Source organism: Vibrio sp. Y176, from assembly GCF_033438945.1.
Genome location: NZ_JAWOQS010000011.1, coordinates 1 through 57,671, shown reverse-complemented (window position 1 = coordinate 57,671; position 57,671 = coordinate 1). Strand labels below are relative to the sequence as shown.

Sequence of the window (57,671 nt, the reverse complement as noted above, 5' to 3'; positions counted from 1 at the left end):
ATGGCGAGTTAGGTGATTTTCCTTACAAAGAACATAATGGCATGTTCCAAGCTTGGGTTGGATTAAAAGACGCGAAATTTAGCTTTGATACGGCATGGCCAACCATCACGGATTTGCAGCTAGACTTGCTGTTTGAAAATGATGCCATGTATTTGGATTCAAAATCAGCCACACTAAATGGCGTTCATGCCAAGCGTATCACTGGGCGAATCCCTGAGTTGGCAGAAGGTGGACACATCGAGATTGAAGCGAAAGCAAGCGCGCCGGGTAATGAAGTCCGTGACTACATGATGGCGACGCCATTAGTGGATTCAGTCGGTGCCGCATTGACAGCGCTGCAAGTGAGTGGGCCCGTTTACTCTGAGTTTCAACTCAACATACCGTTTGATTTTGAAAAAGAGTCTCGCGCTTGGGGTTATGCCGATTTAACAGAAAATCGTGTTGATATTGAAGCGCCGCCAATGACGCTTGAAAACGCCACAGGACGTATCACCTTCGACAATGATGTGGTTACCACATCGGGTTTGTCGGCCGAATTATTACAACAGCCTATCTCTCTTGATTTCCATGGAGAGAGTGCGGAGCAAGGCTACAACGTGACAATTAATACACTAGGAGATTGGGATGTCGAGCCGCTCAAACCCTATGTCGGTGAGCGTTGGTTAAACCTTGTTTCTGGCCATGCGCCGTGGCAAATGGATATTGACTTGCAACTCAATGATGTTGGTTTCACTTATCAGCTTGAAGTGCTGGCGCAGCTAAATCGTCTGGCTAGTCAATATCCTTATCCTTTAGCGAAAAAAATTGGTGAGTCTGGGCAAGCGAAACTGCAAGCATCCGGCAACCAAGAGAGTATTTCAGCACGACTACAGATCCCAAATGTGAAGTATCAAACTGAGATAGATATCGCTGGCGATGTCCCGGTTCTGACTGCGACTCATTTAATGGTTGGCAAAGGTGGCTTCCGGATTAGTCCTATTGTCGGGCACGATGCTTCGGTGCGTGTCGAAGAACTGAATTTAGACCAATGGGCGGAGCTTGCGCAGGTCTCTGAGAGCAAGCCTTCATCGTCTGTTTTGGCAAGCATGAAAACGCCGACCATTCCATTGCCGACACGCATTGAAGTTGAAACGCCAAACTTACAGCTCGGTGGGATTGAGTTTCATGATGTGGATTTTTCAGCAAGCAAGAAAAATTTGAGTTGGCAACTCGATGTGGACAGTCAAGAGGTTAAAGGGAAAGCTAACTATCTGAAACCCTATGATCTATCGGTCTCTCTAGAGCACTTGCATCTGTACATCCCAGGGTTTGAAGAGATGACCAAAGAGCGCAGTTCAATCTTTGCGAGTGAAGATCAAAACGCACCTTTGATTACCAATTTTGACCGCAAGTTTCACGCAGAGATGCCAAACTTAACTTTGAACATCGATGATTTTTGGCTGCAAGGTTACAAAGTGGGCAAAGTTAATGTTGATTTGCAGCGTCGCGAGAACCGCTTGGAGTGGAAAAATATCACCTTTAGTAGCGGCAAAAACCGCATTGATATGAGTGGTTGGTGGGACCTGACGAAAGAGAGTAGTCATTCCAACTTAACCATGAAAATGAAAGGTGATAACAACACCGATCTTATGGAGCGCTTTGGTATTACATCAGGCATTCAACAAGCACCATTTGAGATCAATGCCAATATGGAATGGGACGGCGCACCTTGGTCAATGAAGACACAAACCTTGCAAGGAAACGTCTCAACGGAATTTGGTAAAGGCGTGATCAGTGAAGTTAGTGGTGCGGCACGCTTGTTAGGCTTGTTTAGCTTGGATTCTATCATCCGTAAGATGCAGCTCGACTTTACCGACGTATTCGATAAAGGCATGGCATTCAACTCGATCACGGGAACGGGCAAAATCCAAGACGGTGTGTTTATCACCAATGATATTGTAATGGATGCGTTAGCAGGGGAAATGCAAATCCGCGGCATCGCTAATATGAACAGCAGAATGGTTGATGCGGAAGTGAAATTCACACCAGACATCACATCAGGCCTACCAATGCTGACCGCGTTTGCCGTTGCGCCTCAAACTGCTTTGTATGTCTTGGCCATCTCTACGGTGATATCTCCGGTGGTTGAGGTCTTCACTCAAGTCAATTATGAAGTGAAAGGCCCACTAGATTCACCAACGGTGAAAGAAATTTCGCGAAGTAAAGGTGAATACAAGCTGCCAGAAAAACTGCGTGAACAGGCCAAATAACTCACCGAATATAATGGAATAGGGAGGAAACACATGGAGCGTGTTGGCATTATTCAAATGACTTCGGGTCCGGATATTAACGCGAATTTGGACTTCATTGAAAAACAGTGTGCTTTAGCGAGCAAGCAAGGTGCCAAACTTGTTCTTACTCCTGAAAATACAGTGCTATTTTCCAGTCGCGAAGCTTATCATCAACATGCAGAGCCACTTGGCAGTGGCATGATTCAACAGCGGCTCTGTGAAATCGCCAGAAAGAACCAGTTAACGCTGATTGTCGGAAGCATGCCCATTCAAACCGCAAAAGGTGTCACCACCACAACACTTGTATTGCCGCCGCACGGTAAATGCATTGCTCACTATGACAAACTGCATATGTTTGATGTCGACGTAGCCGATGGTTATGGTAGTTATCGTGAGTCGGATACGTTTATGGCGGGTAATCAAATAGTCGTTGCGGAAACTGATATCGGCAGTGTTGGATTGAGTATTTGTTATGATTTACGTTTCCCAGAACTTTATAAAGTATTGCGTCAAGAAGGGGCGGATATCATTGTGGTGCCCGCTGCGTTTACCGCTGTGACGGGGCAAGCTCACTGGGAAGTATTATTGCGAGCTAGAGCGATTGAGACACAATGTTGGATTTTGGCAAGCGGACAAACTGGAACGCATCCATGTGGACGAAAAACATGGGGACACTCAATGGTCGTTGACCCTTGGGGACGTATCCATAAACAGCTTCAGGATGAAGTAGGCTTATTGGTGACTGAGATAGATTTGTCACAAAGCCAACAAGTAAGGCAGAATATGCCGCTGACTCAACACAGTCGCTTTCAAAATGAATTGAGACGGAAATAAAAGAGCTAACTATGAGCACAAACCAAATAGAACAGGCACTCCTTGCCCCAAATGGTCTGACAGAACAAGACATTGCTGACACGCTTGCCAGCATTGCGACGCGCCAGATCGATTATGCGGACATTTACTTTCAGTCCAGCTGGCATGAGTCTCTGGTTCTAGAAGACAGCATCATCAAAGATGGCTCTTTTAACATTGATTGTGGTGTTGGTGTCCGTGCAGTAACTGGCGAGAAAACCGGCTTTGCCTACTCTGATCAAATCCAGCCTGAAGGCCTGAAGCAGAGTGCAATGGCGGCGCGCGGTATTGCTCAGCAAGGGCAGAATGGTAAAGTCCAAGCGTTTAAACGCACCGAAAACCAAGCGTACTACGCCGCTGTGAATCCACTAGCTGAATGGGAAAAGCAGCAAAAAACAGAATTGCTCAAATCTCTAGATGCTTACATCCGCACTAAAGAACCATTGATTAAAGAAGTCTCGATCAGCATCAGCGGTGTGCATGAGCAGATGCTTGTTGCGGCAACAGACGGTACTTATGCAGGCGATATTCGTCCTTTGGTGCGTTTGTCTATTAGCGTGCTCGCACAAAAAGGTGAACGACGTGAACGCGGTAGCGCGGGGGGCGGCGGCCGTTTCGGTTACGATTTCTTTTTAACGGAAAGCAGTGGTGTGAAACAAGCTTTTCATTACGCAGACGAAGCGATTCGCATGGCGTTAATCAACCTTGAAGCAGAAGCAGCACCAGCTGGCATGATGCCAGTGGTATTGGGTTCTGGCTGGCCTGGCGTGTTGCTACACGAAGCGGTAGGTCATGGCCTAGAAGGTGATTTTAACCGGAAGGAATCTTCGGTTTTCTCTGGCAAAATGGGTCAACAAGTGACGTCTTCGCTGTGTACCATCGTCGATGATGGCACGTTAAAAGACCTTCGTGGTTCACTGAATGTGGATGATGAAGGGGTAAACGGCCAGTACAACACGCTTATCGAAAATGGTGTGCTGAAAGGTTACATGCAAGACAAGCTAAACGCGCGGTTAATGGGTGTGAACCCAACAGGTAACGGTCGTCGTGAGTCTTATGCACATTTACCAATGCCGCGTATGACCAACACCTACATGCTACCAGGTGAACATACGCCAGAAGAAATTATCTCGACGGTCGAGAAAGGGTTGTATGCGCCAAACTTTGGTGGCGGCCAGGTGGACATTACTTCGGGTAAGTTTGTGTTCTCTGCATCGGAAGCGTACTTGATTGAAAACGGTAAAATTACGCGCCCTGTTAAAGGTGCGACGTTGATTGGCTCAGGTATCGAAGCAATGCAGCAAGTGTCTATGGTCGGTAACGACCTAAGTATCGACAAGGGCGTTGGCGTATGTGGTAAAGCAGGTCAAAGTGTGCCAGTTGGTGTTGGTCAGCCGACCTTGAAGCTGGACTCACTGACAGTGGGTGGCACGGAGTAACTCAGTCGAATCGTTATAAAAAGAGCGCTCTAATGAGCGCTCTTTTGCTTTGTGAGTCGGTGTCAATTACAGGTTTTCTTCAGCAAATTCCGCCAAGCGGCTACGAACCACGCCGTTGAGGTGAATATTTGCGCTGCCTTCAAAGTTCTTGAAGCGCTCAACCATGTACGTCAATCCTGATGTCACTGGGGTGAGGTAATGAGAGTCAATCTGCGCCAAGTTACCGGAGCAGACGATTTTGGTTCCTTCGCCACAGCGGGTAATGATGGTTTTGATTTGTGATGCAGTGAGGTTTTGACACTCATCAAGCAGTACAAACGCATTTTGAATCGAACGGCCACGCATAAAGTTGATCGATTTAAATTGAATGTTGGCTTTATCGCAGATGTACTTCAATGAGCCTTCAGTGCAGTGATCGTGTTTATGTAGTGCTTCCAAGGTATCGGTCACCGCCGCTAACCACGGCATCATTTTCTCCTCTTCGGAGCCGGGTAAGAAGCCGATGGATTCACCGATATCTGGCGTGTTACGTGTTACGATAATTTTATCGAACATGCTTTTTTCAATGGTTTGCTCCAATGCTGCTGCCATTGCCAGTAATGTCTTACCACTACCCGCCGCACCCGTTAGAATCACCAAGTCAATTTCTGGATCGAGTAAGGCATCTAACGCCATTCCCTGGTAGATATTTTTAGGTGTGATGTCCCAAGCCTTACGATGCATTAGACGTTCGCGGCTCAGGTCGAGAAGCGTTAGCTTGTCTTCATTGATGGTTTCTACGCGACCAGCAAAGTCACTGTCTTCATCAATAACGTATTGGTTGATAAAGGTTGGGTCGAAGGGTTCGCGACTGAGTTTGTGGTAAGTTTTTCCGCCCAGAGCATAGCTTTCTACTTCCTCAATACCGCTCCAGAAATCACCTTCACGCAATTGAAAGCCTTTGGTTAGGTATTGGATGTCGTCAATCAGTTGGTCGGTTCTATAGTCCTCAACAAAGCGTACACCAGCCCCTTTGGCTCGCAGACGCATGTTGATGTCTTTCGTGATCAGTACCACTTCACGTGGTGCACGTTTATTTTGCAGATAAAGCACCGCGTTGAGAATACGGTTGTCACCGGCTTTGTCGGCGAAGGCTTTGACAGTTTCCTGCAGTTCAAAATCCGCCAAAATGGAAATAGTACCTTGGTCGGGGTTGTCTTTAGAAACAGGAATGCCTTCAGAGATTTCATCTGGCGTTGCTTCTTTAAACAAATCTTCCAAGGTGCGAATAGCCACGCGCGCATCTCTTGCAACGTCGCGCTTACTGTCTTTGATTCGGTCGAGTTCTTCCAACACGGTCATGGGGATAACGACATCGTGTTCTTGGAAAGAGAAGATGGCAAAGGGTTCATGAAGAAGAATGTTGGTATCGAGTACAAACAGTTTCCGATCGGTATCGCCCATAGCGTCTCCTTGCCGTAGTACGGCTCTGCATGCGAGTTGTTAGGTCGTTTCCAAATAGGTGTGAAGTGACCTAACTCTGATTGCTTGCAATAGAGGTTGTCGGGCTGATGTCGGCTAGTGTGCAACCGAGTAGCAAGACAACTTACTGCAAACCCGTGTTGATCCTAATCGTGTACTAACGCGCTTAAATCATATGCAATGGTTTTAAACGCCCCTCATTAGAAGTATACGTAATATTTACGTTCTACAACTTAATAATTGGCATGAGTATTTTACAATTTGATTGCATTTAGAGTTTGGGAAAAAAAGTTTCTGCTTGGTGCGGTTTCGGCGTGACCTAAATCACAGCTTCAAGTAAGATTAGCGACCTTTTTCTGCGTATAGGCTACGTCCGATTTATCATGTTGAGCTGGCTTAAAAAATACTCAGTTCATACTGGAATGACGAATGCTATCGGCATAGCAGAAGCCAGAATCAGATCTAAACTATTATCCATGCCTACGGGCATGAGTAGACCAACAAGAAATACGAATCAAGAACTAATAACGAGGTAGTCAATTCATGACATTTGCTTTGGGGCAGCGCTGGATTAGCGATACGGAAAGCGATTTAGGTTTAGGTACCGTTGTAGCAATGAATGCTCGTACTGTGACATTGATGTTTGCAGCGTCAGAGGAAAACCGAGTTTACGCACGTAACGATGCACCTGTTACCCGAGTCACCTTTAATGTTGGGGATGTCATCGATTGCCAAGAAGGTTGGTCTCTAAAAGTAGAAGAAGTACTGGAAGATGAAGGTCTTTACACCTATTTCGGTACTCGTGAAGACACGCAAGAAACCGCTGTTGTTCTGCGTGAGATTTTTCTTAGCAACCAAATTCGTTTTAACAAACCTCAAGATAAGTTGTACGCCGGTCAAATCGACCGTATGGACAACTTTGTTCTGCGTTACCGTGCGCTAACCAACCAGTTTGAGCAGCATAAGAGCCCAATGCGTGGCCTATGTGGTATGCGTGCAGGTTTGATCCCTCATCAGCTTTACATCGCGCACGAAGTTGGCCGTCGTCACGCGCCACGCGTCTTGTTGGCGGATGAGGTAGGTTTGGGTAAAACCATCGAAGCGGGCATGATCATCCACCAACAAGTTCTGTCTGGTCGTGCCGAACGCATTTTGATTGTGGTGCCTGAAACACTGCAGCATCAATGGCTGGTTGAGATGATGCGTCGTTTCAATCTGCATTTCTCTATCTTTGACGAAGAGCGCTGTATCGAAGCTTTTGCGGATGCAGAAAACCCATTTGATACTCAGCAATATGTGCTGTGTTCTTTGGATTTCCTACGCAAGAGCCGCAAGCGTTTTGAACAAGCACTGGAAGGTGAATGGGACCTACTGGTCGTCGATGAAGCGCATCACCTTGAATGGAGCCAAGATAAACCGAGCCGTGAATACCAAGTGGTAGAAGGCTTGGCTGAACGTACTCCAGGTGTGTTGCTACTGACTGCAACGCCAGAGCAGCTTGGTCGTGAGAGTCACTTTGCTCGTCTGCGTTTGTTGGATCCAGACCGCTTCTATGATTACGAAGCGTTCGTTGAGGAAGAAGAGCAATACGCGCCCGTAGCAGATGCGATTACTTCACTCTTTTCCGGTGAAAAGCTACCTAATGAAGCAAAAAACCAGATCACTGAGTTGTTGTCTGAACAAGACGTAGAACCACTTTTCCGTATTATCGAAAGTGAAGCGGACGAAGAAGCTAAAGCGTCGGCACGCCAAGAGCTGATCGATAACTTGATGGATCGTCATGGTACAGGGCGTGTTCTGTTCCGTAATACGCGCGCGGCCATCAAAGGCTTCCCTAAGCGTAACGTGCATCTGATGCCAATGGATATTCCACCGCAATACACTACATCAATGCGTGTTGCTGGGATGATTGGCGGTAAGATGAGTTCTGAAGCACGTGCGATGAAGAACCTTTACCCAGAAGAAATTTTCCAAGAATTTGAAGGCGATGACGCGAGCTGGTGGCAGTTTGACTCGCGTGTGAATTGGTTGCTTGAAAAAGTAAAAGAGAAGCGCAGCGAGAAAATCCTCGTGATTGCTTCTCGTGCGAGTACCGCACTGCAATTGGAGCAAGCACTGCGTGAGCGTGAAGGTATCCGCGCCACCGTTTTCCACGAAGGTATGTCGATTCTTGAACGTGACAAAGCGGCGGCTTACTTTGCGCAAGAAGAAGGTGGAGCACAAGTTCTTATCTGTAGCGAAATCGGCTCTGAAGGTCGTAACTTCCAGTTTGCCAACCAACTTGTCATGTTCGATTTGCCATTCAACCCAGACTTGCTTGAGCAACGTATTGGTCGTTTGGACCGTATCGGTCAAAATCGCGATATCGACATTCATGTTCCTTACCTGAAAGGCACATCGCAAGCGATCCTAGCACGTTGGTTCGATGAAGGCCTGAACGCTTTTGCGGAAACCTGCCCAACAGGCCGTGCTGTTTACGATAAGTACTCCGATGATCTGATTGAAATTCTTGCCTCTGGTGATACCAGTACGCTAGATGAGATCATTGAAGCGTCAGCAAAAATGAATAAAGAGCTGAAATCCCAATTGGAGCAAGGCCGTGATCGCCTATTAGAAATGCATTCAAATGGCGGGGAAAAAGCACAACAAATCGTTGAGAAAATTGAATCAACCGACGGCGATACCAATCTGGTCACCTTCGCACTTTCTCTTTTTGACACGATTGGCTTGAATCAAGACGATAAAGGTGAAAACGCCCTGATTGTGACCCCATCTGAGCACATGATGGTGCCAAGCTACCCAGGTCTGCCATACGAAGGAGCGACGATCACGTTTGATCGTGATACAGCGTTATCTCGTGAAGATATGCACTTTATCAGTTGGGAACACCCAATGATCCAGGGTGGTATCGATCTTCTTATGAGTGAAGGGGTGGGGACGTCTGCGGTATCTCTATTGAAAAACAAAGCGTTACCAGTCGGGACTATTCTTCTTGAGTTGATTTACGCGGTAGATGCGCAAGCGCCAAAACGCAGTGGTATCGCGCGCTTCTTACCGAAAACGCCAATCCGTTTAATGATGGACTCGCGTGGTAATGATTTGTCTGCTCAAGTGGAGTTTGAAAGCTTTAACCGCCAGCTCAGCCCTGTAAACCGTCACTTAGGTAGCAAGTTGGTTACGTCGGTACAGAAAGATGTACACCGCTTAATTGAAGCCGGTGATGTTCTTATTGAAGAGAAGGTTGAAGAAGTACGCAAACAAGCTCATCAAGATATGCAGCACAGTTTGAATGCAGAACTTGAGCGTTTGCAAGCACTGAAAGCGGTGAACCCAAATATTCGTGACGAAGAAATTGAAGCTATCGACGCACAAATTAAAGAGCTCACTGGTTACATCAACCAAGCTCAGGTTCAGCTCGACTCGCTGCGTTTGATTGTGGTGAGCCACAACTAAGTAAGTATTTATTGCTCATTAAAAAAGGTCTTCAGTTGAAGACCTTTTTCTTTATTTACGGTTTAGTTTCTTTAAGCGGAATGCATTAATCACTGATAGCTATCTCATTTACATCAACCACTTCCACCAGATAAATACAGCCAAGAAGCCAAACAAGTAAATCAGGCCTGCAATCGACAACCACTTTAGTTTAGGTCCAACAGCCAAAGGCTCAGGTAACTCAGTTTTGCTCACTAATGTGTAATTTAGCAGAGCAAAGAATGGCGTGGTCATAAAGGCGAGGATCATCGCAAAGTTCAGCATAGGCAATAACGCAGAAGCCCAGAAAACCACAATACCCAATGCAAGTAAGGAGACTACCAACATGATCGCTGAAGTGGTTTTAGGGTTAGTGTCTGGTTGCGAGCGCAGTAAGCGTTGAGAATCCGAAATAACGCGCGAATAGCCATCAATAACGGTAATCGTGCTGCCAAAGATACAGAAAAACGCAATTACCGCGATCAAGTAACGAGACCATTCGCCAATCGTTGCCGCATATAAGCCAACCAATTGGTGGGAGAAGCCAACGCCAGAGCTTTCAAGCGCAACGCCAGAACCATAAAGCATCAAAGAGCCTAGCGATACAAAGATAATGGCAAGAAACGCCGTGCCAATATAACCGACATTAAAGTCAAATAGAGCAGAGCGGTATGTTACTTCTTGCTGGCTTGATTGGCGTTTTAGCCACGCTGAGGTTAAACAGGAGATCTCAATCGGTGCAGGCATCCACCCCATTGTCACAACGATAAAACCAATAGCCGCAATAGACCAAGGTGACGGCGGTTCGAAGTTGGCCACTTGTTCAACAGGGTTACCAAAGGCGATAGAAACAGCGAGTAAAGTCGCGATGGTTAACACCGACATGATCACCTTAGATAGCGTATCGAGCGCTTTGTAATGGCCAGCAAATAATATGATCAGGCAGGTGACAATCACAATGATGCTGAGTGATGCCATTGATAGTGAAAACGGAATGAAGTAGCCCAGCAAGCTAGCGCTAAACATCAACAAAGCGGCGGTATTGATGACGGCCGATACCACGCTCAGAAATAGAAATAGCCATAGATAAGGCCGACCTAATTTCGCGTAGCCCTCAACCAAGGTCAGCCCTGTCCCCATGGTGTACTGTACGCCCGCTCGGAAAAAAGGGTATTTAAACAGGTTTACGAGCAGAATCAGTGCAGCCAATTGCCAACCATAAATCGCACCAGCCTTGGTTGATGCCACGAGGTGAGAGCCACCGACCGCAGCAGATGCCATTAATATGCCGGGGCCTAGCGAACGAAAAAATAAGGAAAGTTTGGATTGGGGTTTATCTATAACGGCGGAGTCCATTGCTTATTGTCCTTTTTATCTTATGTATCTTTCTAAAGAGATACATACCGCAGTACATGACAAGCTGAGCGAACGCCCTATACTGCGCAACGGTAATGTCTTTTAAATGCTGTGTTTTGGTGTATTTATTTTAAGTATTCTTTGCGAATATCATGCTGTGTGCATCTAGCACTCTATTCAGTTATGCGTCTTGTTGTCAAACTAAATTTACAACGTGCTATTTTTAGTTTTTATGCTAAAGGATTGACTTTGTTTTATTGGGTTGAACTTTTCTTCAGAATCCTGCATCTGGGTGCTATTTGGGTATATAATCGTGGCGTTTTTATTTTGTAGAGATCTCCCATGGCAATGCTTGAATATACCCCTCCCACCGACCCTTGGGTTGATATCGTTTTTGAGGATGACGACATTCTGGCAGTGAATAAGCCATCAGGGCTGCTGTCTGTCCCTGGTCGCCTTGCAGAGCATTACGACAGCATGTGGAGCCGCCTCAAAGAGTTGCATCCAGAAATTCAAGTTGTGCATCGCTTGGATATGTCGACATCAGGGTTGATGTTGCTGGCGAAAAACAAACCCGCGGAGCGAGCATTAAAAAAGCAGTTCCAATATCGCCTCACTCACAAGGTGTATTACGCACGTGTTTGGGGGCATGTTGAGCCGCAAGAAGGGAATATTGATCTTCCATTAATTTGTGATTGGCCAAATCGTCCACGACAAAAAGTATGTTTTGACGACGGCAAACCATCTCAAACTTTATTCCAAGTAGTGAAGCGTGAAGTGCACCCTGATGGCACCCATACAACCGTTGTGCGGTTACTCCCCATTACTGGTCGATCGCATCAGTTACGCGTGCATTTGATGGCGATTGGTCATGCGATTGTGGGTGATGAGTTTTATGCAAGCGAAGAGGCGTATCAGTTTTCAGAACGTTTAGAGTTGCACGCTGCGGAGCTAAGTTTTTATCATCCAGCTACGGATCAGCTGAGCAGTATTTTTGTACCCTGTGACTTTTATTCTGAAGCCGAGGCGATGATCTTTAACTATTTTTCGCCAGAGCGTACATTGCCTGATTATAAAACGTTGCCACACCCTTAATGCCAATTGCACTCAACAGCGGTTCTTTCTAGTTCGCTATTTTTGGCTATTTCGTTACTGTGGTTGATGTATCCTGTCTTTCAGCCGTGAACAAGGAGTTGTTATGTCTTTGCCAAGCATCGTATTTTTAGACCGAGCGACCATCCCAGAACATATTGAGGTCCCACGACCTGGCTTTCCGCACCACTGGCGTGAGTACGACCTAACTGCGCCTGAGCAGGTAATAGAAAGGTTAGCAGATGCCGATATCGTGATTAGCAATAAAGTCCTGCTTGACCAACATGTATTAGAGCAACTACCAAAATTACGGATGATCGCGGTTGCCGCAACTGGTTTTAACAACGTCGATGTGAACTACTGTGCTAATCATGATATTGCGGTTGCTAATGTACGTGGTTACGCGACGCGTTCGGTGCCCGAGCACGTGATGGCAATGTTATTCGCTTTAAGACGGAATTTATTTGGGTACCACCAAGATATTGCCGCAGGTGAGTGGCAGCGTAACCAGCAGTTTTGTTTTTTTACTCACCCAATCGGGGATATTGGTGGTAGCACGTTAGGTGTTGTTGGTAGTGGGGCACTAGGGCAAGCGACGGCGAATCTGGCTCAAGCGTTAGGAATGACCGTGTTGTTTTCTGAGCGTAAAGGGGCGGCAGAATGTAGACCAGGTTATGTGCCGTTTGAGGAAGTATTAAAACGCTCCGATGCGCTGACTTTGCATTGCCCGCTCAACGATCGTACTCAGAATTTAATTGGTCAAGCTGAGTTGCAACAAATGAAGTCCAACGCCATTTTGATTAATACAGGGCGTGGAGGTTTGGTGGATGAGAGCGCGCTGGTGGATGCCTTAAAACAGCAAGAAATTGCAGCGGCTGGTTTTGATGTTTTTACACAAGAACCGGCTGATGAGAGCAATCCGCTGATTGCCAATATGAGTTTACCTAATTTGTTACTTACACCGCATGTTGCATGGGGCAGCGACTCATCTATCCAACGTTTAGCGGAAATCTTGATTGAGAACATTAACGCTTTCGAGCGCGGAGACCGCGTGAATCGCTTAGTGTAACGCTGACAGTAAAACCAAAGATAAAAAAAGCAGACATTGACGTCTGCTTTTTGCGTTTAAATCGAATGCTCATTGCTTGAGCCGTCGAATTAAAACTCTTCTTCGTTTAGACCTTTAAGGATCTGAAAGATTTCGCGGTACGCTTTTGCTGGTTTCCCAGCTTTTTTCTCTTTCGCTGCTTGGCGAGCAAGTTGGCGTAGACGCTGACGATCCGCTTCTGGGTACATTTCCATTACGTCATCAATGGCTTTGTCACCTTCTTCCACTACGCGATCACGCAACGCTTCAAGTTTGTGGAATACCGCCGTTAATTGAGAGTGCTTATTACGAATTTTATCCAGTGCGGCTTGGATTGGCTCTGGATCTTCGTAACGCATCAATTTACCGATACGTTGTAATTGGCGACGACGCGCTTCATTTTTAAAGCGTTGCGCGTCAGCAATTGCTTCTCGCAAATCTTCACTCAATGGAAACTTTTCTAGAACTGAAGGTTTGAGGCCGACAAGCTCCTCACCTAGCTTTTGCAGTTCTTCCATGTCTCGCTTCATCTCGGATTTACTTACCCAGATGATCTCTTCTTCTGGTTCCCATGGCGCTTTTTGATTCTTACGTGCCATTTCAGTTGCCTGTGTTTTGATTAATATTATGACTATTTTAACAAGAATCATGGGGAGAAAGCGAAATTCTTGTTATCCTATTGTTCATCAAAGACAAGATGTGAAAGACAATGGATATTAAACAGCAGGTTGCTGAGCAACGTACCGAGCTAGAGCAAGCCGTCGCAAGAGCCTTAAAGCTTGCATCGGCAAAATCTGACGCCGCCGAAGTCGCAATTACTAAAAGCACTGGTTTAAGTGTTTCAACTCGTATGGGTGAAGTAGAAAATGTCGAGTTCAACAGCGATGGTGCGCTGGGCATTACCGTTTACCGAGGTCAACGCAAAGGCAGTGCTTCCACGTCTGATTTAAGTGAAGCGGCAATCGAGCAAACCGTTATAGCGGCGCTAGATATTGCACATTACACATCTGAAGACCCATTTGCAGGCCCTGCAGCAAAAGAATACATGGTGCAAGAGATCCCGGAGCTTGATCTTTTCCACCCTGACGCACCCGATCCAGACTATGCTGCCGATGTGGCGATTGCCGCTGAGAAAGAAGCGCTAAGTTATGACAGAGCAATCAAGCAAAGTGATGGCGCGAGTTATGATAGTCATTATGGCGTGAAAGTGTATGGCAATAGCCATGGCTTATTAGCTAGTTATGCGTCTAGCCGCCATAGTACTAGCTGTTGTGTAATTGGCGTTGGTCAAAACGGCGAGATGGAACGTGATTACAGCTACACCGTGGCACGTCATCGTGATGACTTATGGACCCCAGAAACGGTGGGTCGTAAGGCGGCAGAGAATACGGTTAACCGCTTAGATGCGCAGCGTCTAAAAACAGGTCAATACCCAATCATGTTTGCGGCTGATGTTGCGACAGGCTTGATTGGCCATCTCGTTATGGCGATCAGCGGTGGTAACCTGTACCGAAAATCTTCTTTCTTACTTGACCATCTAGGCAAACAAGTGCTTCCTGATTGGTTCAATATCTCAGAACGTCCGCATGTATTGCGTGGTTTGGCATCAAGTCCATTCGATAGTGAAGGTGTGTACACTCAAGACCGTGAGATCATTACCGACGGTGTGCTAGCAACTTATCTGTTAACCAGTTATGCCGCACGTAAAATGAAGATGACGCCGACAGGTCACGCTGGTGGGATTCATAACTGGTACGTGAAGTCGACAGGCCAAAACTTCGAGCAAATGCTTAAAGAGCTCGGTACTGGTCTTCTAGTGACAGAAGTCATGGGACAAGGTGTGAACGTGGTAACGGGTGATTACTCTCGCGGTGCCGCAGGCTTCTGGGTTGAGAATGGCGAAATCCAATACCCAGTATCAGAAATTACCATCGCAGGTAATCTAAAAGACATGTTCACCAAGATTGTGGCGGTTGGTAGTGATATTGAAACGCGCTCACAAATCCAAACGGGCTCTATCCTACTGGATAGCATGAAAGTGGCGGGTGAATAAGCTTTTCTAGCAATTCAGAATCAAAAAAGCCTGATGTGTTCATCAGGCTTTTTCGTTTTTTCTGTTAGGTAATCAGTATTGTGGCAAGCCCTAAGAAGACAGATAAACCAATCACATCCGTCACCGTTGTTAATGCCATACCACCAGCTAAAGCGGGATCGATGTTCATTTTTTTCAATAGGATTGGAATCGTTACTCCGGCAATACCTGCGACCAATAAGTTGGTCAGCATGGCGGCGGAAATGATTCCTCCGAGCATCCAGTTACCTTTCCAAGCAACAACAATACCACCAATAATCAGCGCCCACATGATACCGTTGAGTAAGCCGATCGAGGCTTCTTTCATTAACAGTTCGCGTTTGTTTGAGTCACCGATATGACCAAGAGCAAGACCACGAATCACTAGTGCGACGGTTTGGTTACCAGCGACACCACCCATGGACGGAACAATCGTCATCAATACCGCAATGGCCGCCATTTGATCTAATGTGGCCTCAAACATGTTAGAAACGGAAGCAGCAGCAAGGGCGGCTAATACGTTAGCGCCAAGCCAGATACTGCGTTTGCGAGCTGATTTTACAACAGGCGCGAAAGTATCTTCGTCATCGTCCATACCCGCCATACTCATCATCGAGTGTTCCGCGTCTTCACGAATAACGTCAACCACGTCATCGATGGTGATACGGCCGACCAAATGCAAGTTTTCATCAACAACAGGTGCAGATACCCAATTACGGCGTTCGAACAGACTCGCAACATCTGAGTCGCTAGTATCGACGGTGATGGCCTCGTCCGCGTCTTCCATTACATCAATGATTTTTACGTCTGGCTGAGTGGTAATAAGCGTCGTGATCGGCAGTTCACCGATGAGCTTACTCTCTTCATCGATCACATACAGGGCATCCGTAGCTTCTGGAAGCTCGCCTTTCATACGTAGATAACGCAAAACTACGTCCACATCGACGTCACCACGAATTGTGATGACGTCGGTGTTCATCAGTCCACCCGCGGTGTCTTCTGGGTAGGATAGGGCGGTTTCGACCCGTAGACGGTCAGAGGAGTCCATTTGCGACAGGACTTCGCGTGACAGGTTGTCAGGCAAGCTACGCAGTACGTAAGCCACGTCATCGGTATCCATGCCTTCTGTCGCTTCTGCAAGCGCTTCTGGTGCCATTTTGGATACGAGGCTGTCTTTGACGTCTTCGTTCAGCTCGTCAAGGATTTCACCATAATCTTCAGGGTCGGTGAGTTGCCAAAGAACTTCACGGCTCTTCCGTGGGGAGGCTTCTAAAAGGTGAGCGATATCCTCAGGTTCCATGTCCTGTAATTGACGACGAACATGGACGAAGCGGCCATTTTCTAGCGCTTCTGTGACTTCTTGGAGGGCTTGGTGAGCTTGGTCGAATTCAATTTGCTCTGCCATTCATTCCTCCCAATTCCTGATATTTACAATGCGTTGAATAATAACTTAATTCTAGGCGCCTTTTAATAACAACTTATGATACTAAGCAAATTTATTTATTAGGTCAGGGAAGAGAAAGATAATGGGAGGTAAGAAAAAAGCGAGTAAACTACTCGCCTTCATCAAATTTATCTTCGATCAAGTGGCAAACGGCATCCAGTGCTTCTTCCGCTTGCCCACCCGTTGCGTGGATCGTGACGTATTGTCCTTGAGCGGACTCTAGCATTAACAGGCCCATTACGCTGTCTGCTGTGGCGGTTTTGTCTTCTTCATTGTCGATGGTGATGACCGCTTCAAAGCTCTGTGCCAGTTCGACCAGTTTGACTGCTGCACGAGCATGTAAGCCAAGGCGGTTTTGAATCAATACTTTACGACTTAACTCCACGGCTATTCCTTAGCGTTTTTCTCTAGTGAGGTATGGCGAATTTGTACTTGGTGTCCTTTGTTGGCGAAGTATTCACCGATTTGCTGAGTTAAGTACACCGAGCGGTGCTTACCACCAGTACAACCGATTGCAACGGTCAGGTAGCTGCGGTTGTTTTTCTCAAGCAGAGGTAACCAATTCTCTATAAAGCTTTCAATTTGATATTTCAAACTTAACACCGATTGGTGTTGCTCTAAAAATGCGGCGATAGGAGCATCCAGACCTGTAAGCGGGCGTAGTGCTGGTTCCCAATGTGGGTTAGGTAAGAAGCGAACGTCGAATACGTAATCGGCATCGGAAGGCAGGCCGTATTTAAAACCAAAAGACTCAAATACCATAACGAGCCCTTTGCGATCTCTGCCTTCAACGCGCATACGCACGGTTTCACTCAATTCATGCAAAGACTGCCCACTACTATTTAGGACCAGATCTGCATGCGCTTTGAGTGGCGTCAAAATTTGTTTCTCACGCTCGATGGCTTGATCGAGCGAGAGGGAGGTGCCACCTAAAGATAACGGGTGAATTCGGCGTGTTTCGCTGTAGCGTTTGAGTAGCGTTTCTTTATTGGCGTCCAAGAAAAGCACGGTCACATCAAGCTCAGTTTTTAACTGTTCTAGTGTACTCGTCAGTTCTTTTAGCTTTTTAGGAATATTGCGAATATCAATGCTGACTGCAACATTCTGTTTGCTGTCAGCAACAGAATGAACAAATGCGTCCAGCAAGTTAACTGGTAGGTTATCAACACAGTAGTAACCTAAGTCTTCCAGTACACGAAGCGCAATACTTTTACCGGCACCTGAGTGCCCGCTAACAACGATTAGTCGCATGGAGTTAGTCCTGCTTATTGGTGAATCATGATGTCGTAAAGTTCTTCATCACTCTGAGCATTACGCAGTAGTTTTAATACTTGCTTATCGCTCAGACGTTCTGCCATAGAGGATAGAGTCTTGAGGTGCTCTTTGCACTGTTCTTCTGGTACAAGGAGCGCAAAAAGAAGATCGACAGGTCGATTGTCAATCGCATCAAATTCGATTGCTTCATCACATTGCAGTAAGACAGCAATGGCCTTGTCGCTTGATTGCATTCTCGCGTGAGGGATCGCAATACCGTTTCCGATACCGGTACTGCCCATTTTTTCTCTATTGAGCATGCATTCGAACAGCTCGGTAGAATCTTGGCCCGTTTGATCAGCCACGATACGGCTGATCATTTCAAGGGCGCGTTTTTTACTCGTGCAGTGGACCGCACTTTTGGTGCAGTCCAATGACAGTATTTCGCTCAGTTGCATGATTAATGACTGTTTAGTTTTTCTTTGTGCTTATTAAGTTGGCGAACCAATTTATCTACCAGCGAATCGATCGCGGCATACATATTTTCGTCATCGGCTGATGCGTGGATTTCGCCTTGATTTATGTGAAGCGTAGCTTCCGCGATTTGAGTAATTTTTTCAACTTTTAGTACAACATGCACTTGATTGATGTGGTCGAAGAACCTTTCGAGCTTCTGAAACTTAGAATTTACATAGTCTTGCATTGAATCGGTAAGATCAACGTGATGGCCTTGAATATTGATTTGCATAGACTTTCCTTTTCAGTTAGTGCCTTATAATAGGCGTTTACGCTGACTTGAAGGGGCAATTCCCAAGGATTCGCGATATTTGGCTATCGTACGTCTTGCGACCTGAATCCCTTGGTCAGCCAGAAGAGCAGCAATCTTGCTATCACTCAGTGGTTTGGCAGTATTCTCTGCTGCGACCAGTTTTTTAATGAGTGCACGAATTGCTGTTGACGAACATTCTCCGCCGTTGTCAGTACTAACATGGCTAGAGAAGAAGTACTTCAATTCAAAAATACCACGTGGTGTATGCATAAATTTTTGCGTTGTTACACGAGAAATCGTGGATTCATGCATGTCCACAGCCAAAGCGACATCATTGAGCACCATTGGCTTCATGGCTTCCTCACCATACTCGAAGAAATCTTGTTGATGTTCAACAATACATCTTGCAACTTTGAGTAGCGTCTCGTTTCTACTCTCTAAGCTCTTAATTAACCATTTTGCCTCTTGCAAATTGCTGCGGATGTACTGGCTATCCGCGCTATTACCTTTGCCTAATTGAGCATATTGTTGATTTACTTTTAATTTTGGCACGCTATCCGGGTTTATAGAAACGGTCCATTTGCCATTGTCTTTAAAAACGGATACGTCTGGAATTACGTACTCGGTATCATCAGGAGTGATGCGACTACCTGGACGAGGATCTAACTGTTGGATAAGCTTTAAGACTTCACGAAGATCGGCTTCTTTCAGCTTAGTCTCTTTGATGACGAGCTTGTAGTCACGGTTGCCTAGGTGATCAATGTGATCCGCAAGTATCATTTTAGCTTCAGCAAGCCACGGCGTGTCTTCTGGGAAGGTCGTCAGTTGCAGTAACAAACATTCTTGTAAGTTACGCGATGCAACGCCAAGAGGATCGAATTGTTGAATGCGTTTACGAACAGCTTCTACTTCGTCTAACTCTATCTCTTCATTATCGAAGCTCTCATGAATCTCTTCAGGCGACAAAGTTAAATAGCCGTAGTCGTCAACAGCGTCAATAATCGCTAATGCAATCGTGCGGTCGGTTTCACTGAATGGTGTTAGGTCAAGCTGCCACATGAGGTAATCATGTAATGATTCAGTGGTTTCGCCCTGGTAGACGGGCATATCATCATCAAGAGCTAAGCCAGTGCTACCAGTATTCGCGCTGTAGACGTCATCCCAAGTCGTGTCGATTTCAAGTTCAGAGCTAATTTCTGATTTCTCTATCACATCGGAGCTATCTGGAACGTCAATTTCTGTTGGTTCGCTAGCACTGTTGCTATCAGCAGCCTCGACCGCTGACTTATCTTCACCGTTTGCTAGAGGCTCGTCTTGGCCTTCTTCAACTTCCAATAATGGGTTGGAGTCCAACGCTTCTTGGATTTCTTGTTGAAGATCGAGTGTCGACAATTGCAATAAGCGAATCGCTTGCTGCAACTGTGGCGTCATGGCTAACTGCTGACCTAGCTTGAGTTGTAATGAAGGTTTCATTCAGTGTTACTTACCTTGTAATGCTCAGAATCTTACCGTTCCTAATATAATCATAGACGGAATTGTTCGCCGAGATAAACTTGTTTCACCTGTTCATTATTGAGAACTTCTGCCGGAGTTCCCGATGCAATTAGGTGCCCTTGGCTCACGATATAGGCTTTTTCACATACGTCCAGTGTTTCACGTACATTATGGTCAGTGATTAACACTCCGAGACCACGATCGCGCAGATGCTCAATGATTTTCTTGATGTCATTAACCGAAATTGGGTCAACACCAGCGAAAGGTTCATCCAATAAAATGAACTGAGGGTTGGCCGCTAGAGCTCGAGCGATTTCCACCCTGCGTCGCTCACCCCCTGATAGTGCCATACCAGCACTGGTTCTGATGTGCAGGATGTGGAATTCTTCCAACAAATCTTCCAGTTTATCTTGGCGCTCTTCCCTCGTCATTTCTTGACGAGTTTCAAGTACGGCCATGATGTTATCTTCTACTGAAAGCTTACGGAAAATCGACGCTTCTTGCGGAAGATAGCCAATGCCAAGTCGTGAACGGCTATGCATCGGCAAAATACTGATGTCATTGTCGTCAATGGTAATGGTGCCTTCATCGCGAGGTACTAAGCCGACAATCATGTAAAACGAGGTGGTTTTACCCGCACCGTTTGGACCGAGCAGCCCAACAATCTGACCAGATTCAACTTCTAAGCTAACATCAGTGACGACTTTGCGTTTTTTGTAGCTTTTCGCCAAGTTTTTCGCACTCAGTACTGCCATATTAGTTCTCTATCTGATTGGGTTGCAAAATGGTCGTAACGCGCTCTTCCTTAGAGCTATCAGCGACTAGCTTTTGTTTACCAATTTGGTAACGAATCGAAGAACCTTTGATGGTGTTGTTGTCTTGCGCCAGCTGCGCTTGACCTTTCATGGTCAGTTCGTCTGTAGAAATACGGTAATCCAACTCCGTAGCTTGACCACTAAGTGTTTTACCATCGTCCATCAGCTGAGAAAACTTCGCAGGTTTACCAAATGCTTGAATCTGTTTAATTGCTTCGGTTTTAGGATCGCGAGTTACCACGATTCTATCAGCATCGATATTGATGCTCCCTTGCTTAAGAGATACATCGCCTTCAAAAACAACCTGGTTACTCTTCATATCCACCTGTTGGGTGTCAGAGTTTATGTAAACCGGCTGTTGAGTATCCGACTTGAGTGCCAGCGCTTGAGGCGCCGCCAATACCAGTGCCAGTAGGCTAAGGTGTAACGGTTTCATATCGACCTTGAACTTCATCTGTCAGAGTCGCAGTATGCTGTTTTAAGTTGCCTTGCATTGCGCCTCCAGTAGTTTCAAATAGTGGTCCAACCAACATCACTTGTTGGTCAGCTTTAAAATCACGATTGGTTAGATTAATGACCAATTTGTCTGTTGCCATGGTATCAAAACTCGCACCAGGCAGAAGATTTTGCATTAAGACTTTGTCATATAAAGTCAAAACTTGGTCTTCATCTAACACTGCTCTTGTGGCAGTCACCTTCCATTCAATGACGCTACCTTCACGGTAAACCATCAAAGTCGGGTTATTAAAAATAGTATCTCCACTCTTAGCATAATGGTCTAAGTTAGTGGAGCGAATGATGTAACTGCGGACACCATCTTCACCGTAGGTGATGTTTTCTAATCCAGAACCACTGAACATGGGCAGTTCAGAATCTGGTGCTACTTGAATTGCGTCGTTGCCTTTAGGGGTTAGTAGGTAATAACCGCACCACGCTACAACGAAGATCAAGAGCAAATAAATAAGGCGAGTAAAACTCATATAATGAAGGCCTATCGTTTAGCTCAGTACTTCCCTGACCATTGCCTTTATTCGTCTAATAAATGATTTAAATGTTTGTGCTGATATTACATCACGCCAGCTTTTAGTAAATCGTGCATGTTCAGTGCACCCACAATTTTTTCGTCTTTACATAAAATCAGAGCGTTAATGTTTTTATTCTGCATCAAGTTCAAACCTTCAACCGCCAGCATATCAGGGTGTGCTGTGGTTGGGTTTGTCGTCATGACCTCGCCAATTGCCGTCGTATGAATATCGATACGCTTGTCTAAGGTACGACGTAAATCACCATCGGTGAATATACCAAGCATAGCATCGTGCTCATCGACGATGGCTGTCATGCCTAACCCCTTTTCTGAAATTTCAAGCAGGGCATCGCGAATTAATGCGTCAGGAGAAACTTTAGGTAACGCTTCTCCAAAGTGCATAATATCAGACAACTTAAGTAGCAGTTTTCTCCCCAGTGCACCACCTGGGTGAGATAGGGCAAAATCTTCGGCAGAAAAACCACGAGCTTGAAGCAGAGCTACGGCTAATGCATCTCCCATCACTAATGTGGCAGTCGTACTGCTAGTTGGCGCCAGGCCTAACGGACAAGCTTCTTGAGGTACCGTAATTTGCAGGTGTAAGTCAGACAGCTTGGCCATATTTGATTCTGGCTTACCTGTCATGCTGATGATCTTAATATTCAGGCGCTTTAATACTGGAAATAGAGACAGAATTTCGTTTGATTCACCAGAGTTAGAAATTGCCAGCACAATGTCACCAGGGCTAATCATACCCAAGTCACCATGTGCGGCTTCGCCTGGATGAACGAAAAACGCCGAAGTCCCAGTGCTTGCCAGAGTGGCGGCAATCTTGTTACCAATATGGCCTGACTTGCCAATACCCATAACGACAACTTTGCCGTTGTTGGAAAGGATAAGTTCACACGCTTTTTCAAATTGATCATCAAAGTAGGTATCTAGCTCTTGCAGAGCAGCAACTTCGATATCAAGAACTTGTTTAGCAGCAGCGCGAAAATCAAATTGATTGGACATATCAGATCTCTACTTATTGATCGTGGTAATTAAGCGGTCATGTTTGCGAATAAGTACACTTGGTAACCTAAGAAGCACACAAACAAGATGGCACCTTCAATACGGTTAATACTGCGTGATTTACCCAAACACATCGCGACAAGTAACAATGAAACGCCTAACATGACCCAGAAGTCACGTCCCATCGCGTACTCACTGAGCACCGATGGATTAATGATGCCAGGAATCCCCATTACCGCCAGAATGTTAAACACATTCGAACCGATAATGTTACCGACAGCCATGTCGTCTTCACCCTTTAAAACTCCCGCAAGTGATGCGGCTAGTTCTGGCAGGCTAGTGCCAATGGCGATAATAGTTAGACCGATAACAAGGTCGCTCATACCAAAGTGTTTAGCAATAATTACCGCGTTATCAACCAGCATGCTGGCTGCCAAAGGAAGCAGTATCAAGCCAATAACCACCCACATGATTGCTTTAGGGTTACTGACGCCTTCTGGGATCTCTGACTCTTGGTCATCAAGAAAAACATCACCTGATTTTTGCTCTTTGCGGCTGATTTGCAACATAGCAAATAAAAATGCCCCAAAGAGTACAAACAATAAGACACCCTCATAAAAACCGAGATGGCTATTCCAAAGCAGAATACCAGCGAGTACGGTTACGGCTATCATGAGTGGAAGTTCTCGGCGGATGACGGCGGAGCTAATCGACAAAGGCTTGATCAGCGCTGTAATACCTAGGATTAACGCAATGTTCGCTATGTTTGAGCCTAATACGTTACCCACCGCTGTATCTGTTTTGCCATCCCAAGCAGCGGTTGCAGATACCATCATCTCAGGGGCGGATGAGCCCATCGCAAGGATTGTCATGCCGATGACAAGCGGGGAAATACCGACGTTGCGGGCTATCGCTGCAGAGCCAAAAACAAGTTTATCTGCACTCCAAACAAGCAAAACAAGACCGACTATAAGCAACGCAACGGCTTCGAGCATGAGAATTCCTAAGTATTAAATAAGTAAAATGAATAACCGCTAATTTTGACCTTTTGCGGCCTAAAATGGAAGATAAACGAAGAATAAATTAAAGGTTAGTAACGAAAATGTATGTAAATCTCACTCATTTAAATGAGCAATTCTGGTCTAGGATTTAAACACTTCGTGCTAATTAGGTCATAAACCATGAGAAATTGCAGGGATATAGTCGACTTTATTTAATTGAACAGTGCTTTAAATTCAACGCCAATGTGCTTATGATTGCAGCCTAATAAATGTACCGACGTTACTTTATTAAACGTAGAATTCAACTCCGATGAGTATCTGCTTGATGATTCCGTGAGTTGCAACGCTCCTACAGTAGAAGAGATGATATGTCGAACAACGATTTAGTCACCGTGAACAACCTCACTTTTTCACGGGGAGAACGCATGATCTTTGATGATATTGATCTGCATGTTCCTGAGGGCAAAGTGACGGCCATTATGGGACCATCGGGAATTGGTAAAACAACACTGCTGCGTTTGATTGGTGGTCAGTTGTATCCCGAGCAAGGAGAGATCTGGTTTGATGGAGACAATATTCCCTCTCTCTCGCGTAAAAAACTCTACCATGCTCGAAAGAAAATGAGCATGTTGTTCCAGTCAGGGGCTTTATTCACTGATTTGAATGTTTTTGATAATGTCGCCTTTCCATTGAGAGAGCATACCGATTTATCGGAAGATTTGATTCGCACCATGGTGTTACTCAAGCTCGAAGCTGTCGGTCTACGCGGCGCGGCGCAATTAATGCCGAGTGAGCTTTCAGGTGGTATGGCAAGACGCGCTGCTTTGGCTCGTGCAATCGCACTTGACCCTGACCTGATCATGTACGATGAGCCGTTTGTGGGGCAAGACCCAATCACTATGGGCGTTTTGGTTGAGCTAATTAGCAATCTAAACCAAGCGTTAGGTTTGACCTCTATTGTGGTTTCTCACGACGTACCTGAAGTCATGAGTATTGCTGACTGGGTATACCTGATGGCCGATGGAAAAATCATCGCCTATGGTACGCCAGAAGAGCTGACTCAAAACTCTGATCCTCGTGTCCAGCAGTTCTTACAAGGTGATGCCGACGGTCCTGTACCGTTTCGTTTCCCTTCTCAAAGTATCGAAAAGGACTTATTTGATGGTCGATAACTTCATTCACTTTGTCGCCTCGCTGGGTCGACGCACGCTTTCTATTTGCGGAGCATTTGGTCGTGCGACTTTCATGTTGATTGGGGCGCTATTTTCTAAGCCACAACCGATCAGAAGCTTTCCTCTGCTTGTTAAGCAACTTTATTCTGTTGGTGTTCAGTCGCTGGCGATCATCGTCGTATCTGGTCTGTTCATTGGAATGGTTTTGAGTCTACAAGGCTATGTTGTGTTGGTGGATTACGGCGCAGAAGGCAGTTTGGGGCAAATGGTAGCGCTTTCGTTACTCCGTGAATTAGGACCCGTTGTTACTGCACTTTTGTTTGCTGGTCGTGCCGGTTCTGCGTTAACCGCAGAGATAGGTCTAATGAAAGCAACGGAACAACTGTCTAGCCTTGAAATGATGGCGGTAGACCCATTGAAACGAGTGATTGCACCACGGTTTTGGGCTGGGGTTATCTCAATGCCTTTACTGGCTATGATTTTCATGGCTGTGGGAATTTGGGGCGCTCAGCTTGTTGGTGTTGACTGGAAAGGCGTTGATCACGGCAGTTTTTGGTCAGCGATGCAGTCCTCTGTTGAGCTAGGGCAAGACATTGGTAACAGTATGATCAAATGTTTTGCGTTTGCAATTACGGTTACTTGGGTCGCTCTATTTAACGGTTATGATGCTATTCCAACATCGGAAGGGATCAGCCGAGCAACTACGCGCACTGTTGTGCATTCTTCTTTAGCAGTACTAGGATTAGACTTTGTACTGACCGCATTGATGTTTGGGAATTAATCATGCAACAAACACGTAAAACTGAATTATGGGTTGGCAGCTTTGTATTAGCGGGAATTTGCGCGATTCTTGTGATGATTTTTCAAGTTGCTGACGTAAAAAGCATTGGCTCTGGTGATACTTATACCCTCAAAGCCGAGTTCGATAATATTGGCAGTTTAAAAGTTCGTTCTCCCGTAAAAGTGGGGGGCGTTGTGATTGGTCGAGTAAGTAGTATTTCGCTTAACCCAGACAACTTATTGCCAGTTGTAACACTATCTATCAATAGCAAATACAATCAGTTCCCAGAAACGTCGAGCGTACAAATTTTGACATCTGGCCTGATTGGTGAGCAATACATTGGTTTAGTACCTGGCTTCGTTTTTGATGATGAAGTCATGCTAGTGGATGGTGATACCATCGAAGACACCAAATCGGCGCTTGTGCTTGAAGACTTAATTGGTCAAGTACTATACAGCGTAGGTGGTTCAGACGACTCAAGTAAGGAATAACTATGTTAGCGAGATTACTACTTTCAGTTTGTGCTGTGTTTAGCGTCTTTGGAGCAACAGCAGCAGAGGTGGATAAAACTGAACCTTATAAGATGATGAAGCAGGTAGCTGAAGTCACGTTCGAAAGATTGAAAGCCGAACAGCCGAAAATCAAACAAGATCCAAATTTACTTAAAGTGATCGTTGAAGAAGAGCTAATGCCTTACGTCAACTACCGCTATGCAGGGTTAAAACTTCTTGGTCCAAACTTAAAAGGTGCTAAGCGTGAAGATGTACTTGAGTTTATCGATGCATTTCGTGCGTACCTGATTGCGTCTTATGCACAAGTGTTGACGCAATACTCTGACCAAAAAATTGAGTTTGGTCCTGAGCCTAGCATTGATGACTCTAAGCGTATTACAAGCATTAAAGTTGATATCATCGATACTCCGCGTCCAAACATCAAACTTGAGTTTAAACTGCGTAAAGACAACCACTCTGGTGAGTGGGAAGCATTCGATATGATTGCAGAGGGCATTAGTTTGCTTTCTAGTAAACAATCCGAATGGAACAGTAAAATTCGTCAAGAAGGTATTCTATCTGTTGCTAAAGACCTAGAAAAATTGGCCGCAGAACCGATCCGCTTCGAGGCTAAGAAATAATGGCCCAGACTCCCGCTCAGTGGCAATTGGATCAAAACATTCTTAAGCTAACAGGGGCACTTGATAGAGATACAGTGCCTTCATTGTGGGCGTATGCACAGCAATGGCAACCTGCTCAATCGGAGCTGGAATGCTCGCTAAAAGAGATAGAGCGCGTCGACTCTGCAGGAATGGTGATGTTAATCCACTTATTAGAGCATGCAAAAAAGCAAAACTGTCATATAATGCTCAGTTTCGTGCCGGCGCAACTGCGCACTTTGTTTCAACTGAGCAATGTTGAATCTTTAGTGGCCAAACACATACAGAATTATCAGGGGTAAATTGTGGATAGCGCAAAAGTACAACAGTTATTAGAAGAAGCACTAAACCTTCAAGAAGTGCATGTGAAAGGTGAAGGTAGCCACTATGAAGTGGTTGCTGTTGATGCTTGTTTCGATGGAATGAGCCGCGTTAAGAAGCAGCAGCTAATTTATGCTCCTCTGATGGAATACATCCAGCGTAACGACATTCACGCATTATCAATCAAAGCGTTCACACCAGAAGAGTGGGCTCGTGATAAGAAATTGATGTCGCTTTAAGGTTTATTGATGGAAAAGTTTCGAGTTATTGGGTCAGATAAACCACTAGTTGGTGAAGTGACCATTTCAGGTGCAAAAAACGCAGCACTGCCGATTTTATTTGCGTCTATCTTGGCGGAAGAGCCAGTAGAAGTGGCAAACGTACCACACCTTCGTGATATCGATACAACCATGGAATTGCTTAAGCGTTTAGGCGCGAAAGTAAGCCGCAATGGCTCTGTTCATGTTGATCCAAGCAGTATTACAGAATACTGTGCGCCTTATGACTTGGTGAAAACCATGCGTGCTTCTATTTGGGCTTTGGGTCCTTTGGTGGCGCGCTTTGGTCAAGGTCAGGTTTCTTTACCAGGCGGTTGTGCTATTGGCGCTCGTCCTGTGGATCTACATATTTCTGGTTTAGAGCAGCTTGGCGCAACCATTACATTAGAAGATGGTTATGTGAAAGCAGAAGTGGATGGTCGTCTAAAAGGCGCGCACATCGTGATGGATAAAGTCAGCGTAGGCGCGACGATCACCATCATGTGTGCCGCAGCGCTGGCGGAAGGCACAACAACACTAGATAACGCTGCGCGTGAGCCTGAAATCGTCGATACCGCTGATTTCCTAAATAAGCTTGGCGCAAAAATCTCTGGCGCTGGCACAGATACCATTACGATTGAAGGTGTTGAGCGCCTAGGCGGTTGTAAACACAACGTGGTTGCTGACCGTATTGAGACGGGAACATTCCTTGTCGCAGCAGCAGTATCTGGCGGTAAAGTGGTATGTCGCAACACTAATGCTCATTTGCTTGAAGCGGTTCTCGCCAAGCTGGAAGAAGCTGGCGCGCTTGTCGAAACGGGTGAAGATTGGATCTCCGTTGATATGACCGACCGCGAGCTAAAAGCGGTAAGTGTACGTACTGCGCCACATCCTGGTTTTCCGACGGATATGCAAGCTCAATTTACGCTTCTGAATATGATGGCGAAAGGTGGCGGCGTGATCACAGAGACTATCTTTGAAAACCGCTTTATGCACGTACCAGAACTCATGCGTATGGGCGCTAAAGCTGAGATCGAAGGCAATACGGTTATCTGTGGTGATGTTGAGTCACTCAGCGGTGCGCAAGTGATGGCAACCGATCTACGAGCTTCGGCTAGTTTGGTTATTGCAGGTTGCATTGCTAAAGGCGAAACCGTCGTTGATCGTATTTACCATATCGACCGTGGTTACGACAAAATCGAAAATAAACTGGCTGCACTTGGCGCAAATATTGAGCGAGTGAGCTAGGCAAGTTAAACTGCACCGCAGGTAACTTGGATATCAAGAGAGCCGAAACCTGAGTTTCGGCTTTTTTATATCACTCTCATGACCATATTTTCCCTTTATGGAAAGAGAGATATTAATAGCTGTATCTGGCAAAAGCCGGTTCCTGGAGAACAAGAATGATTGCACTGTTACGTGTATTTGCTGTCGCTATCTTTGCGATTGTTATGTTTATTGGTGGTTGTGGTTACTGCCTATTAAGCCCTAGAAACCCTAAGCACGTTTTCACTTTTGGCCGTTTGTTTGCCAAGATGTCTCGTGTGTTTGGGATTAAGTTAGAGTTGCGTATCCCTGAAGATGCGTATTCACGCGGCCAACATGTTTACATTGCTAACCACCAGAACAACTGGGACATGTTTACTGTTTCTGCGGCTGTGACTCCGAAAGTTGTGACAGTAGGTAAAAAGAGCTTGGCTTGGATGCCACTGTTTGGTCAGCTTTACTGGCTTACGGGTAACATTCTGATTGACCGAGCGAATCGCTCTAAAGCAAAAGGTACTATCGATCAGGTCGTGAGCAGCATGAAAGAAAGTGATGTTTCGGTGTGGATGTTCCCAGAAGGCACGCGTTCTCGTGGGCGTGGTTTGCTGCCATTCAAAACAGGTGCTTTTCATGCGGCAATTGGTGCAGGTGTGCCAATCATTCCTATCGTATGTAGCTCGACGAATAAAATTAAGCTGAACCGTTGGAACAATGGTCATGTGATTGTTGAAATGCTACCTCCAATCAGCACTGAAGGCTATGGTAAAGAGGGCATTCGCGAGTTAGCGAATATCTGTCGTGAACAGATGAAAGAGAAGCTTGAATCGTTAGATGAAGAAGTCAAACAGCGCAACGCTGCTTAAGTTTTACTGCGATATCATCACGAGAAAACAATAAAAAACGGGTAGCCTGAGCTACCCGTTTTTTTATGTTTGTCAGCAAGTGCAATTATTTGCGAACAGCGATTGCTTCAATCTCGATGCCAACATCTTTTGGTAGGCGAGCCACTTCTACACAAGAGCGTGCAGGGTAGTTTGCTACGCCGTGCTCATCAAAGAACTTGCCGTAAACTTCGTTCACTGTGCCAAAGTCATTTAGGTCTTTAACAAAAACCGTTAGCTTTACAATATCAGATACTTTAAGACCTGAAGATTCAACTACAGCCTTTACGTTTTCTAGAGACTGACGAGCTTGTTCTGCGATATCAGCAGACACTTCACCTGTCGCTGGGTTTACTGGGATTTGGCCTGAAGTAAGAACCATGTTACCTAGATCTACGCCTTGAACGTAAGGACCGATTGCTGCTGGTGCAGACTCAGTGTGAAGTACTTTCGTCATTTGATTTTTTCCATCAGTTGTAGGGAATAAAGATTCTCAGTTTGCCTCTAAACCCTCGGTAGGTAAAGAGCAAAATACCCCGACATTGCAGGGTATTTTAAACGTATCAAAGCCTAGTCGTGCGGCGTGTTTATCGCTCGGTTACGATCTCGCGTGAGAACACTTTCTCGCAGTATTTACACTTTAGGCGGATTTCTTGTTTCTTCTCGAACACGCTAAAGCTGCTTTCTACTGGTTCATTATGAGAAATACAGTTTGAATTCGGGCATTCAAATACATCATTGATGCGCTCAGGAAGCTCTAACGCTAGCTTTTTCACCACTTCATAATTCTCGATTTGATTCACGGTCGCGTGAGGAGCATACAACGCTAGCTTGCTCGCTTGCTCTTCATTGATAAACACATTTTCGATTTTGAGTAGATCTTTATGACCGAGTGCTGATGATGGCAAGTTCAGTCCAATCGTTACGCGTTGTGATGAATTGTGCATATCGAACAGTCTTAATACTTTGATACCGATTTGCGCAGGGATGTGGTCGATGACCGTACCATTTTTGATTGCTTCTACCTGCAATTGAGTTTCTTTAGCCATGATTTTTCCCCTCGATTACAGTGTTTCGTTTAGAACAAGCGCCAGCAGTGCTTGGCGAGCATACACGCCATTTTGAGCTTGCTGGAAGAAGTAAGCATGAGGCGTTTTATCAACATCAGTTGTGATTTCATCCACACGTGGTAGTGGGTGCAGTACTTTCAAGTTCTCACGCGCGCCTTCTAGTAGTGCCGCCGTTAGGATGTAAGCCGACTTAATATGTGCGTATTCCGATTCGTCAAAGCGTTCTTTCTGTACGCGTGTCATGTACAGAATATCCAGTTCAGGAATCACACTTTCCATGTCTGTGTGTAGGCTATATTGAATGCCAGCTTCGTCTAGTTCTTCGCAGATGTAATCTGGCATTGCCAGCGCATCTGGTGCAACAAAGAAGAAGCGGATGTTGTTAAACTTTGCTAAGGCTTGAGTCAGTGAGTGCACTGTGCGGCCATATTTTAGGTCACCTACGAATGCGACGTTCAGGTTGTCTAGACGCCCTTGTGTTTCCGCGATGGTGTATAGGTCGAGTAGCGTTTGAGTTGGGTGTTGGTTTGCACCGTCGCCCGCGTTGATCACTGGCACGCCATTTGAAAATTCAGATGCCAAGCGAGCGGCGCCTTCTTGTGGATGACGCATCACAAAGGCATCGACGTAAGAAGAGATGACTTGTACTGAATCTGCGAGTGTTTCGCCTTTCTTCGCCAGAGAGGTATTACCATCATTATCAAAGCCAATCACGTCACCACCAATGCGCTGAATCGCTGTTTCAAACGATAAACGTGTACGTGTTGATGGTTCAAAGAAACAACTTGCAACGACTTTGTTTTTAATCAGTTCTGGTCGAGGTGCTTTTTTAAGGCTACCTGCTGTTTCTACGATAAGTTCCAGTTCTTCGCGTGAAAGCTCTGGAATAGAGATGATGTGCTTCTGGTAAAGCGAGTTCGCCATGATCTTCTTCCCTATAACATTGATGACTACATCCAAATAACCGAAAGGAATTTTGGACATAAAAAAACCTCCCCAATGGGGAGGTTTTAAAATTCAATAGAATTAACGAAAATAACACCACGTAAGCGTAGTCGCTTAGCGAGAGCAAATCGCGTTTTTACGTCAGCAATCAGCGTGGTCATTTCTTAATCCTCAGACAAATTGTCGAGCATTATACGCTTAACTTTCGTGAGCGCAAGCGATTACATCATGGTTTTTATCGGCTGTTTTTGCGCGCTGGTTTAGCTTCCTAGCGTCGCAACCATCACGGCTTTGATGGTATGCATACGGTTTTCAGCTTCGTCGAATACGATGGAGTATTCCGATTCAAATACCTCTTCTGTTACTTCAAGGCCTTTCATACCGTATTTTTCAGCGACTTCTTTGCCGACGGTGGTTTCATCATTGTGGAAAGCTGGAAGGCAGTGCATGAATTTCACATGTGGATTACCCGTTTGCTCAATCACGTTCATATTGATTTGATAAGGTGTCATTAACGCTACACGCTCATCCCATGCCTCGGCAGACTCACCCATAGACACCCAAACGTCGGTGTATAGGAAGTCACAACCTTTCACACCTTCCTCAACGCTTTCAGTTAACGTGATTTTTGCACCGGTTTGTTGCGCGATAGTTTGACAAGTTGCCACGAGCTCTTCTTCAGGCCAGAACGCTTTTGGCGCGACAAGGCGAATATCCATGCCCATTTTCGCTGCGCCCACCATAAGTGAGTTACCCATGTTGTTGCGCGCATCACCTAGGTAAGCGAAGGTTATTTCATGCAGCTGTTTACCACGGCCGTGCTCTTGCATGGTCAGGAAGTCAGCAAGGATCTGGGTTGGGTGGAACTCATCCGTTAAACCATTCCACACAGGAACACCAGCATAAGTACCAAGCTCTTCAACAATGGATTGGCCAAAGCCTCGGTATTCAATCCCGTCGTACATACGACCAAGAACGCGAGCGGTGTCTTTCATCGATTCCTTATGACCGATCTGCGAGCCAGAAGGGCCGATGTAAGAGACTTGAGCACCTTGGTCAAAGGCAGCGACTTCAAACGCACATCGGGTACGAGTCGAAGATTTCTCAAAGATTAGTGCGATGTTTTTACCTTGAAGTTTCTTCTGCTCTGTTCCTGCATATTTAGCTTTTTTCAGCTCTGCAGACAGTTCGAGCAAAAACTGGATTTCTTTGGTTGAGAAGTCCAATAGCTTCAAAAAGTTGCGGTTACGTAAATTGAAAGCCATAGCTCGTCCCTTAGTACATGTGATTAGATTAATAGAATTCATTAAAACATATAAATGCTTTTATTGTGAATAATTATTTTCAATTAAAGCTAAAAAAGGTTGATGTATTCACATCAACCTTAGTTTTGATTCACCTAATGTAAAGGGACGAGTAAGTTATATATCGTCTCGTTCTATTGGACAGCTCATACAGCGAGCGCCACCGCGACCACGACCAAGCTCGTTACCAGGTACTGTCAGTACTTTGATGCCAGCTTTATCGTATTTTTCGTTGGTGTATACGTTGCGTTCGTAACCAATTACTACGCCCGGTTTTACAGTTAGAACGTTATTGGCATCATTCCATTGTTCGCGCTCAGCTTCATAGCTGTCGCCACCAGTAGTGATGATTTTCAGCTGATCTAAGCCAAGAGCGGACTCAATCGCGTGCAGATAGTTATGTGAGGCTTCAACATGCATTTCACCGTTGCCTTTTGGTGTTAAGCGCCATGTGTCGAGATCTTTGCGCATGATCTCTGGGTAGACAGAGAAAGTATCTACATCCATATGGGTCATCACAGTGTCTAAATGCATACATGAGCGGTGTTTAGGCAGATCAATTGCAATAACCTCGGTAGCTTGGCCTGCTTTAAATAGGCTCGCTGCAAGGTTCTCTACGCCTTGCGCGGTCGTACGCTCAGACATACCGATCAGAACTGCACCTTTACCAATAACCAACACATCACCGCCTTCGACATTCGCATTATCATAATGCAGATCATCGTCACCGAAGTATTTGATAAAATCTTGGCCAGAAAAAATTGGGTGCCAACGATAAATCGCACGTAGGTGGTTTGTTTCACGTTGACGTGCAGGCATCATCATCGGGTTAAGAGAAACGCCGCCATAAACCCAACATGAGGTATCACGAGTAAAGAGGTGATTAGGCAGTGGCTCAATAACAAAGTCGAGAGGACGCTTCATTTTTGGCAGCATAGAAGATGAGGAGATCGGTAGCTCTGAGTAAGCTAAGCCACCTAAAAAGATGCAGGCAAGATGTTCATCATCCATTTCTGAAAAGTATTGGCGTAGGTCTCGCGCAAATGTTGGCCCGTAGCGAAAGTCAGAAATCTGAGTGTTCAGCAGCCATTGTTTTGCTTCTGGAACGGCGAGGGTTTCGACCAGTAAATCGTGGAGGAGAAGCACTTCAACGTCTTGCTCGCGCAGCGTACGTGCGAATGCATCGTGCTCTTCACCTGCCGCTTCTACAGCAAGAACGTCATCAAATAGCAACTCATGACAGTTTGACGGAGTTAAGTGGGTTAGGGCGCGTTCAGGGCGATTTAATAGAACTCGTCGAAGTTGACCAACTTCTGATCCAACGTACAGCTTGCTCATTTTGTATCCTTACAAATTTTCCAGCCATTAGTTATGACAAGCTTCCTAGAAAGATGCAAGTTATCAAGCTTTGTTTATATTCTGATATTTTTGACTTTGTGAGTTTTTTATTTTTATTTTTGTTCTTATTAAATTTGTTATTAGATATAAATGCTATTTTGCTTAAATTGGAGTGCGTGCGTTTTTATTCTAATTTTCCCGTTGAGAAAGAATACATGCACAGTGCATAAAACGTGCATTTTTATTCTAAATTATGCATTATTAAAGTGAATTTATTCGTTATGCTTCTTCGTTTTACACGTGAGTGTATTCAAGAAAGCATCATAAACACGCATAGAAAGAGAAAATAACCACATTAAGTGTCAATTAGGATGTTCTGAATATTAAAAAATGCCATTCTTTGTTAATTTTTTGTTTCTTTGTGTGGTCGGTTTAATATTTAGATTCAAATAACCGATAAGAATCGCAGTGGTATGATGTTTGTTTGTGGCTTTTCATCGCAATCCATGCCATATTTCACCGGATCAGCATACTCAGTATCGGGTATTGTGTTTCCATCAAGTAACTAATCTGGAGCCAAAACATGTCTCACGAAGATGAATATCTATCAGTAGAAGAATTAATTGAGATTCAAAAGGAAGAGACTCGCGATATCATTGCAGCATTGCTAGAAGATGGCAGCGATCCAGATTCGCTATACGAAATTGAGCATCACCTGTTTGCCGAAGATTTTGACACGCTAGAAAAAGCGGTAGTTGAAGCATTCAAGATGGGCTTTGAAGTTCTTGAAGCAGAAGAAACTGAAGATGAAGATGGCAACAAGTTGCTTTGCTGTGATGCGACTATGGAGTCCGCACTAGACGCAGAAGCGATTGATGCGCAAGTTGAAAAATTGATTCACTTGGCAGAAAAATACGACATCATCTATGACGGTTGGGGTACGTACTACGAAGGCGAAGATGCGCTTTACCCTGAAGAAGATGAAGACGAAGAGTAATCAAAGCTCACTACTTTTGGAAAAACCAGCGTTTAACGCTGGTTTTTTTATACCTTGAAAAACTGACGAATGTGGAGGCGATAAATAATTCACATTGAGTTTATAGGGGATTTCTCCCTATAATGCGTGAAAATTGATCTAGCTCAAGGTGTATATGCAACTCTCACTCGCCGGTTTATGGCAAGTCTCTCCACTGACGGACCTTTCTATCTCACAGGATGACATTACTTTCCCTGCTCCTTTGAGTCAGGTATTGCCAGCTGAACTGACAGAAGAAGCAATTCGTCAGCAAGAGTGGCACCTGATGCATGACATTGAAGTGGACGAATCCATGATGGCATTCCCAGCGGTAGAAATGGTGTTGGGTGGTGTGGATTACCATGCAGAAGTGCGTTTGAACGGAGTAGCATTGTTTGACTGTGACGGTTCTCAAAATGTCTACAAGAAAGACATTCGCCCGTTCATGCAGATGGGGCGCAACCGTTTTGAGATCCTATTCCTTGAGGAAGAAGAAGATCTTCTGTTGGATGAGGATAAACCGGAGTTGTGTTCACTTGCAGATCATGAATACCAAAAGAGTGACGAGCGCTTAGGGGTATGGCAAGAGCCGTATCTGCAGTTTATTCGCAATGTGCGTTTAGACCGCGTGGCTACCGAACAGATTTGGCACCACGGTGGTGGTTGTGAGTTTAAGGTGGATTTGTACTACCAAACTTTTGCGCCGGGTTTAGTATCGGCATCGGTTAAGTTCAATGGCATGACTTACCATATTCCTATTGATGTCCGAGCGGAGCATGCGAGCGCTTTATTCCAGATAGAAGCGCCAAAGTATGCCGATCTTACTGATCCTGATCCAAGTGATCTCTACCAGTTGTCTGTTGAGTTGGATGGGCAGCACCAAAACTTCACTGTTGCCTTGAGCCAGGAGCTTTGTGTTACCCATGTTGTGCTTTAACGTCTAATAATATTATCTATTACAGCATCTTAAGCATTACGACTTCACATGCATCATGCCCTGTTTGTCCAAGCGGGGCATCGAGATGCTCAAAGCCTAGCTTTTCATACAAGCTTACCGCTTCTCTCAGACATTCAGTTGTCTCTAAATAGCACTGCTGATACCCAAATTGTTTCGCCAATTGTAAGCTCAATGCGACGATGCGTTTGGCTAAACCGTGTCCTCGTGTTTGAGGTAAGAAGTACATCTTTTGTAGTTCACACACATTTGGCTCGCCAGCTAAAGGGGCAAAGCCACCGCCACCAACGATCTCTCCGCGATGTTCAATGACCCAATAGGCGGCCCCGCATTGATTGTAAACCGAATACATATCATCAAGCGTTGGATCGGCCACACCATAACCTTTGTCTGCGGTTAAGCCGTATTCTGCAGAGACTTTACGAATCACATCTGCGACTTGCGGGTTGTCTGCTTTAGTAAGAGGTCGAAGAACGTATTCCTCAGACTGACACACTTTTGTTAGCCCTTTTAGGTAAGTCTCTAGACCAAGTTTGAGTTGCTCTTGCTCGCTGTCATCGAGTTGGGTAAGCAGTTGTTCAAAGAAGTGGTTTTGCTGTTGGTCCAGTTGTGATAACGCCTGTTGGCCTTGCTCTGTAATCGCTACGAGTTGACTACGTTTGTCTTTTGGGTTTTCGATGCTCTCGACCAAACCTAATTTAATCAAACCAGTAACGGTTCGGCTCGCGTTGGACTTGTCGACATTAAGCTGCTGTGCCAGCTGATTGATGGTCAATGGCTGCAATTGGATTTCACCCAATGCGTGCGCTTGCACTGGAGTGAGAGCGACATCGCCGCATTGTTTATCAAGCATACCAAGCAATCGGACGGCTTGACGGGAGTAGTGTCGAAGTTGACGAGCGTTCATTATCACTTACCTCTAAAAATAAAGTTGCGCACCGCAATTAAATTAATTGCGGTGCGCAACCTTGTCAATGGTAAATGTCATTTTTCTCGTTAGGAGACGTAGTGAGCCTCCATGTTTAAGCGTGGTGATGTAAACAAAACTGCGGTGCTGGAGCTTTTTCTGATGATTTACGCATCCATACTTTCTCGTGGAAGTAGTAAGCCACCGTGTTCAAACTCGGCTCTAGCATCGCCATTACGCCGCCGACGAATGCATCACCTGTTAGTAAGTAAACCACTGTAAAAGCGACGCTGAAGTGCACGGTCGCAAAGCTTGCGGTTTTTAATTTGGTCATCCACTGACGAGCTTTAAGTGCTGGGACTTTTGCCCATGCCTTTTCATGAAAGTAGAAGGCTACGGTGTTCACTGAAGGCTCAATCATGGCAATTAAACTACCAATTAGAATGTCGCCTGTGAGTACGTAAGCGACACTAAATGCGATAGTAAAATGCAGTGCTGCGAAAGTTAGTGTCTTTTTCATGATAATTACTCAATCGTGTTTGTTTCGATGAGTTTATTATCGATAATAATTCTCATTAATGCTAATGGGTAATGAGTATTGTTGTGATAGGGGGAAGCTATTGATGATGGTTTTGGTGAAATGTATACAAAAAAGGTTGGCCATGATGACCAACCTTTTGAACCAAAAGTGAGAAGTGTTAGTTCTTCTCTTTCACTGAGGCTTAAAGTGCAGCGATCGTTGTCTTCTGCTCTTCTAGCTTAGCTAGTGTCTCTTTGTAGCCTTCAAGCTTCTCACGCTCTTTAGCAACAACAGCTTCAGGTGCTTTCGCTACAAAGCCTTCGTTGCCAAGTTTGCCTTCGATACGCTTGATTTCGCCGTGCGTCTTCTTGATTTCGCCATCTAGACGAGCAAGCTCTGCATCTTTGTCTATCAAACCCGCCATTGGGATCATCAGCTCAGACTTGCCAACCAGTGCCGTTGCACACGCTGGAGTTTGTTCGCCAGCTTCAAGCACGCGTACTGCTTCTAGCTTCGCTAGTGACATCAGTACTTGCTTGCTTGCTTCTAGACGAGAGGCATCTTCTGCATTTGCTGCTTTCAGCATAACGTCAAGCGGCTTACCAGGGTTGATGTCGTATTCAGCACGTAGGTTACGGATGCTGGTAATGAACGCCTTCACCCATTCGATATCATCTAGCGCTTCTTGGTTGAAGTTTGCTTCGTCGAATTGAGGCAGTGCTTGAAGCATGATTGTCTCACCTTCTACACCTTCAACTAGTGGCTTGATGCTTTGCCAGATAGTTTCAGTGATGTAAGGAATCACAGGATGAGCCAGACGTAGAGTCTTCTCAAGTACCGTGATTAGTGTACGGCGAGTACCACGCTGTTGCGCTTCAGTACCTTTCCATAGAACGGGTTTAGTTAGCTCTAGGTACCAGTCACAGAATTGGTTCCAGATGAATTCGTAAAGCGTGTTCGCAGCCATATCTAGACGGAAGTTGTCGATATGGTTGTTGAACGCTTTCGCTGCTAGTTCAAACTGAGACTCGATCCACTTGTCTGCTAGTGAGTATTCAATCTCACCACCGTTGAAGCCACAATCTTGCTCTTCTGTGTTCATCATTACGTAACGGCTTGCGTTCCATAGTTTGTTACAGAAGTTACGGTAACCCTCAAGACGTTTCATATCCCAGTTGATATCACGACCTGTTGATGCCATTGCTGCAAGAGTGAAACGCAGTGCGTCTGTACCGTATGCTTCGATACCGTTTTCAAACGTCTTACGAGTGTTCTTCTCGATCTTCTTCGCTAGTTGAGGCTGCATCATGTTGCCACAACGCTTCTCTACGAGAGACTCTAGGTCGATACCATCAATCATGTCGATTGGGTCAAGTACGTTACCTTTCGACTTGGACATCTTGTCGCCGTTTTCGTCACGGATTAGACCAGTAACGTAAACCGTCTTAAATGGTACTTGTGGTTTGCCGTTTTCGTCTTTCACGAAGTGCATGGTCATCATGATCATGCGCGCAACCCAGAAGAAGATGATGTCGAAACCAGTTACTAGTACGTCTGAAGGGTGGAATACTTTCAGATCGTCAGTTTGCTCTGGCCAACCTTGAGTACCGAACGTCCATAGTGCAGAAGAGAACCACGTATCCAGTACGTCTTCGTCTTGGTGAAGTTCAATGACAGACTCTAGGTTGTTGTTCTTACGAACTTCTTCTTCAGTGCGACCTACGTAAACATTACCTTGGTTGTCGTACCAAGCTGGGATGCGGTGACCCCACCATAGCTGACGAGAGATACACCAGTCTTGAACGTCACGCATCCAAGAGAAGTACATGTTTTCGTATTGCTTAGGAACGAATTGGATGTCGCCGTTTTCTACTGCTTCAACTGCGGTTTTCGCTAGAGGCGCAGTACGTACGTACCATTGGTCAGTTAGCATTGGTTCGATAACCACGCCACCACGGTCGCCGTAAGGAACTTGTAGATCGTGATCTTTCACTTCTTCAAGTAGACCTAGCTCGTCGAATTCAGCAACGATAGCTTTACGAGCGGCAAAACGCTCCATACCGTGGTATTTAGCTGGTAGCTCAGTGCTGTAAGCGTCGCTTGCTTCGCCGTTAGTGTTGAATACTTCTGCTGAGTCGCGGATGTTCGCGTCGAAAGTCAGAATGTTGATCATTGGTAGCTGGTGGCGCTTACCTACTTCGTAGTCGTTGAAGTCGTGCGCAGGTGTGATTTTCACACAGCCAGTACCTTTTTCCATATCTGCGTGCTCATCGCCCACGATTGGGATGCGACGATCAACGATAGGAAGGATGATTTCTTTACCGATAAGATCTTTGTAACGTGGATCTTCTGGGTTAACTGCAACACCCGTATCGCCTAGCACGGTCTCTGGACGAGTCGTTGCAACAACGATGTAGTCTTTGCCATCCGCTGTTTTAGCGCCATCTGCTAGTGGGTAGCGGAAGTGCCACATGTGGCCTTTAGTGTCTTTGTTCTCTACTTCTAGATCTGAAATCGCTGTGTGTAGCTTTGGATCCCAGTTAACTAGACGCTTACCGCGGTAGATTAGATCGTCTTCGTATAGACGTACGAAGACTTCTTGAACGGCGTTAGATAGACCATCGTCCATCGTAAAGCGTTCACGATCCCAGTCTACAGATGCGCCAAGACGACGAAGCTGCTTAGTGATAGTGCCGCCAGATTCGCCTTTCCATTCCCAGATTTTGTCGATGAAAGCTTCACGACCGTAATCGTGTTTTGTTTTGCCTTCTTCTGCAGCGATCTTACGCTCAACAACCATCTGAGTTGCGATACCAGCGTGGTCAGTACCTACTTGCCAAAGGGTGTTTTTACCCTTCATACGTTCACAACGGATAAGCGTATCCATGATCGTATCTTGGAACGCGTGGCCCATGTGTAGGCTACCAGTGACGTTCGGTGGCGGGATCATGATGCTGTATGATTCTTTAGTAGTGTCACCGTGTGGCTTAAAGTAGCCTTTCTCTTCCCAAGTCTGATACAGAGCTTGTTCGATTGAAGTTGGGTTGTATGTCTTTTCCATAGCGCTCTTTTAATGGATACGTTGATGGTTGAATCTTAGTCAATCTTTATAAGTGAGGGATCTTAACAAGATCGCCTTAACTATAAGGATTGACCGTTAAGGATATTGAATTTCGATCGTTTGCAGCTGGTAACCTGCTTGACGGTAAATTTTATATCTTTCTCTTGCGAGTTGTTTAGCTTTTTCTTCGCAGGGCACGAAGTCTACCACTTGAGCAAACTTGTTCGCAAAGGTTGTCTCATTTTCCGCCAAATTAATTACCAGCTGACGGTTCCAATTAGGTTTTACACCTTCATGGCCGATTTCAATATTGGTGGCGTATTTCGGTCCCTCGCCTACGAGGTTATGTGCCATGAACTTGTCTGCATCAACTTGCCAAAAGGCTTCAGCGAGCTGCTCGGCGTGTGGTTTGTCTTGGCAGTTTAAATACACTTTAGCGCCTTGGCGAGCAAAGTGCTGAGCCAAAAACACGATGTATTCTTCAAAGCCAGCCACCGTTGCTTGCGGGCTCTCTTCGTTAATGATGTAGAAGGTTGCAGTTTGCATCATTCTCTCACTTGCCTTGGGTCTCTTCCTAAGACCATCTTAAGTCCCACTTTCATTTTAGAAAATTAGGATAATAAAAAAGGGCCTTGCGGCCCTTTTAGATTCTGTTCAGAAATTACTCTTCTGTCTCTTGGCCGCTGCGGTTCAAAAGGAATTGGACAAGCATTGAGACAGGACGGCCCGTTGAGCCTTTCGCTGCGCCTGATTTCCACGCGGTACCTGCGATATCGACGTGTGCCCAGTTGTACTTCTTCGCGAACTTAGATAAGAAGCAACCCGCAGTAATTGTGCCACCAGGGCGACCACCAATGTTTGCCATATCCGCAAACGGGCTTTTCAACTGTTCGTGGTACTCGTCTGCCATTGGTAGACGCCATGCACGGTCACTCGCTTGCTCAGAAGCGTTTACTAGCTCATGAGAAAGAGGGTTGTGGTTAGAGATTACGCCGCTGATATGGTGGCCTAGTGCGATAACACAAGCACCAGTTAGCGTTGCAACGTCAACCACGCAGTCTGGTTCGAAACGCTCTACGTAAGTCAGTGCGTCACAAAGAACAAGACGGCCTTCAGCATCCGTGTTCAGAACTTCTACAGTTTGACCAGACATGGTCGTTAGGATGTCACCTGGACGGTAAGCGTTGCTGCCAGGCATGTTTTCACAGCCCGCTAGAACACCAATAACGTTGATTGGTAGGTTTAGCTTCGCCAGCGCTTTCATTGTACCGAATACCGATGCCGCACCACACATGTCGTACTTCATCTCATCCATACCTTCACCCGGCTTTAGAGAGATACCGCCTGAGTCGAAGGTTAGACCTTTACCTACGAGCACAATCGGTTTTGCATCTGAGTCAGGGTTACCTTTGTACTCGATGATAGACATCATAGATTCGTTTTTAGAACCACGGCCTACTGCTAGGTAAGAGGTCATACCCAGCTTTTCCATCTCTTGCTCACCAATAATTTTGGTGGTTACGGTTTCGTAGTCGTCCGCTAGACGACGAGCTTGAGAAGCAAGGTAAGCTGGATTAGCTACGTTTGGCGGCATGTTGCCAAGGTCTTTTGAGGCTTTGACACCTGATGCGATAGCAAGACCATGAGTGATTGCTTTTTCACCCAAGTTCAATTCACGACGCGTTGGTACGTTGAAAACAAGCTTGCGCAGTGGGCGGCGAGTCTCAGGTTTCACGCTCTTGAATTGATTAAATGTGTATAGACCATCTTTAGTCGCTTCTACAGCCTGGCGCACTTTCCAGTATGTATCACGACCCTTAACATGCAGTTCAGTTAGGAAACATACCGCTTCCATTGAGCCTGTCTCGTTAAGTGTGCTGATCGTCTTTTGAATGATTTCCTTGTACTGGCGCTCGCCAAGTTCACGCTCTTTGCCGCAACCGACAAGTAAAACGCGCTCTGACAAAACACCTGGTACTTGATGCAGTAGCAGCATCTGACCAGGTTTACCCTCTAGATCACCACGGCGAAGTAGTGAACTGATGTAACCGTCACTGATTTTATCAAGTTGTTCGGCTACTGGAGAAAGGCGACGTGGTTCAAACACACCAACAACGATACATGCGCTACGTTGTTTCTCTGGACTGCCACTTTTTACACTGAACTCCATGCGTACTCCTACATCCTGAAGACAAATTGCTCTAAATGTTAGATAATGATCGCTTACTTGTTGAATTTTAGCTCCAGGCTTACATGCAGAGCTGATTAAGCGACTAACATCTAGTTTATAATTTTTAAAAAAATAAATGGTTCAACGGGAAACTATAGTGATTCGACCAAAAAAACAAGTTTTGTATAGGTAATTTCAGCGTGATTATTGTTAGATATTTGATCCGCGAAACACTCAAGAGCCAATTTGCGATTTTTTTCGTACTTTTTTTGGTGTTTGTAAGCCAGAAATTCATAAGTGTTCTTGCTGATGCTTCTGATGGGGATATTCCTGCTGGATTGATTTTCTCGATTGTTGGTTTGAACATGCCAGCAATGGGTCTGTTAATGCTGCCTTTAAGTCTGTATATCGGCATATTGATCACATTTGGTCGTCTGTATGCAGAGAGCGAAATTGTCGTAATGAACGCGACAGGTATTGGTAATAAATTCTTGGTTCAAGCGGCCTTATACCTAGCGTTGATTACTTCAGCGGTGGCGGCTTTCAATGCGTTGTGGCTATCGCCGTGGTCTCAAGACCGCGTTGAGCAGCTTTATGAGCAGGTAGCGTCAGAAAACAGCGTTGACCTACTTAAAAAAGGTCAGTTCCAAGGTACACCAGACGGTTCATCGGTTGTGTTCATCGATGACATTAAAGACAATACCTTGAGCAACGTTTTTGTTGCGCAGATGCGCCCTCGAGATTCAGTGTTACCGAGTGTGATGTTCTCATCTTCTGGTGAAGTAAAAGAGCTTTCGGACGGTCGTCAGATCATCACTATGAAAGAAGGTACTCGTTATGAAGGTGTGCCTACTCGCGTTGAATATATGATCACGAAATTCGATGAATACGAAGGTGTTATCGGCCAACGTGAGGTCAAAAAGAAAGGGCGAGACTGGGAAGCATACCCAACGGTTGACTTGATAGGTCACCCAGATCCAGAGGCGCAAGCGGAGCTACAATGGCGAATTTCGTTATTTGTGTGTATTCCACTCTTAACGATGCTCGTTATTCCTTTGTCTGCGGTGAATCCGCGTCAGGGACGGTTTGCCAAAATGGGGCCTGCGATTCTGATCTACCTAGCGTATTTCTTGGCGATCAGTGCAACCAAATCTGCATTAGAAGATGGTGATATCCCGGCTGCTATTGGTATGTGGCCAATCAATGCGATGTTGCTGATTGTTGCTATCATGGCGAATATGATGGACAGCGTTGCTGCTAGACGAATAAAAGACAAATTCCGCAAGAAGAGGCTCGCGTAAGCTGTGTTCAAAATCTTAGACCTTTACATCGGTAGAACCATCATCTCTACCACTGCCTTGGTTTTAGCGACGTTTGTTGGCTTATCGGGCATCATCAAATATGTAGAACAGCTACGTAAAGTAGGGCGAGGTGTGTACGACCTCACTCATGCGTTGTACTTTGTGTTACTCAGTGTGCCGCGTGATATCGAAATGTTCTTTCCAATGGCGGCATTACTCGGTGCCCTGATCGGCTTAGGTATGTTGGCTTCAAGCTCTGAGCTAGTGGTGATGCAAGCTGCTGGTTTCTCTAAGCTGGATATCGGGTTATCGGTACTCAAAACGGCCGTCCCGCTCATGATTGTTGTTATGGCATTAGGTCAATGGGGCGCTCCTGAGGCCCAGAAGATGGCCCGTGACTTACGTGCGTTTGCGATATCAGGTGGTAGCATTGTGTCTGTGCGCTCAGGTGTGTGGGCTCGTGACGCAAACGACTTTATCTTTATCGGTAAAGTCGAAGACGACAAGCTTTATGCTTTAAATATGTGGCGTTTTGATGATGATAAGAATCTACAAAAAGTTATTTTCGCCGAAGAAGTCGACTACCAACAAGATAACAACTGGCTGATGCGCTACGTACAAATTACGGACATGGAAAATGAAAACGTAATTTCAAAGCAAGACATCGAACAGATGGAGTGGCACACCTCTTTGGCACCAGATAAGCTAGCTGTGGTGACCGTGAAGCCAGAAGAACTGTCACTGAGCGGTTTGTATGATTATGTGACTTACCTGAAAGCATCGGAACAAGATGCATCTCGCTATGAGTTGGCGTTTTGGCGTAAGTTGACTCAGCCGCTTTCAATTGCTGTGATGATGTTAATGGCGCTATCTTTTGTTTTCGGTCCACTCAGAAGCGTGACCATGGGGGCAAGGGTATTGTCGGGCGTGGTTGCCGGGTTTACTTTTTACATATCCAGTGAGTTCTTTGGTCCATTAAGCTTGGTGTATGGCATATCCCCAGTGTTTGGTGCTTTGGCCCCGAGTTTGGTGTTCTTAGCTATTGCGATTGCACTGCTACGAAGAAAGCTATAACTGAAGCATCATCGAATAAACCAAGTTTTACCGAACCAAATGTAAAAGGAAGGCATTACGCCTTCCTTTTTTGTGTTCCTAGACAAGTTAATTTGCCTTAGGTAATACAACAACCTCTGTTTTGGCCCAAATGTCGTGGAAACCACGTTTCTTCGGATCAATCGGTACAGTCAAATTTGCCAAGCCAAAGCCAGATGTCGAAATACGAATCAGAGCTTGAGTTACCGTAATTGGTGCTCCGTCTTTGGCATTGCGAACTCGAAGCTTCCAAGCGCGCATCCCAAGAGTTTGTCCTGCTCGCGTCCAGAAGAACACAAAGAAATATATCCACACACCCGCAAGATAAAGTGTAAATAGAGGGCTCAATACAGGGTGCTTTCCGAGCATATCTGCGGCATCAGCGTACTCGCCATAGCTCAACAATCCTGCTGCATTTAGTGCAAACACAACGGCCATAACAATACCTGCGGCCATCATTTCAATTGCGATAATAATTAATGTGTCGTAAATCAACGCTGCAAGTCGACGAAAGAGACCAGCAGGTGGAAGAGTTGTAGACGTTGTCATTATTCCATCACTTACCTTAAAAATTGTGCGTCAGAATATAGATTCCCTCACCAAGAGAAAAGAGACCTAACGCACAGAGTCTTTAATTGTGTATAAACGAAGAGACTTTTCTGCCCTACGTTATCAGCACATGTCATGATACACGAGGCCGTGCAGCAATATGTTTCAACTGAATTCGACTCTCTTAACCATTGGCTTTTTGGTCTGTGACCAGATTAGATAGCTGAGAGAGTTGGTGTTTCTCATCTTCGGTATAATGTTGGCTTAATGAAAGCTCTAAAGCTTTTTCTGACAGCTTGATTGCTGGTGACAAAAATAACTTAGGGTGCATACTAGAGAGAGCTAGCAAGGCCTTTTGTAGGCGAATCTGTATTTGGAGTTGCGCTGCACCATCGTGTGCTATCGGCAAAAAGACATCATCAAACAAATCCTGGCAGCTCAATGCGGGCACAAATAGTCTAGGATATCGAGTTTTGGTAGGCGGCTCACTGAGTAGGTCTCCCCATAATGAAAGTGCTCGTACAGAACGCCCAAGAACGTCAATCGCGGTGCCATTATCATTTACAGCCGGAGATAGTGCTCGTGAGGCGATTTCCGCCATAACGACTAAACCAAAGCGAGGGTCCTGATCATATGAACGCTCTGTTCGAATCGTGAAGGCTGCCGTTACTTCGCTTTCGTCTGGCAATTCTCCACAAACCCAAGCCAATGGTTGACCTACGTACACAAAACTTCCCGGTTGTCGCTCAAGGTAGATGGTGCATTGGTTTGCTTCAGCAATACTATCGAGATGATGCATATCAACATGCTGTAAGTAGCCAATTTCTTGGCTCAAAATAGGTTTACTTCCTCTGGGTTTATGTTCTGGGTGGCTCCACGGGTGAGCACCTAGCCAACGCTCTTTGCCCCGTTTTCTTATCGCATCTAACAAGGCTTGCTCCACGTATGAAGTGGTTTCACTGACCCTTCCTAGTACGGAAAGGTGCTGAATCCAACGTAGCAGAGTGAGTATGATCATCACGATTACGGCGATAGTCACGATGAACAGATAAATTTGTGCTTGTTGATGATAGGCCCCAATACCTAGCGCGATAATTCCTACCAAACTAAATAGAAAAGAGCCAAGAAAGGTTGCTAAGGCATTTTGTGTTGTGCTGTCTTCCATCAACAGTTTTGTCGCTCGCGGCGTTACCCCTGCACTAGCGGCACTGTACGCTGAGACCATAATATTGAGAGAGAATGTAGTCACTGCAAGCATGGAGGTTGCGAGGATATTTAATATGTTGTTCAACAAATCCTTGCTGACGTTGATGGCAGGGGGCAGAGTAATGAACTGGTTTAAAACAATCGACATTAAGGCGGTAGCAACAGCTAGTAATGCGTAGAGTGACGTCCGGACCCACAGTTTTCGTGTCATCTGTTTCAGTAACCACTGCCATTTTGACCCAGTCATTCTTTGCTCCTATTCAGTTCTCACTAGAAAGTCGATAGAAAATTCAGAAAGTTATTCTTGCTTAAGCATAGGTTAAATGCCCGTCGTTCTGCTTGATATTTCATGCATCACGAAAGTAAGAAAGCTGCTTGCTTCAAAGAATGGTGCTCTTGAGGTGTGAATTACCACGATTCTGTTACCTTAATTGATAGATGAATTAAAAGTATGTGATTGAAAAGAGGTAGCGCATGATTGTAATTACAGGTGCAAGTAGCGGTTTAGGGGCGGAACTAGCAAAGCGTTATGATGCGGAAGGCAAAGAGACGTATGTAATAGGAAGAAATACAGAAAAACTATCCGCACTAGCAAAACAACTCTCTCATAACGTTGGTTATCAAGCTTGCAACCTCTCATCGCACCAAAATGTGAAACAGCTCTTTGATGGGGTGAAACAGTCCCCTGAAATGGTCATTCATAGTGCGGGAAGTGGTTATTTTGGCTTACTGGAAGAGCAGGAGCCGAAAGAGATTCAAAAGTTGATTGATAACAACCTGAATTCTGCGATTCATGTGCTAAGAGAGTTAGTAAAGCGTTACAAAGATCATCCAATAAAAGTGGTCATGATCATGTCCACAGCCGCGCAACAACCTAAAGCGCAAGAGTCTACGTATTGTGCAGTGAAATGGGCCATCAAAGGATTAATTGAGTCGGTTCGTTTGGAGCTAAAAGGAAAACCTATGAAAATTATCGCGGTTTATCCTGGTGGAATGGATACGGAATTCTGGAAAACAAGCGGCAATACGATGGACACGAGTCACTTCATGCAAGCAGAAGATGCCGCAGAGATGCTCCATAATGCGTTGTCGAGCATTGGGAATGGTTATGTTTCTGATATTACAGTGAATAGAACTTAAAAAGAGTTTCGTATACTCATTTTCATCTGGAAGAGTAGTAGAAAATGGAGCGTACGTTTCTTATGAGTACAGCTTTGTCACACTTTGTGGCGAAATTATCAGCAAACGATAGTTATTTAAGGTATTTCTGCTTGCGCAGGTCAAAAGCTTACGTATAATGCCAACCATCAAAGGGCAATAGCCCAAAGATGCCGGTGTGGTGAAATTGGTATACACGACGGATTCAAAATCCGTTGCCTTCGGGCGTGGCGGTTCAAGTCCGCCCACCGGTACCATACATAGAAAGGTCGCTTTTATAGCGGCCTTTCGTCGTTTTAGGTGTTTGTAAATATCAAAAGAAAGGTAGCGTTGCCTTCGCGGTGGCGGCAGGAATGCCCAGTCCAATCAACTCCGTCCACCGGTACCATATTTTAAGACAGAGCCTCGATGAAAGTCGGGGCTTTGTTGTATCTGGATTTTCAAAACAAAAAAGCGCGAGGGGTATGCCTCGCGCAAACTACTACATGGTGATAGTAGGAACAGCCTATAGAGCTGTGAACAAGGTATTTTGAGTGTTCGGAGTCCAGTCTGCTTGGGACACGTGCGGTACATCAACTAGATAACGCAAACCTTGATAAGTCACCACATCACCTTGTTTATAGGAAACATTCTGAGTCCAGTTAGTGGCTGGGTCCGCATTTGTCCAGAGGCTAGAGGTTGGAGACGGTGCCCAATCTTGTTGTGCAGTATGGTTTGTTACAGCCTGGTATACAGTACCTAGGTGTAAGACGTAATCGCCAGCGTCGTAGTTATGACCAACTTGCCAGTTCGGTGTGTAGTTATCCATTGTGTCGAAGTCATAACCCGCTTGTTTTGCTAACTGTATAAACTTAGCGAGCTTAGGTAGGTTTTGCGTTGCCCCCATGCCACGCTTACCATCTTCAAATAGGAACTCGTGAGTTAAAACGATAACTTTATCGGCGTGTAAAGGTGTACCACATGGGAACTCTTGAGCTTTGGAGTTGATCGGGTTAATCGTTGTTGGTGCACAAGTGTTTAACGCGGAATCCACATATCCAAGAAATGCTTCTGCTTCTGTAAGGCTGTTTGCTGGCATTTCAATGCCCCAATTTTCAGGTGCCCAGTCCACATCCCAACCGTGAGTTTGATAGCTGTTATTCGCTAGGATATTTTGAACCTCGATAGCTGCTTTTACACTGTTGGATGGGTTGGATGTATCGCATACATATCCTGGTTCCCAAGGTTTCAGGTCATCAGACGTGGCACATAACCCATCTGCTTTGAAGTCTTTCGTCACGCGCCAACCGTTGGTGTAGGGCAGTCTAGCAAACTCTGTTGCCTTGTAGTTCGGGTAGCTTGTAATGTTCGGCAAATACTTTGCTAACACAGATAAGTTTTCCGTAAACATTGAGGCATCGTAAACAGGGTCTTGATACGAGTTAAGCTGGTGGTCCCCGGTCGCATTACACTCCGCAGCACTGTTCGGTCCAAACTCATCAACGCAATTATGAACCATATGATCGTAACTATGGTTCGCGACAATATGACCAGTGTCTAATGCGAGCTTTAAGGCTTCTAGCGAACGGTCTTCATTCTCATCACCAATTCCATCTAAATGCCAAGCATTAAAGTAAAACGTCGCTTTGATATCTTCCTGGTTAAGTACTTGAATAACGTCAATAGATGCATTGATTGGTCCATCATCAAACGTTAGATAAATGGTGCCTTTAGAGTCGGTTTGAGCAAATGAGTGCTGTGATAGTGCGGCACTTACAAGCGCTGCAATAGCCAATTTATTAAATTTCATTCTCTATTCCTTTTAAGAAATTAATAACGACGTTGTCAGTGGTAAAATATTGATAATTTGAAACTTAATGTGATGTCTTAAATTATTTTATGACTTTTATCCTAGACCTAAATAATTACAAAAAAATAGGTGGTATTTTCTAAATTGGGATTGTGTTCACGAATAATGCAACCGGTTGCGCTTTTTTGTCTTGGTTATTTTTGCTACAGTTTTTACAGGTTGAAATTTACACAACGGGAGTAAGGCTATGAAAAAGATCCTTTTATGCTGTAGCGCAGGGATGTCAACCAGTATGCTTGTTAAGAAAATGGAGCAAGCTGCTGAAAATAAAGGAATTGAGTGCAAAATTGATGCAATGTCAGTGAATGCGTTTGAAGATGTAATTAAAGAGTACGATGTTTGTCTTCTCGGGCCTCAAGTACGTTTTCAGCTAGAAGAGCTAAGAAAAACGGCGCAAGAGCATGGTAAAAACATTGATGCTATTTCTCCTCAGCATTATGGAATGATGAAGGGAGAAGAAGTACTAGAGCAAGCATTAGAATTAATTAACTAAACTATAGTTTTAAATTAAAAAGATAACTGTACATCAAATATAAATATTTGATGCGGGATTCTTTTGCCTAAAATAAGGATGGATTCTATGAAGCTTTATGACGCAATTATAGGCGCAGTCGAAAAGCATATAGCCCCTATAGCAGCTAAAGTGGGGAATCAGCCCCATGTTCGCGCAATGAGAGACGGTTTTATTGTCGCAATGCCGTTTATTATTGTCGGTAGTTTCATTTTGATTTTTGCATTCCCCCCATTTGCCGAAGATACAACCTTTACTTTTGGTCGAATTTGGCTCGATTTCGCCACTACACATTTTGATACCATAATGATGCCCTACAACATGTCGATGGGGATCATGACCATTTTTGTTTCGCTGGGCGTTGCTTATAGTTTAGCGAAGGCTTACAAGATGGATGGGATCACGAGTGCTGTATTGTCACTAATGTCTTTTTTACTCATTGCGGCCCCAGCTAAAGATGGCGCGTTGTCTATGTCTCACATGGGCGGAACCGGGATCTTCACCGCAGTGATGTGTGCATTTTTCTCGGTGGAGCTCTACCGTTTTATGAAAAAGCACAATATTACGATTCGCATGCCAGAGCAGGTGCCACCGGCGATTGCGCGATCATTTGAAGTATTGCTACCAGTCTTAGCGATATTCATTACCTTATATCCACTTAGCCTTTTCGTACAAACCCAGTACGACATGCTGATTCCAGATGCTGTTATGGCTATCTTTAAACCGCTAATTAGTGCGTCTAACTCATTGCCTGCCATTATTGGCGCTTTATTGCTTTGCCAGCTGCTTTGGTTTGCGGGTATTCATGGTGCTGCAATTGTTGTTGGACTGCTTTCTCCAATCTTTTTGACCAACATTGGTGCCAACATTGAAGCCTTTGTTGCTGGTGAACCGATTCCAAACGTATTTACTCAACCGTTCTGGGATTTTTACATCTTTATTGGCGGCTCTGGTGCAACACTTGCTCTTGTTATGCTGATGTCGTTTAGCCGTTCTGTTCACCTTAAGAGCATTGGTCGAATGAGTGCGGTGCCTGGCTTTTTCCAAATCAACGAACCAGTGATCTTCGGTAGCCCAGTTGTGATGAACCCGACCTTGTTTATCCCGTTCGTCTTCGCTCCAGTCATCAACGCTACGATTGCGTATTTTGCTGTGCATGTCGGCTTTGTGGGTATGGGTGTCGCTACAACACCTTGGACAACACCGGCACTGATAGGTGCTTCGTGGGGTAGCGGTTGGACCTTTGCGCCAGTATTGCTCGTCATTGGTTTATTAATTCTTGATCTAATCATCTACTTCCCATTCTTCAAAATGTTTGAGAAGCAAATGTTGGAGCAAGAACTACCAACGACGAAGGAAACTAAAGGTGACACGCAGCCGTCAGGCGAAGGCGTTACTGCTTAACTGTGCTTAATGGGCCGCAATTACCGCGGCCCGATTTTCGGAGAGAAAATGATGGAACAAGAATTGGTTGTAATGGAGATCATTTGCAATGCTGGTGAAGCCAGAAGTTTAAGCTACGAGGCATTGCGTTTATCTCGAGAACAAGATTTTGAAGCGGCTGATGAGAAGCTCTCTCAAGCAAGAGAGTGCATTAATAAAGCCCACTTAATACAGACTCAGCTTATTGAAGAAGATCAGGGAGAAGGGAAAGTCCCGATGACGTTAGTGATGGTGCATGCTCAAGATCACCTAATGACTACGATTTTGGCTCAAGAGATGGCTGTAGAAATCGTCGCACTGAACAAAAAAATCTCGAACAAATAAAGGGGGATGAAAATGTCTAGAGAGGCGATCAAACTTGCCATTATTGGCGGTGGTAGTAGCTATACCCCGGAATTGGTTGAAGGGGTTATTAAGCGCTTAGAATATTTACCCGTTAAGAAAATCCATTTTGTGGACATTGAGTCAGGAGCTGAGAAGCTTGAGATCATCAAAGGATTGGCTCAGCGAATGGTCGATAAAGCCGGCGCAAAAATTGAGATAAAAGCCGGTTTCGATCGCCGTGCTGCGATAAAAGATGCAGATTTTGTGATGACGCAGTTTCGTGTTGGTGGCCTTGCTGCACGCGCTAACGATGAGCGAATCCCAATCAAGTACGACGTCATCGGCCAAGAAACAACGGGCCCTGGTGGTTTTGCTAAAGCACTGCGAACCATTCCGGTCATTCTTGATATCTGTAAAGATATTGAAGAGTTGGCTCCAAACGCATGGATGCTCAATTTCACCAACCCAGCGGGTTTAGTTTCCGAAGCGGTCAGTAAGTACACCAAAGTAAAGAGTATTGGTTTATGCAATGTGCCCGTTTCAATGGAAATGATGATTGCAGAAATGATGGAGTGCGAGCCAAAAGAGCTACAACTTGAGTTTGCTGGGTTAAACCATCTCGTGTGGGTACACAAAGCATGGCTCAATGGGGAAGATATTACTCAAACGGTATTAGAGAAAGTCGGTGATGGTGCCAACTTCAGTATGAAGAATATCTGGGAAGAACCGTGGGATCCGGCATTTCTAAAAGCACTGGGGGCGATACCATGTCCTTATCATCGCTACTTCTATCAAACTGATGCCATGCTTGCTGAAGAGAAACAAAGTGCCGATGAAAAAGGCACTCGTGCTGAGCAGGTAATGGAAACAGAAAATGCGCTATTTAAGCTCTATCAAGATCCTACCCTCGATCATAAGCCGAAAGAGTTAGAGGAGCGGGGTGGTGCTTATTATTCTGATGCATCACTGAACCTAGTTGATTCAATTTATAACAATCGTAATAGTATTCATGTTGTTAACGTTTTAAATAATGGAGCGATCAACGGCCTACCTGACGATGCTGTGATTGAATGTAGTGCCGTGATTGGTAGCTGGGGGGCGAAACCTCTTGCGGTTGGCGAGTTGTCAAACAATATCAAAGGATTACTCCATCAAGTTAAAGCGTATGAGCAGCTAACAATAGAAGCTGCTGTCGAAGGTAATTATGACAAGGCGCTTATAGCATTAACCAATAACCCATTGGTGCCTGACATTGGCCGCGCCAAGTCAATCCTGGATGATATCCTAGCGGTGAACGCTCCGTATTTACCTCAATTTAAACTAACGACGTTGTAAGACTAAGGAAGGGCGCCGATGAAAGTCATTTTTAATGCTGATGATTTTGGTTTAACGAGAGGTGTAAATAGCGGCATCGTTAAAGCTCATCAGCAAGGTGTGGTTCATTCAACCACCATGATGGTGGGTATGGATGCTGAGAAACATGCCTTAGAACTAGCTCGCCATAATCCAGACTTGAAAATTGGCGTTCATCTTAGGTTTACAGCAGGTGTGCCTATAACGAAGCATCCTAACTTGACCAACGGCCGAGCGCACTTTATCAACTATGACGAACTTTGGAGTAAGCAGGACTTCGAAACTCAGGTCATTTATGATGAAGCAAAAGCTCAGGTGGAACATTTTTTATCGCTTGGGTTAGAGCTAAGCCACTTAGATAGCCATCATCACGCGCATACTCACCCTCAAATTTTGACCGTTATTAAAGAAGTAGCGAATGAATACAGAGTGCCACTGCGGGGCACTGGCTTGTGTCAAGAATCGATGACAATCAGATATATCTTTACTGATGAGTTTTATGATCAAAAAGTGAGCTTGGATGGCTTAATGGCACATCTATTGAGCTTAAAAGCTGACTATGACTTGGTTGAGGTGATGTGCCACCCGGCAGAGGCCGATCAGGCGCTTATCTTAAAGAGTGGCTATGCGCTTCAGCGAGAGCTAGAGTTACAAGTTCTTACCTCTCCCATTTTAAAAGAACAGTTAGCTCATCATGGTATAACTGTCACGGATTACTCTGAGCTTGTTTCTACCAATCAAATGGTCGGTGTATGATTAAAGGCTGCCAGCTTCGCCCCCTATAGCACCTTACGAATTGCTGGCAGCCGTTCTACACAAACGAATATTTAATAACAATTGCAGTTGGACCCAATAGCATTATGGCAAGGATTAAAGATGTAGCCGAACTCGCCGGTGTAAATCGCTCTACCGTTTCTCGAATTATTAATGGAGAGGGGAAATTTCGCGAGGAAACTCGAAAAAAAGTAGAGCAAGCTATGGCGCAATTGAATTATCGTCCCAGTGCAATTGCTCGTTCACTCGCAACCTCATCCAGTAATATGGTTGGGTTATTGGTGACTTACTATACGGGGGGCTTCTTTGGCGAGATGATGGAGCAGGTTCAGACCGAGCTGGATATTCATAAGAAGTTTTTGATTACAGCTCAAGGCCATCATTCTGCACAAGGTGAAAAAGAGGCAATTCAGCGTTTTAATGATTTACGTTGTGACGGCTATGTACTTCATAGTCGTTATTTGTCAGATGATGACTTACGTGAACTAGCTAAACAGCCAACACCTTTCGTTCTCCTGGATCGCTACGTGGAAGGAATAGAAGAGCGTTGTGTTACCTTTAACCATCATCATGCAAGCCGTATTGCCGTTGAGCACCTTTTAGCTGGTGGTCATCGAAAGATTGCTTGTATTGCCGGTCCATCCCAACGTCATAACAGTGTATTGAGAAAGCTTGGGTATATTGATGCAATGAAGGATGCTGGTATAGATATTGATGAAAGCTGGTGTGAAGAAGGGAATTATGGCCGGCAAAGTGGTTATGATGCAATGGCTGCAATTTTACAACGACACCCTGATGTGACGGCTGTCTTTTCGTGCAGTGAAGAAATGACGGTTGGCGCAATGCAGTACTTACACGAGCATAGTATTTCTGTACCAGAGCAAATCTCATTAACTAGCTTTGACAGTGTTGATCTTTGTGAAAGTCTTTACCCTACAGTATCAGCAGTGCACTTTCCTATCAGTGACATGGCCCGTGTAGCGGTACAAACGTTAATGGGGCTAGTCAAAGATCAAGAAGTAATAGACAAGCCAGTATTCGAGGCCAAGCTTAAAATACGCAAAGCAGATCGTTCCTTAAAGTAGCTTACTTCTATCTAATTAAGTGAGTCGCTTAGAAATAACGGTTTGATGTTTTGATAGTTACTGATGAATTTATTCACAAAATTTACTAGTATTCTAACTCTCTTAAGAAATATAAATCAGTAGTGAATAAGTGGCTGCCATTAAACTAACGGTCGATCGTATTCAACCCGGATTACATATCCGTCTTCCGCTAAAGTGGAACGATCACCCCTTTCTACTCAATAGCTTTAAGATTAAAGACCAAGAGCAAGTCGAGATGATCCGCCACCTCGGCGTAAAGTTCGTTTACTTTAATCCAGAGCAAAGCGATGCCGTTCCACTCCCTGTTGATCAAAGACAAGCTGACAGAGTAACAAATGAAGCGTCGTTAGATCATGAAACTCAAAAAATGTGGCAAGAAAAACAGAACCGCATAGAAAAGTTAAGTGCATACCGTCGACGCGTGATTCAGTGTGAAAAAGAGTTTGAGCGCTCTCTGGCACGTATGCGTTCAGTCATGACTAAAATCCGTAACCGTCCGACAGCAGCAGTTGATGAAGCAAAGCTTCTTATTGAAGATATCGTCGAGAAGTTAATGTGCGATGATAATGTTACGTTACATCTGATGAACGGAAAAAATGAGTTTGAAGATATTTATTTCCACTCATTGAACGTGGCTGTTATCTCGATGATGATTGGCCGTGCTAAAGGGTACTCAGCAGCACAGTTGAAAGAGCTTTCCTTCTCCGCACTATTCCATGATATCGGGAAAATAAAAATCCCGACTGCAATATTAAGAAAGCAACTACCTCTAACAGAGCCAGAAACCAACTACTTAAAGTTGCACACTAAATATGGCGTCGATCTTGCGAGTCAAATCGAGGCTTTTCCCGAAGTCGCGAGAATTGTGATCGCGCAGCACCATGAGCTAAGAGATGGGTCTGGTTATCCTAAAGGCCTGAAAGGAGATGAGATCAACGAGTTTGCTCAAATTATTGCTGTAGCCAATGCGTTTGATAACTTGTGTCATACACCGATAGTCTCAGATCAAAAGATTCCTTATACCGCACTCTCTCATTTATATAAGAACTGTAAACACCTATATAAAGAAGAGAACCTGAACATCCTAATTAAGTTTATGGGCGTGTTTCCTCCGGGTACCGTAGTTCAGCTTTCTAATAATATGGTCGGCCTGGTTATCTCAGTGAATGCATCGCATTTATTATTCCCGAATGTCTTGGTTTACGATCCATCAGTACCAAGGACGCAAGCGCCAATCATTGATCTTGCCTCAAAAGATATAAAGATAGTTAACGCGATTCATCCGTCAAAATTACCGGATAAAGTAAAAGAGTATCTAAATCCGCGTTCGCGTATTTCTTATTTCTTTGATAGTGATGAGTAGTTATCCACAGCTTTTTGTGGGTAAATTGTATAAATCCTGAGTGTTATTTCTGGGTAATTTTAGGGTTGGATGGAAAGTATCCATTTGGCATGTTTTTTTAGAAAAAATGCATTTTTAGTATTGCCAAAGAAAATCTTCTCCCTATAATGCGCATCCATCGACACGGCAGACGCCACAAGGCTTTAGCAGGGTCGAAGAGGTAAAAAGCTTCTACAAAAAATTAGTTTAAAAAAGTGTTTGACACTAACAACTAAATCGCTAGAATGCACCTCCGCTTTGAGAGAAAAACTTCTCGCAAAGCAAGCTCTTTAACAATATAGACCTATCAATCTGTGTGGGCACTCGTTGATGATAATCCAATTAGATACCTCGGTATCAAATTAGGTTTCAATGAAACGAAGTGACCATTTGAATTGGGAAGCAGCCTGAGCTGTTTTGTTTTACTTTTTCAAAAGTAAAAACCAATAAGAGCACAGTCAATTCAAACATTACTTCTGCTATTTATTAGCGAAAGGGATGTTCAGTATTCATTGAGCCGACAAAATCTTAAATTGAAGAGTTTGATCATGGCTCAGATTGAACGCTGGCGGCAGGCCTAACACATGCAAGTCGAGC

Annotated in this window: 55 protein-coding genes, 1 tRNA gene and 1 rRNA gene (1 of these 57 running past the window's edge); 29 read left to right on the top strand and 28 right to left on the bottom strand. The window is 45.0% G+C overall.

The window, feature by feature from the left end; translation table 11 throughout:
- The 3 genes in view from R7O13_RS20675 to tldD are tightly spaced (at most 33 nt apart) and all read left to right on the top strand, a layout consistent with a single transcriptional unit that may run on beyond the window.
- Window positions 1-2,249: the 3' portion of a YhdP family protein gene (locus R7O13_RS20675; protein WP_258654909.1), read on the top strand. It extends 1,633 nt beyond the left edge of the window; 2,249 of the gene's 3,882 nt are visible here — the last part of the coding sequence; its start codon lies beyond the left edge, outside the window; the stop codon is at window positions 2,247-2,249.
- A 33-nt stretch (window positions 2,250-2,282) separates the two neighbouring features.
- Window positions 2,283-3,104, top strand: coding sequence for a carbon-nitrogen hydrolase family protein (locus R7O13_RS20670; protein WP_005388437.1), 822 nt, complete (start codon window positions 2,283-2,285; stop codon window positions 3,102-3,104).
- Window positions 3,105-3,115: 11 nt separating this feature from the next.
- Window positions 3,116-4,561 carry a metalloprotease TldD gene (gene tldD, locus R7O13_RS20665; RefSeq protein WP_318304609.1) on the top strand — a complete coding sequence of 482 codons (1,446 nt, stop codon included), beginning with the start codon at window positions 3,116-3,118 and terminating at the stop codon, window positions 4,559-4,561.
- Between the two features lie 66 nt (window positions 4,562-4,627).
- On the opposite strand, the gene R7O13_RS20660 is transcribed toward tldD, so the two are convergent.
- Window positions 4,628-6,004: a PhoH family protein gene (locus tag R7O13_RS20660; RefSeq protein ID WP_005381133.1), complete on the bottom strand. Its 1,377-nt coding sequence runs from the start codon at window positions 6,002-6,004 to the stop codon at window positions 4,628-4,630.
- Window positions 6,005-6,565: 561 nt separating this feature from the next.
- On the opposite strand from R7O13_RS20660, the gene rapA reads away from it, so the two are divergent.
- A complete protein-coding gene (gene rapA / locus R7O13_RS20655) occupies window positions 6,566-9,475 on the top strand; it encodes an RNA polymerase-associated protein RapA (RefSeq protein ID WP_318304608.1) in 2,910 nt (969 codons plus the stop codon).
- 108 nt (window positions 9,476-9,583) lie between these two features.
- On the opposite strand, the gene R7O13_RS20650 is transcribed toward rapA, so the two are convergent.
- Window positions 9,584-10,849: an NRAMP family divalent metal transporter gene (locus R7O13_RS20650; protein WP_005381130.1), complete on the bottom strand. Its 1,266-nt coding sequence runs from the start codon at window positions 10,847-10,849 to the stop codon at window positions 9,584-9,586.
- 342 nt (window positions 10,850-11,191) lie between these two features.
- Between R7O13_RS20650 and rluA the strand changes: the two genes are divergently transcribed.
- Both rluA and R7O13_RS20640 read left to right on the top strand, forming a co-directional pair.
- Complete coding sequence (rluA, locus tag R7O13_RS20645) at window positions 11,192-11,944, top strand: bifunctional tRNA pseudouridine(32) synthase/23S rRNA pseudouridine(746) synthase RluA (RefSeq protein WP_042523486.1); 753 nt, start codon at window positions 11,192-11,194, stop codon at window positions 11,942-11,944.
- A 103-nt stretch (window positions 11,945-12,047) separates the two neighbouring features.
- Complete coding sequence (locus R7O13_RS20640) at window positions 12,048-13,010, top strand: D-2-hydroxyacid dehydrogenase (RefSeq protein WP_151514342.1); 963 nt, start codon at window positions 12,048-12,050, stop codon at window positions 13,008-13,010.
- An 89-nt stretch (window positions 13,011-13,099) separates the two neighbouring features.
- On the opposite strand, the gene yjgA is transcribed toward R7O13_RS20640, so the two are convergent.
- The gene (gene yjgA / locus R7O13_RS20635; protein ID WP_005381124.1) at window positions 13,100-13,627 is read right to left on the bottom strand and encodes a ribosome biogenesis factor YjgA; all 528 of its coding nucleotides are present in this window, start codon (window positions 13,625-13,627) and stop codon (window positions 13,100-13,102) included.
- A gap of 110 nt (window positions 13,628-13,737) precedes the next feature.
- Here yjgA and pmbA point away from each other — a divergent pair, with 110 nt between their 5' ends.
- The gene (gene pmbA / locus R7O13_RS20630) at window positions 13,738-15,081 is read left to right on the top strand and encodes a metalloprotease PmbA (protein WP_213886868.1); all 1,344 of its coding nucleotides are present in this window, start codon (window positions 13,738-13,740) and stop codon (window positions 15,079-15,081) included.
- 64 nt (window positions 15,082-15,145) lie between these two features.
- Here pmbA and mgtE read toward each other — a convergent pair whose 3' ends face one another.
- From mgtE to R7O13_RS20575, 11 genes are all read right to left on the bottom strand, one after another.
- Window positions 15,146-16,504, bottom strand: coding sequence for a magnesium transporter (gene mgtE, locus R7O13_RS20625; RefSeq protein ID WP_005381121.1), 1,359 nt, complete (start codon window positions 16,502-16,504; stop codon window positions 15,146-15,148).
- 148 nt (window positions 16,505-16,652) lie between these two features.
- Window positions 16,653-16,928, bottom strand: coding sequence for an HPr family phosphocarrier protein (locus R7O13_RS20620; RefSeq protein WP_005381120.1), 276 nt, complete (start codon window positions 16,926-16,928; stop codon window positions 16,653-16,655).
- Between the two features lie 2 nt (window positions 16,929-16,930).
- Window positions 16,931-17,794 (bottom strand): RNase adapter RapZ, encoded by an 864-nt coding sequence (gene rapZ, locus R7O13_RS20615; protein ID WP_005381118.1) that lies wholly within the window; start codon window positions 17,792-17,794, stop codon window positions 16,931-16,933.
- A 14-nt stretch (window positions 17,795-17,808) separates the two neighbouring features.
- Window positions 17,809-18,255 carry a PTS IIA-like nitrogen regulatory protein PtsN gene (gene ptsN / locus R7O13_RS20610; RefSeq protein WP_005381116.1) on the bottom strand — a complete coding sequence of 149 codons (447 nt, stop codon included), beginning with the start codon at window positions 18,253-18,255 and terminating at the stop codon, window positions 17,809-17,811.
- 2 nt (window positions 18,256-18,257) lie between these two features.
- On the bottom strand, window positions 18,258-18,545 hold the full coding sequence (hpf, locus tag R7O13_RS20605; RefSeq protein ID WP_005381114.1) for a ribosome hibernation promoting factor: 288 nt from the start codon (window positions 18,543-18,545) through the stop codon (window positions 18,258-18,260).
- Window positions 18,546-18,569: 24 nt separating this feature from the next.
- Window positions 18,570-20,039, bottom strand: a complete 1,470-nt coding sequence (locus R7O13_RS20600) for an RNA polymerase factor sigma-54 (protein ID WP_005381112.1) — start codon at window positions 20,037-20,039, stop codon at window positions 18,570-18,572.
- 50 nt (window positions 20,040-20,089) lie between these two features.
- Window positions 20,090-20,815, bottom strand: coding sequence for an LPS export ABC transporter ATP-binding protein (gene lptB / locus R7O13_RS20595; protein ID WP_318304606.1), 726 nt, complete (start codon window positions 20,813-20,815; stop codon window positions 20,090-20,092).
- A 1-nt stretch (window position 20,816) separates the two neighbouring features.
- Window positions 20,817-21,311, bottom strand: coding sequence for a lipopolysaccharide transport periplasmic protein LptA (gene lptA, locus R7O13_RS20590; RefSeq protein WP_005381109.1), 495 nt, complete (start codon window positions 21,309-21,311; stop codon window positions 20,817-20,819).
- On the bottom strand, window positions 21,292-21,855 hold the full coding sequence (gene lptC, locus R7O13_RS20585) for an LPS export ABC transporter periplasmic protein LptC (protein ID WP_171344972.1): 564 nt from the start codon (window positions 21,853-21,855) through the stop codon (window positions 21,292-21,294). Before lptC ends, lptA begins: the two co-directional genes overlap by 20 nt.
- Before the next feature lie 86 nt (window positions 21,856-21,941).
- Entirely contained in the window at window positions 21,942-22,913 is a 972-nt protein-coding gene (kdsD, locus tag R7O13_RS20580) for an arabinose-5-phosphate isomerase KdsD (RefSeq protein WP_005381104.1), read from the bottom strand.
- Between the two features lie 29 nt (window positions 22,914-22,942).
- On the bottom strand, window positions 22,943-23,908 hold the full coding sequence (locus R7O13_RS20575) for a calcium/sodium antiporter (RefSeq protein ID WP_005381102.1): 966 nt from the start codon (window positions 23,906-23,908) through the stop codon (window positions 22,943-22,945).
- 374 nt (window positions 23,909-24,282) lie between these two features.
- Here R7O13_RS20575 and mlaF point away from each other — a divergent pair, with 374 nt between their 5' ends.
- From mlaF to R7O13_RS20535, 8 genes are all read left to right on the top strand, one after another.
- Window positions 24,283-25,086 (top strand): phospholipid ABC transporter ATP-binding protein MlaF, encoded by an 804-nt coding sequence (gene mlaF, locus R7O13_RS20570; RefSeq protein ID WP_005388422.1) that lies wholly within the window; start codon window positions 24,283-24,285, stop codon window positions 25,084-25,086.
- Window positions 25,076-25,867 (top strand): lipid asymmetry maintenance ABC transporter permease subunit MlaE, encoded by a 792-nt coding sequence (mlaE, locus tag R7O13_RS20565; RefSeq protein ID WP_005381100.1) that lies wholly within the window; start codon window positions 25,076-25,078, stop codon window positions 25,865-25,867. Before mlaF ends, mlaE begins: the two co-directional genes overlap by 11 nt.
- Window positions 25,868-25,869: 2 nt before the next feature.
- The gene (mlaD, locus tag R7O13_RS20560) at window positions 25,870-26,358 is read left to right on the top strand and encodes an outer membrane lipid asymmetry maintenance protein MlaD (protein WP_005381099.1); all 489 of its coding nucleotides are present in this window, start codon (window positions 25,870-25,872) and stop codon (window positions 26,356-26,358) included.
- Window positions 26,359-26,360: 2 nt separating this feature from the next.
- Window positions 26,361-26,999, top strand: a complete 639-nt coding sequence (gene mlaC, locus R7O13_RS20555) for a phospholipid-binding protein MlaC (protein WP_017821301.1) — start codon at window positions 26,361-26,363, stop codon at window positions 26,997-26,999.
- Window positions 26,999-27,319: a lipid asymmetry maintenance protein MlaB gene (locus R7O13_RS20550; protein ID WP_005381093.1), complete on the top strand. Its 321-nt coding sequence runs from the start codon at window positions 26,999-27,001 to the stop codon at window positions 27,317-27,319. Before mlaC ends, R7O13_RS20550 begins: the two co-directional genes overlap by 1 nt.
- Before the next feature lie 3 nt (window positions 27,320-27,322).
- Entirely contained in the window at window positions 27,323-27,577 is a 255-nt protein-coding gene (ibaG, locus tag R7O13_RS20545; RefSeq protein WP_005381092.1) for a BolA family iron metabolism protein IbaG, read from the top strand.
- Window positions 27,578-27,586: 9 nt separating this feature from the next.
- The gene (gene murA / locus R7O13_RS20540) at window positions 27,587-28,843 is read left to right on the top strand and encodes a UDP-N-acetylglucosamine 1-carboxyvinyltransferase (RefSeq protein ID WP_005388419.1); all 1,257 of its coding nucleotides are present in this window, start codon (window positions 27,587-27,589) and stop codon (window positions 28,841-28,843) included.
- A gap of 155 nt (window positions 28,844-28,998) precedes the next feature.
- The gene (locus tag R7O13_RS20535) at window positions 28,999-29,724 is read left to right on the top strand and encodes a 1-acylglycerol-3-phosphate O-acyltransferase (protein ID WP_005381088.1); all 726 of its coding nucleotides are present in this window, start codon (window positions 28,999-29,001) and stop codon (window positions 29,722-29,724) included.
- A gap of 85 nt (window positions 29,725-29,809) precedes the next feature.
- Here the strand turns inward: R7O13_RS20535 and R7O13_RS20530 are convergent, their stop codons facing one another.
- The 6 genes from R7O13_RS20530 to arcA form a co-directional block, all read right to left on the bottom strand.
- On the bottom strand, window positions 29,810-30,199 hold the full coding sequence (locus R7O13_RS20530; RefSeq protein ID WP_005381087.1) for a RidA family protein: 390 nt from the start codon (window positions 30,197-30,199) through the stop codon (window positions 29,810-29,812).
- A 130-nt stretch (window positions 30,200-30,329) separates the two neighbouring features.
- Entirely contained in the window at window positions 30,330-30,791 is a 462-nt protein-coding gene (gene pyrI / locus R7O13_RS20525; RefSeq protein WP_005381086.1) for an aspartate carbamoyltransferase regulatory subunit, read from the bottom strand.
- A 15-nt stretch (window positions 30,792-30,806) separates the two neighbouring features.
- Window positions 30,807-31,736, bottom strand: coding sequence for an aspartate carbamoyltransferase (gene pyrB, locus R7O13_RS20520; protein ID WP_005381085.1), 930 nt, complete (start codon window positions 31,734-31,736; stop codon window positions 30,807-30,809).
- A gap of 86 nt (window positions 31,737-31,822) precedes the next feature.
- Window positions 31,823-31,918, bottom strand: coding sequence for a hypothetical protein (locus R7O13_RS20515; RefSeq protein ID WP_005381084.1), 96 nt, complete (start codon window positions 31,916-31,918; stop codon window positions 31,823-31,825).
- A 99-nt stretch (window positions 31,919-32,017) separates the two neighbouring features.
- Window positions 32,018-33,022, bottom strand: coding sequence for an ornithine carbamoyltransferase (locus R7O13_RS20510; RefSeq protein WP_318304602.1), 1,005 nt, complete (start codon window positions 33,020-33,022; stop codon window positions 32,018-32,020).
- A gap of 156 nt (window positions 33,023-33,178) precedes the next feature.
- Window positions 33,179-34,399, bottom strand: a complete 1,221-nt coding sequence (arcA, locus tag R7O13_RS20505; protein WP_213912445.1) for an arginine deiminase — start codon at window positions 34,397-34,399, stop codon at window positions 33,179-33,181.
- A 583-nt stretch (window positions 34,400-34,982) separates the two neighbouring features.
- Between arcA and rraB the strand changes: the two genes are divergently transcribed.
- Window positions 34,983-35,396 (top strand): ribonuclease E inhibitor RraB, encoded by a 414-nt coding sequence (gene rraB, locus R7O13_RS20500; protein WP_213912444.1) that lies wholly within the window; start codon window positions 34,983-34,985, stop codon window positions 35,394-35,396.
- 154 nt (window positions 35,397-35,550) lie between these two features.
- Entirely contained in the window at window positions 35,551-36,351 is an 801-nt protein-coding gene (locus R7O13_RS20495) for a glycosyl hydrolase 2 galactose-binding domain-containing protein (protein ID WP_213987483.1), read from the top strand.
- Window positions 36,352-36,370: 19 nt separating this feature from the next.
- Here R7O13_RS20495 and R7O13_RS20490 read toward each other — a convergent pair whose 3' ends face one another.
- The 5 genes from R7O13_RS20490 to pepA all read right to left on the bottom strand — a co-directional run bounded on the left by R7O13_RS20490 (window position 36,371) and on the right by pepA (window position 43,027).
- Window positions 36,371-37,276: a bifunctional helix-turn-helix transcriptional regulator/GNAT family N-acetyltransferase gene (locus tag R7O13_RS20490; protein WP_017821846.1), complete on the bottom strand. Its 906-nt coding sequence runs from the start codon at window positions 37,274-37,276 to the stop codon at window positions 36,371-36,373.
- A gap of 115 nt (window positions 37,277-37,391) precedes the next feature.
- Window positions 37,392-37,796 carry a DUF2061 domain-containing protein gene (locus tag R7O13_RS20485; RefSeq protein WP_005381078.1) on the bottom strand — a complete coding sequence of 135 codons (405 nt, stop codon included), beginning with the start codon at window positions 37,794-37,796 and terminating at the stop codon, window positions 37,392-37,394.
- Window positions 37,797-37,998: 202 nt separating this feature from the next.
- Entirely contained in the window at window positions 37,999-40,857 is a 2,859-nt protein-coding gene (locus R7O13_RS20480; RefSeq protein WP_025767623.1) for a valine--tRNA ligase, read from the bottom strand.
- A gap of 96 nt (window positions 40,858-40,953) precedes the next feature.
- A complete protein-coding gene (locus tag R7O13_RS20475; protein ID WP_031777270.1) occupies window positions 40,954-41,403 on the bottom strand; it encodes a DNA polymerase III subunit chi in 450 nt (149 codons plus the stop codon).
- Between the two features lie 115 nt (window positions 41,404-41,518).
- The gene (pepA, locus tag R7O13_RS20470) at window positions 41,519-43,027 is read right to left on the bottom strand and encodes a leucyl aminopeptidase (RefSeq protein ID WP_005381073.1); all 1,509 of its coding nucleotides are present in this window, start codon (window positions 43,025-43,027) and stop codon (window positions 41,519-41,521) included.
- A 200-nt stretch (window positions 43,028-43,227) separates the two neighbouring features.
- Between pepA and lptF the strand changes: the two genes are divergently transcribed.
- Window positions 43,228-44,328, top strand: a complete 1,101-nt coding sequence (lptF, locus tag R7O13_RS20465) for an LPS export ABC transporter permease LptF (RefSeq protein WP_005381072.1) — start codon at window positions 43,228-43,230, stop codon at window positions 44,326-44,328.
- Window positions 44,329-44,331: 3 nt separating this feature from the next.
- On the top strand, window positions 44,332-45,402 hold the full coding sequence (gene lptG, locus R7O13_RS20460; RefSeq protein WP_005381071.1) for an LPS export ABC transporter permease LptG: 1,071 nt from the start codon (window positions 44,332-44,334) through the stop codon (window positions 45,400-45,402).
- 87 nt (window positions 45,403-45,489) lie between these two features.
- Here lptG and R7O13_RS20455 read toward each other — a convergent pair whose 3' ends face one another.
- Entirely contained in the window at window positions 45,490-45,969 is a 480-nt protein-coding gene (locus tag R7O13_RS20455; RefSeq protein ID WP_005381070.1) for an RDD family protein, read from the bottom strand.
- Window positions 45,970-46,153: 184 nt separating this feature from the next.
- Window positions 46,154-47,422 (bottom strand): DUF2254 domain-containing protein, encoded by a 1,269-nt coding sequence (locus tag R7O13_RS20450; RefSeq protein ID WP_005385537.1) that lies wholly within the window; start codon window positions 47,420-47,422, stop codon window positions 46,154-46,156.
- Window positions 47,423-47,649: 227 nt separating this feature from the next.
- Here R7O13_RS20450 and R7O13_RS20445 point away from each other — a divergent pair, with 227 nt between their 5' ends.
- Together R7O13_RS20445 and R7O13_RS20440 are read left to right on the top strand one after the other, a co-directional pair.
- Window positions 47,650-48,315 carry an SDR family NAD(P)-dependent oxidoreductase gene (locus R7O13_RS20445; protein WP_253657692.1) on the top strand — a complete coding sequence of 222 codons (666 nt, stop codon included), beginning with the start codon at window positions 47,650-47,652 and terminating at the stop codon, window positions 48,313-48,315.
- A 190-nt stretch (window positions 48,316-48,505) separates the two neighbouring features.
- Window positions 48,506-48,590, top strand: a tRNA-Leu gene (locus tag R7O13_RS20440).
- Between the two features lie 248 nt (window positions 48,591-48,838).
- On the opposite strand, the gene R7O13_RS20435 is transcribed toward R7O13_RS20440, so the two are convergent.
- A complete protein-coding gene (locus R7O13_RS20435; protein WP_318304597.1) occupies window positions 48,839-50,122 on the bottom strand; it encodes a carbohydrate-binding protein in 1,284 nt (427 codons plus the stop codon).
- Between the two features lie 247 nt (window positions 50,123-50,369).
- Between R7O13_RS20435 and R7O13_RS20430 the strand changes: the two genes are divergently transcribed.
- From R7O13_RS20430 to R7O13_RS20395, 8 genes are all read left to right on the top strand, one after another.
- A complete protein-coding gene (locus tag R7O13_RS20430; protein ID WP_020480920.1) occupies window positions 50,370-50,675 on the top strand; it encodes a PTS sugar transporter subunit IIB in 306 nt (101 codons plus the stop codon).
- Window positions 50,676-50,762: 87 nt separating this feature from the next.
- The gene (locus R7O13_RS20425) at window positions 50,763-52,097 is read left to right on the top strand and encodes a PTS sugar transporter subunit IIC (RefSeq protein WP_005381064.1); all 1,335 of its coding nucleotides are present in this window, start codon (window positions 50,763-50,765) and stop codon (window positions 52,095-52,097) included.
- A 51-nt stretch (window positions 52,098-52,148) separates the two neighbouring features.
- Window positions 52,149-52,460 (top strand): PTS lactose/cellobiose transporter subunit IIA, encoded by a 312-nt coding sequence (locus R7O13_RS20420; protein WP_031777269.1) that lies wholly within the window; start codon window positions 52,149-52,151, stop codon window positions 52,458-52,460.
- Window positions 52,461-52,472: 12 nt separating this feature from the next.
- Complete coding sequence (locus R7O13_RS20415; protein WP_318304596.1) at window positions 52,473-53,795, top strand: 6-phospho-beta-glucosidase; 1,323 nt, start codon at window positions 52,473-52,475, stop codon at window positions 53,793-53,795.
- Window positions 53,796-53,813: 18 nt separating this feature from the next.
- Window positions 53,814-54,569: a chitin disaccharide deacetylase gene (gene chbG / locus R7O13_RS20410; RefSeq protein ID WP_318304594.1), complete on the top strand. Its 756-nt coding sequence runs from the start codon at window positions 53,814-53,816 to the stop codon at window positions 54,567-54,569.
- A 104-nt stretch (window positions 54,570-54,673) separates the two neighbouring features.
- Window positions 54,674-55,672 (top strand): LacI family DNA-binding transcriptional regulator, encoded by a 999-nt coding sequence (locus tag R7O13_RS20405; RefSeq protein ID WP_005381031.1) that lies wholly within the window; start codon window positions 54,674-54,676, stop codon window positions 55,670-55,672.
- Between the two features lie 130 nt (window positions 55,673-55,802).
- Window positions 55,803-57,056, top strand: a complete 1,254-nt coding sequence (locus R7O13_RS20400; protein ID WP_005381029.1) for an HD-GYP domain-containing protein — start codon at window positions 55,803-55,805, stop codon at window positions 57,054-57,056.
- Window positions 57,057-57,604: 548 nt separating this feature from the next.
- Window positions 57,605-57,671: ribosomal RNA gene (locus R7O13_RS20395) — 16S ribosomal RNA — on the top strand; the annotation flags it as partial.

Coding starts and splice junctions, on each gene's coding strand:
- mlaE (WP_005381100.1), top strand. CDS start 25,076: ATGGTCGATAACTTCATTCACTTTGTCGCCTCGCTGGGTCGACGCACG.
- murA (WP_005388419.1), top strand. CDS start 27,587: ATGGAAAAGTTTCGAGTTATTGGGTCAGATAAACCACTAGTTGGTGAA.
- pepA (WP_005381073.1), bottom strand. CDS start 43,027: ATGGAGTTCAGTGTAAAAAGTGGCAGTCCAGAGAAACAACGTAGCGCA.
- mlaF (WP_005388422.1), top strand. CDS start 24,283: ATGTCGAACAACGATTTAGTCACCGTGAACAACCTCACTTTTTCACGG.
- R7O13_RS20480 (WP_025767623.1), bottom strand. CDS start 40,857: ATGGAAAAGACATACAACCCAACTTCAATCGAACAAGCTCTGTATCAG.
- ptsN (WP_005381116.1), bottom strand. CDS start 18,255: ATGCAACTGAGCGAAATACTGTCATTGGACTGCACCAAAAGTGCGGTC.
- R7O13_RS20435 (WP_318304597.1), bottom strand. CDS start 50,122: ATGAAATTTAATAAATTGGCTATTGCAGCGCTTGTAAGTGCCGCACTA.
- R7O13_RS20650 (WP_005381130.1), bottom strand. CDS start 10,849: ATGGACTCCGCCGTTATAGATAAACCCCAATCCAAACTTTCCTTATTT.
- lptA (WP_005381109.1), bottom strand. CDS start 21,311: ATGAAACCGTTACACCTTAGCCTACTGGCACTGGTATTGGCGGCGCCT.
- hpf (WP_005381114.1), bottom strand. CDS start 18,545: ATGCAAATCAATATTCAAGGCCATCACGTTGATCTTACCGATTCAATG.
- R7O13_RS20530 (WP_005381087.1), bottom strand. CDS start 30,199: ATGACGAAAGTACTTCACACTGAGTCTGCACCAGCAGCAATCGGTCCT.
- pyrI (WP_005381086.1), bottom strand. CDS start 30,791: ATGGCTAAAGAAACTCAATTGCAGGTAGAAGCAATCAAAAATGGTACG.
- R7O13_RS20670 (WP_005388437.1), top strand. CDS start 2,283: ATGGAGCGTGTTGGCATTATTCAAATGACTTCGGGTCCGGATATTAAC.
- R7O13_RS20550 (WP_005381093.1), top strand. CDS start 26,999: ATGGCCCAGACTCCCGCTCAGTGGCAATTGGATCAAAACATTCTTAAG.
- R7O13_RS20450 (WP_005385537.1), bottom strand. CDS start 47,422: ATGACTGGGTCAAAATGGCAGTGGTTACTGAAACAGATGACACGAAAA.
- mlaD (WP_005381099.1), top strand. CDS start 25,870: ATGCAACAAACACGTAAAACTGAATTATGGGTTGGCAGCTTTGTATTA.
- rluA (WP_042523486.1), top strand. CDS start 11,192: ATGGCAATGCTTGAATATACCCCTCCCACCGACCCTTGGGTTGATATC.
- R7O13_RS20420 (WP_031777269.1), top strand. CDS start 52,149: ATGGAACAAGAATTGGTTGTAATGGAGATCATTTGCAATGCTGGTGAA.
- R7O13_RS20415 (WP_318304596.1), top strand. CDS start 52,473: ATGTCTAGAGAGGCGATCAAACTTGCCATTATTGGCGGTGGTAGTAGC.
- mlaC (WP_017821301.1), top strand. CDS start 26,361: ATGTTAGCGAGATTACTACTTTCAGTTTGTGCTGTGTTTAGCGTCTTT.
- R7O13_RS20640 (WP_151514342.1), top strand. CDS start 12,048: ATGTCTTTGCCAAGCATCGTATTTTTAGACCGAGCGACCATCCCAGAA.
- rraB (WP_213912444.1), top strand. CDS start 34,983: ATGTCTCACGAAGATGAATATCTATCAGTAGAAGAATTAATTGAGATT.
- R7O13_RS20490 (WP_017821846.1), bottom strand. CDS start 37,276: ATGAACGCTCGTCAACTTCGACACTACTCCCGTCAAGCCGTCCGATTG.
- kdsD (WP_005381104.1), bottom strand. CDS start 22,913: ATGTCCAATCAATTTGATTTTCGCGCTGCTGCTAAACAAGTTCTTGAT.
- R7O13_RS20405 (WP_005381031.1), top strand. CDS start 54,674: ATGGCAAGGATTAAAGATGTAGCCGAACTCGCCGGTGTAAATCGCTCT.
- pyrB (WP_005381085.1), bottom strand. CDS start 31,736: ATGGCGAACTCGCTTTACCAGAAGCACATCATCTCTATTCCAGAGCTT.
- yjgA (WP_005381124.1), bottom strand. CDS start 13,627: ATGGCACGTAAGAATCAAAAAGCGCCATGGGAACCAGAAGAAGAGATC.
- R7O13_RS20660 (WP_005381133.1), bottom strand. CDS start 6,004: ATGGGCGATACCGATCGGAAACTGTTTGTACTCGATACCAACATTCTT.
- chbG (WP_318304594.1), top strand. CDS start 53,814: ATGAAAGTCATTTTTAATGCTGATGATTTTGGTTTAACGAGAGGTGTA.
- R7O13_RS20445 (WP_253657692.1), top strand. CDS start 47,650: ATGATTGTAATTACAGGTGCAAGTAGCGGTTTAGGGGCGGAACTAGCA.
- R7O13_RS20495 (WP_213987483.1), top strand. CDS start 35,551: ATGCAACTCTCACTCGCCGGTTTATGGCAAGTCTCTCCACTGACGGAC.
- R7O13_RS20425 (WP_005381064.1), top strand. CDS start 50,763: ATGAAGCTTTATGACGCAATTATAGGCGCAGTCGAAAAGCATATAGCC.
- R7O13_RS20575 (WP_005381102.1), bottom strand. CDS start 23,908: ATGCTCGAAGCCGTTGCGTTGCTTATAGTCGGTCTTGTTTTGCTTGTT.
- mgtE (WP_005381121.1), bottom strand. CDS start 16,504: ATGGCAGAGCAAATTGAATTCGACCAAGCTCACCAAGCCCTCCAAGAA.
- pmbA (WP_213886868.1), top strand. CDS start 13,738: ATGGATATTAAACAGCAGGTTGCTGAGCAACGTACCGAGCTAGAGCAA.
- R7O13_RS20510 (WP_318304602.1), bottom strand. CDS start 33,022: ATGGCTTTCAATTTACGTAACCGCAACTTTTTGAAGCTATTGGACTTC.
- arcA (WP_213912445.1), bottom strand. CDS start 34,399: ATGAGCAAGCTGTACGTTGGATCAGAAGTTGGTCAACTTCGACGAGTT.
- R7O13_RS20515 (WP_005381084.1), bottom strand. CDS start 31,918: ATGACCACGCTGATTGCTGACGTAAAAACGCGATTTGCTCTCGCTAAG.
- lptC (WP_171344972.1), bottom strand. CDS start 21,855: ATGAGTTTTACTCGCCTTATTTATTTGCTCTTGATCTTCGTTGTAGCG.
- R7O13_RS20475 (WP_031777270.1), bottom strand. CDS start 41,403: ATGCAAACTGCAACCTTCTACATCATTAACGAAGAGAGCCCGCAAGCA.
- rapA (WP_318304608.1), top strand. CDS start 6,566: ATGACATTTGCTTTGGGGCAGCGCTGGATTAGCGATACGGAAAGCGAT.
- R7O13_RS20600 (WP_005381112.1), bottom strand. CDS start 20,039: ATGAAACCTTCATTACAACTCAAGCTAGGTCAGCAGTTAGCCATGACG.
- lptB (WP_318304606.1), bottom strand. CDS start 20,815: ATGGCAGTACTGAGTGCGAAAAACTTGGCGAAAAGCTACAAAAAACGC.
- R7O13_RS20455 (WP_005381070.1), bottom strand. CDS start 45,969: ATGACAACGTCTACAACTCTTCCACCTGCTGGTCTCTTTCGTCGACTT.
- rapZ (WP_005381118.1), bottom strand. CDS start 17,794: ATGCGACTAATCGTTGTTAGCGGGCACTCAGGTGCCGGTAAAAGTATT.
- R7O13_RS20485 (WP_005381078.1), bottom strand. CDS start 37,796: ATGAAAAAGACACTAACTTTCGCAGCACTGCATTTTACTATCGCATTT.
- R7O13_RS20430 (WP_020480920.1), top strand. CDS start 50,370: ATGAAAAAGATCCTTTTATGCTGTAGCGCAGGGATGTCAACCAGTATG.
- tldD (WP_318304609.1), top strand. CDS start 3,116: ATGAGCACAAACCAAATAGAACAGGCACTCCTTGCCCCAAATGGTCTG.
- R7O13_RS20535 (WP_005381088.1), top strand. CDS start 28,999: ATGATTGCACTGTTACGTGTATTTGCTGTCGCTATCTTTGCGATTGTT.